This window comes from Flavobacterium agri, assembly GCF_013401995.1.
GTDB lineage: Bacteria > Bacteroidota > Bacteroidia > Flavobacteriales > Flavobacteriaceae > Flavobacterium > Flavobacterium agri.
Genome location: NZ_JACBJI010000002.1, coordinates 558,989 through 616,541, shown reverse-complemented (window position 1 = coordinate 616,541; position 57,553 = coordinate 558,989). Strand labels below are relative to the sequence as shown.

The 57,553-nt window shown below is 47.2% G+C and carries 56 protein-coding genes (1 of these 56 only partly in view); 22 read left to right on the top strand and 34 right to left on the bottom strand.

Annotated elements, in window-relative coordinates; all coding sequences use genetic code 11:
- The 3 genes in view from HZF10_RS06745 to HZF10_RS06735 are tightly spaced (at most 10 nt apart) and all read left to right on the top strand, a layout consistent with a single transcriptional unit that may run on beyond the window.
- Positions 1-576, top strand: partial view of an undecaprenyl-diphosphate phosphatase gene (locus HZF10_RS06745; RefSeq protein ID WP_176005436.1) — the 3' portion only. Its footprint begins 231 nt before the window's first position; 576 of the gene's 807 nt are visible here — the last part of the coding sequence; its start codon lies off the left edge, out of view; it ends in the stop codon at positions 574-576.
- A complete protein-coding gene (truB, locus tag HZF10_RS06740) occupies positions 576-1,274 on the top strand; it encodes a tRNA pseudouridine(55) synthase TruB (RefSeq protein ID WP_176005435.1) in 699 nt (232 codons plus the stop codon). Before HZF10_RS06745 ends, truB begins: the two co-directional genes overlap by 1 nt.
- Before the next feature lie 10 nt (positions 1,275-1,284).
- A complete protein-coding gene (locus HZF10_RS06735; protein WP_176005434.1) occupies positions 1,285-1,803 on the top strand; it encodes a hypothetical protein in 519 nt (172 codons plus the stop codon).
- On the opposite strand, the gene HZF10_RS06730 is transcribed toward HZF10_RS06735, so the two are convergent.
- Positions 1,793-2,416: a thioredoxin family protein gene (locus HZF10_RS06730; protein WP_176005433.1), complete on the bottom strand. Its 624-nt coding sequence runs from the start codon at positions 2,414-2,416 to the stop codon at positions 1,793-1,795. The genes HZF10_RS06735 and HZF10_RS06730 overlap by 11 nt on opposite strands.
- Positions 2,417-2,552: 136 nt before the next feature.
- On the opposite strand from HZF10_RS06730, the gene pyrH reads away from it, so the two are divergent.
- Both pyrH and frr read left to right on the top strand, forming a co-directional pair.
- On the top strand, positions 2,553-3,260 hold the full coding sequence (gene pyrH / locus HZF10_RS06725; protein ID WP_176005432.1) for a UMP kinase: 708 nt from the start codon (positions 2,553-2,555) through the stop codon (positions 3,258-3,260).
- Between the two features lie 55 nt (positions 3,261-3,315).
- Positions 3,316-3,879 carry a ribosome recycling factor gene (gene frr / locus HZF10_RS06720; protein ID WP_176005431.1) on the top strand — a complete coding sequence of 188 codons (564 nt, stop codon included), beginning with the start codon at positions 3,316-3,318 and terminating at the stop codon, positions 3,877-3,879.
- 77 nt (positions 3,880-3,956) lie between these two features.
- Here frr and HZF10_RS06715 read toward each other — a convergent pair whose 3' ends face one another.
- Entirely contained in the window at positions 3,957-4,523 is a 567-nt protein-coding gene (locus tag HZF10_RS06715) for a DUF6642 family protein (protein ID WP_176005430.1), read from the bottom strand.
- A gap of 14 nt (positions 4,524-4,537) precedes the next feature.
- Positions 4,538-5,266 carry a hypothetical protein gene (locus tag HZF10_RS06710; protein ID WP_176005429.1) on the bottom strand — a complete coding sequence of 243 codons (729 nt, stop codon included), beginning with the start codon at positions 5,264-5,266 and terminating at the stop codon, positions 4,538-4,540.
- An 88-nt stretch (positions 5,267-5,354) separates the two neighbouring features.
- Between HZF10_RS06710 and HZF10_RS06705 the strand changes: the two genes are divergently transcribed.
- The 3 genes from HZF10_RS06705 (at position 5,355) to HZF10_RS06695 (ending at position 8,675) form a co-directional block, all read left to right on the top strand.
- On the top strand, positions 5,355-7,607 hold the full coding sequence (locus tag HZF10_RS06705; protein WP_176005428.1) for a DUF5686 family protein: 2,253 nt from the start codon (positions 5,355-5,357) through the stop codon (positions 7,605-7,607).
- Positions 7,608-7,689: 82 nt separating this feature from the next.
- Positions 7,690-8,190 (top strand): Xre family toxin-antitoxin system antitoxin, encoded by a 501-nt coding sequence (locus tag HZF10_RS06700; RefSeq protein ID WP_176005427.1) that lies wholly within the window; start codon positions 7,690-7,692, stop codon positions 8,188-8,190.
- Positions 8,190-8,675: an RES family NAD+ phosphorylase gene (locus HZF10_RS06695; RefSeq protein WP_176005426.1), complete on the top strand. Its 486-nt coding sequence runs from the start codon at positions 8,190-8,192 to the stop codon at positions 8,673-8,675. The genes HZF10_RS06700 and HZF10_RS06695 overlap by 1 nt, the downstream gene beginning before the upstream one ends.
- Here the strand turns inward: HZF10_RS06695 and HZF10_RS06690 are convergent.
- The 6 genes from HZF10_RS06690 to HZF10_RS06665 all read right to left on the bottom strand — a co-directional run bounded on the left by HZF10_RS06690 (position 8,672) and on the right by HZF10_RS06665 (position 15,457).
- Positions 8,672-9,049 carry a hypothetical protein gene (locus tag HZF10_RS06690; RefSeq protein WP_176005425.1) on the bottom strand — a complete coding sequence of 126 codons (378 nt, stop codon included), beginning with the start codon at positions 9,047-9,049 and terminating at the stop codon, positions 8,672-8,674. The genes HZF10_RS06695 and HZF10_RS06690 overlap by 4 nt on opposite strands.
- A gap of 3 nt (positions 9,050-9,052) precedes the next feature.
- A complete protein-coding gene (locus HZF10_RS06685; protein ID WP_176005424.1) occupies positions 9,053-11,323 on the bottom strand; it encodes a cation:proton antiporter in 2,271 nt (756 codons plus the stop codon).
- Positions 11,324-11,432: 109 nt separating this feature from the next.
- Positions 11,433-12,152, bottom strand: a complete 720-nt coding sequence (locus HZF10_RS06680; RefSeq protein WP_176005423.1) for a LytR/AlgR family response regulator transcription factor — start codon at positions 12,150-12,152, stop codon at positions 11,433-11,435.
- Complete coding sequence (locus HZF10_RS06675; protein ID WP_176005422.1) at positions 12,121-12,867, bottom strand: sensor histidine kinase; 747 nt, start codon at positions 12,865-12,867, stop codon at positions 12,121-12,123. The genes HZF10_RS06680 and HZF10_RS06675 overlap by 32 nt, the downstream gene beginning before the upstream one ends.
- Positions 12,867-13,196 (bottom strand): DMT family transporter, encoded by a 330-nt coding sequence (locus HZF10_RS06670; protein WP_176005421.1) that lies wholly within the window; start codon positions 13,194-13,196, stop codon positions 12,867-12,869. The genes HZF10_RS06675 and HZF10_RS06670 overlap by 1 nt, the downstream gene beginning before the upstream one ends.
- Positions 13,193-15,457, bottom strand: coding sequence for a cation:proton antiporter domain-containing protein (locus HZF10_RS06665; RefSeq protein ID WP_176005420.1), 2,265 nt, complete (start codon positions 15,455-15,457; stop codon positions 13,193-13,195). The genes HZF10_RS06670 and HZF10_RS06665 overlap by 4 nt, the downstream gene beginning before the upstream one ends.
- A 252-nt stretch (positions 15,458-15,709) precedes the next feature.
- Between HZF10_RS06665 and HZF10_RS06660 the strand changes: the two genes are divergently transcribed.
- Positions 15,710-18,136, top strand: coding sequence for an efflux RND transporter permease subunit (locus tag HZF10_RS06660; RefSeq protein WP_176005419.1), 2,427 nt, complete (start codon positions 15,710-15,712; stop codon positions 18,134-18,136).
- 47 nt (positions 18,137-18,183) lie between these two features.
- On the opposite strand, the gene HZF10_RS06655 is transcribed toward HZF10_RS06660, so the two are convergent.
- The gene (locus HZF10_RS06655) at positions 18,184-18,660 is read right to left on the bottom strand and encodes a hypothetical protein (protein WP_176005418.1); all 477 of its coding nucleotides are present in this window, start codon (positions 18,658-18,660) and stop codon (positions 18,184-18,186) included.
- Between the two features lie 467 nt (positions 18,661-19,127).
- Here HZF10_RS06655 and asnS point away from each other — a divergent pair, with 467 nt between their 5' ends.
- The 5 genes from asnS (at position 19,128) to HZF10_RS06630 (ending at position 24,215) form a co-directional block, all read left to right on the top strand.
- Positions 19,128-20,561 (top strand): asparagine--tRNA ligase, encoded by a 1,434-nt coding sequence (gene asnS / locus HZF10_RS06650; protein WP_176005417.1) that lies wholly within the window; start codon positions 19,128-19,130, stop codon positions 20,559-20,561.
- 261 nt (positions 20,562-20,822) lie between these two features.
- The gene (locus HZF10_RS06645) at positions 20,823-21,500 is read left to right on the top strand and encodes an MBL fold metallo-hydrolase (RefSeq protein ID WP_176005416.1); all 678 of its coding nucleotides are present in this window, start codon (positions 20,823-20,825) and stop codon (positions 21,498-21,500) included.
- 129 nt (positions 21,501-21,629) lie between these two features.
- A complete protein-coding gene (rpoN, locus tag HZF10_RS06640) occupies positions 21,630-23,087 on the top strand; it encodes an RNA polymerase factor sigma-54 (protein WP_176005415.1) in 1,458 nt (485 codons plus the stop codon).
- A gap of 125 nt (positions 23,088-23,212) precedes the next feature.
- The gene (locus tag HZF10_RS06635; RefSeq protein WP_176005414.1) at positions 23,213-23,605 is read left to right on the top strand and encodes a hypothetical protein; all 393 of its coding nucleotides are present in this window, start codon (positions 23,213-23,215) and stop codon (positions 23,603-23,605) included.
- A gap of 4 nt (positions 23,606-23,609) precedes the next feature.
- Complete coding sequence (locus HZF10_RS06630; RefSeq protein ID WP_176005413.1) at positions 23,610-24,215, top strand: hypothetical protein; 606 nt, start codon at positions 23,610-23,612, stop codon at positions 24,213-24,215.
- A 158-nt stretch (positions 24,216-24,373) separates the two neighbouring features.
- Here HZF10_RS06630 and HZF10_RS06625 read toward each other — a convergent pair whose 3' ends face one another.
- Complete coding sequence (locus tag HZF10_RS06625; RefSeq protein WP_246282498.1) at positions 24,374-25,093, bottom strand: porin family protein; 720 nt, start codon at positions 25,091-25,093, stop codon at positions 24,374-24,376.
- A 119-nt stretch (positions 25,094-25,212) separates the two neighbouring features.
- Between HZF10_RS06625 and HZF10_RS06620 the strand changes: the two genes are divergently transcribed.
- Complete coding sequence (locus HZF10_RS06620; RefSeq protein WP_176005411.1) at positions 25,213-25,959, top strand: phosphatase PAP2 family protein; 747 nt, start codon at positions 25,213-25,215, stop codon at positions 25,957-25,959.
- Positions 25,960-26,201: 242 nt separating this feature from the next.
- Here the strand turns inward: HZF10_RS06620 and HZF10_RS06615 are convergent, their stop codons facing one another.
- Entirely contained in the window at positions 26,202-26,621 is a 420-nt protein-coding gene (locus tag HZF10_RS06615) for an OsmC family protein (RefSeq protein WP_176005410.1), read from the bottom strand.
- Between the two features lie 85 nt (positions 26,622-26,706).
- Entirely contained in the window at positions 26,707-27,735 is a 1,029-nt protein-coding gene (locus HZF10_RS06610; protein ID WP_176005409.1) for an alpha/beta hydrolase, read from the bottom strand.
- Between the two features lie 111 nt (positions 27,736-27,846).
- On the opposite strand from HZF10_RS06610, the gene HZF10_RS06605 reads away from it, so the two are divergent.
- Positions 27,847-28,818: a hydrogen peroxide-inducible genes activator gene (locus HZF10_RS06605; protein ID WP_176005408.1), complete on the top strand. Its 972-nt coding sequence runs from the start codon at positions 27,847-27,849 to the stop codon at positions 28,816-28,818.
- Between the two features lie 19 nt (positions 28,819-28,837).
- On the opposite strand, the gene HZF10_RS06600 is transcribed toward HZF10_RS06605, so the two are convergent.
- The 6 genes from HZF10_RS06600 to HZF10_RS17920 form a co-directional block, all read right to left on the bottom strand.
- Positions 28,838-29,287, bottom strand: a complete 450-nt coding sequence (locus HZF10_RS06600; protein ID WP_176005407.1) for a hypothetical protein — start codon at positions 29,285-29,287, stop codon at positions 28,838-28,840.
- A 37-nt stretch (positions 29,288-29,324) separates the two neighbouring features.
- The gene (locus HZF10_RS06595) at positions 29,325-30,218 is read right to left on the bottom strand and encodes a GNAT family N-acetyltransferase (protein WP_176005406.1); all 894 of its coding nucleotides are present in this window, start codon (positions 30,216-30,218) and stop codon (positions 29,325-29,327) included.
- A gap of 127 nt (positions 30,219-30,345) precedes the next feature.
- The gene (locus HZF10_RS06590) at positions 30,346-31,371 is read right to left on the bottom strand and encodes a cytochrome d ubiquinol oxidase subunit II (protein ID WP_176005405.1); all 1,026 of its coding nucleotides are present in this window, start codon (positions 31,369-31,371) and stop codon (positions 30,346-30,348) included.
- A gap of 1 nt (position 31,372) precedes the next feature.
- Complete coding sequence (locus tag HZF10_RS06585; protein WP_176005404.1) at positions 31,373-32,674, bottom strand: cytochrome ubiquinol oxidase subunit I; 1,302 nt, start codon at positions 32,672-32,674, stop codon at positions 31,373-31,375.
- A 49-nt stretch (positions 32,675-32,723) separates the two neighbouring features.
- The gene (locus HZF10_RS17925; protein WP_217703357.1) at positions 32,724-33,212 is read right to left on the bottom strand and encodes a hypothetical protein; all 489 of its coding nucleotides are present in this window, start codon (positions 33,210-33,212) and stop codon (positions 32,724-32,726) included.
- Entirely contained in the window at positions 33,176-33,631 is a 456-nt protein-coding gene (locus HZF10_RS17920; RefSeq protein WP_217703356.1) for an alpha/beta fold hydrolase, read from the bottom strand. Before HZF10_RS17920 ends, HZF10_RS17925 begins: the two co-directional genes overlap by 37 nt.
- A gap of 134 nt (positions 33,632-33,765) precedes the next feature.
- On the opposite strand from HZF10_RS17920, the gene HZF10_RS06575 reads away from it, so the two are divergent.
- On the top strand, positions 33,766-34,365 hold the full coding sequence (locus HZF10_RS06575; RefSeq protein WP_176005403.1) for a hypothetical protein: 600 nt from the start codon (positions 33,766-33,768) through the stop codon (positions 34,363-34,365).
- Here HZF10_RS06575 and HZF10_RS06570 read toward each other — a convergent pair.
- The 11 genes from HZF10_RS06570 to HZF10_RS06520 form a co-directional block, all read right to left on the bottom strand.
- Positions 34,362-35,477, bottom strand: coding sequence for an ABC transporter permease (locus HZF10_RS06570; protein ID WP_176005402.1), 1,116 nt, complete (start codon positions 35,475-35,477; stop codon positions 34,362-34,364). The genes HZF10_RS06575 and HZF10_RS06570 overlap by 4 nt on opposite strands.
- Positions 35,478-35,521: 44 nt before the next feature.
- A complete protein-coding gene (locus HZF10_RS06565) occupies positions 35,522-36,628 on the bottom strand; it encodes an ABC transporter permease (RefSeq protein ID WP_176005401.1) in 1,107 nt (368 codons plus the stop codon).
- Complete coding sequence (locus tag HZF10_RS06560) at positions 36,625-37,368, bottom strand: ABC transporter ATP-binding protein (protein ID WP_176005400.1); 744 nt, start codon at positions 37,366-37,368, stop codon at positions 36,625-36,627. Before HZF10_RS06560 ends, HZF10_RS06565 begins: the two co-directional genes overlap by 4 nt.
- The gene (locus HZF10_RS06555; protein WP_176005399.1) at positions 37,365-38,309 is read right to left on the bottom strand and encodes an ABC transporter ATP-binding protein; all 945 of its coding nucleotides are present in this window, start codon (positions 38,307-38,309) and stop codon (positions 37,365-37,367) included. The genes HZF10_RS06560 and HZF10_RS06555 overlap by 4 nt, the downstream gene beginning before the upstream one ends.
- Complete coding sequence (locus tag HZF10_RS06550) at positions 38,287-39,186, bottom strand: HlyD family secretion protein (protein ID WP_176005398.1); 900 nt, start codon at positions 39,184-39,186, stop codon at positions 38,287-38,289. Before HZF10_RS06550 ends, HZF10_RS06555 begins: the two co-directional genes overlap by 23 nt.
- 40 nt (positions 39,187-39,226) lie before the next feature.
- Positions 39,227-40,477 (bottom strand): TolC family protein, encoded by a 1,251-nt coding sequence (locus HZF10_RS06545; protein WP_176005397.1) that lies wholly within the window; start codon positions 40,475-40,477, stop codon positions 39,227-39,229.
- 64 nt (positions 40,478-40,541) lie between these two features.
- A complete protein-coding gene (locus tag HZF10_RS06540; protein ID WP_371315641.1) occupies positions 40,542-41,168 on the bottom strand; it encodes a TetR/AcrR family transcriptional regulator in 627 nt (208 codons plus the stop codon).
- A 283-nt stretch (positions 41,169-41,451) separates the two neighbouring features.
- Complete coding sequence (locus HZF10_RS06535; protein WP_176005396.1) at positions 41,452-43,152, bottom strand: sodium:solute symporter family transporter; 1,701 nt, start codon at positions 43,150-43,152, stop codon at positions 41,452-41,454.
- A 225-nt stretch (positions 43,153-43,377) separates the two neighbouring features.
- Positions 43,378-44,868, bottom strand: coding sequence for an L-arabinose isomerase (gene araA / locus HZF10_RS06530; RefSeq protein WP_176005395.1), 1,491 nt, complete (start codon positions 44,866-44,868; stop codon positions 43,378-43,380).
- Positions 44,869-44,898: 30 nt separating this feature from the next.
- Positions 44,899-45,597: an L-ribulose-5-phosphate 4-epimerase gene (locus HZF10_RS06525; RefSeq protein ID WP_176005394.1), complete on the bottom strand. Its 699-nt coding sequence runs from the start codon at positions 45,595-45,597 to the stop codon at positions 44,899-44,901.
- Positions 45,594-47,294: a ribulokinase gene (locus HZF10_RS06520; RefSeq protein WP_176005393.1), complete on the bottom strand. Its 1,701-nt coding sequence runs from the start codon at positions 47,292-47,294 to the stop codon at positions 45,594-45,596. Before HZF10_RS06520 ends, HZF10_RS06525 begins: the two co-directional genes overlap by 4 nt.
- Positions 47,295-47,496: 202 nt before the next feature.
- Here HZF10_RS06520 and HZF10_RS06515 point away from each other — a divergent pair, with 202 nt between their 5' ends.
- The gene (locus HZF10_RS06515) at positions 47,497-48,627 is read left to right on the top strand and encodes an MFS transporter (RefSeq protein WP_176005392.1); all 1,131 of its coding nucleotides are present in this window, start codon (positions 47,497-47,499) and stop codon (positions 48,625-48,627) included.
- A 16-nt stretch (positions 48,628-48,643) separates the two neighbouring features.
- Complete coding sequence (locus tag HZF10_RS06510; protein ID WP_176005391.1) at positions 48,644-50,560, top strand: glycoside hydrolase family 97 protein; 1,917 nt, start codon at positions 48,644-48,646, stop codon at positions 50,558-50,560.
- A 77-nt stretch (positions 50,561-50,637) separates the two neighbouring features.
- Here HZF10_RS06510 and HZF10_RS06505 read toward each other — a convergent pair whose 3' ends face one another.
- Positions 50,638-51,459 carry an alpha/beta fold hydrolase gene (locus HZF10_RS06505; protein ID WP_176005390.1) on the bottom strand — a complete coding sequence of 274 codons (822 nt, stop codon included), beginning with the start codon at positions 51,457-51,459 and terminating at the stop codon, positions 50,638-50,640.
- A 434-nt stretch (positions 51,460-51,893) separates the two neighbouring features.
- A complete protein-coding gene (locus HZF10_RS18215) occupies positions 51,894-52,178 on the bottom strand; it encodes a hypothetical protein (protein WP_176005385.1) in 285 nt (94 codons plus the stop codon).
- Between HZF10_RS18215 and HZF10_RS18210 the strand changes: the two genes are divergently transcribed.
- Both HZF10_RS18210 and HZF10_RS06490 read left to right on the top strand, forming a co-directional pair.
- Positions 52,068-52,598 carry a hypothetical protein gene (locus HZF10_RS18210; RefSeq protein WP_503328420.1) on the top strand — a complete coding sequence of 177 codons (531 nt, stop codon included), beginning with the start codon at positions 52,068-52,070 and terminating at the stop codon, positions 52,596-52,598. The genes HZF10_RS18215 and HZF10_RS18210 overlap by 111 nt on opposite strands.
- Entirely contained in the window at positions 52,535-53,164 is a 630-nt protein-coding gene (locus tag HZF10_RS06490; protein WP_503328419.1) for a T9SS type A sorting domain-containing protein, read from the top strand. The genes HZF10_RS18210 and HZF10_RS06490 overlap by 64 nt, the downstream gene beginning before the upstream one ends.
- Positions 53,165-54,407: 1,243 nt before the next feature.
- Here the strand turns inward: HZF10_RS06490 and HZF10_RS06485 are convergent.
- Together HZF10_RS06485 and HZF10_RS06480 are read right to left on the bottom strand one after the other, a co-directional pair.
- Positions 54,408-55,289 (bottom strand): Abi family protein, encoded by an 882-nt coding sequence (locus tag HZF10_RS06485; protein WP_176005388.1) that lies wholly within the window; start codon positions 55,287-55,289, stop codon positions 54,408-54,410.
- 356 nt (positions 55,290-55,645) lie between these two features.
- A complete protein-coding gene (locus tag HZF10_RS06480) occupies positions 55,646-56,896 on the bottom strand; it encodes a hypothetical protein (RefSeq protein WP_176005387.1) in 1,251 nt (416 codons plus the stop codon).
- A 144-nt stretch (positions 56,897-57,040) separates the two neighbouring features.
- On the opposite strand from HZF10_RS06480, the gene HZF10_RS17915 reads away from it, so the two are divergent.
- On the top strand, positions 57,041-57,196 hold the full coding sequence (locus HZF10_RS17915) for a hypothetical protein (protein WP_176005386.1): 156 nt from the start codon (positions 57,041-57,043) through the stop codon (positions 57,194-57,196).
- The last annotated feature ends 357 nt before the right edge of the window (positions 57,197-57,553 follow it).

The following is a 57,553-nucleotide window of genomic DNA, read 5'->3' as shown; positions in this document are numbered from 1 at the left end:
GCTTGCGCGGTCGTGCCCGCATTGGGCTTGGGCTTGCTGCTCGACGATTATATAGACGCGATTCTCGGAAAACCCGTCCCTATCGCTTGCGTGCTCATCATCGGCGGAATCCTGTTGTTGTTTTTGGACGAATATTTCAAAAATCCGACGATTGCCAAAGAAGAAGACATCACGATCAAAAAAGCCGTCACGATCGGTTTTTGGCAGTGTTTGGCGATGATGCCGGGCACAAGCCGTTCGGCCGCTTCGATTTTGGGCGGCATGCAACAGAAACTCAATCGTGAAACGGCCGCCGAATTCTCGTTTTTTCTCGCCGTTCCGACGATGTTGGCCGTGACCGTATATTCGGTTTTCGTCAAAACGTACCACACGACCGAACTCAAAGGATACGAATTGCTTTTACAACGACCGGAAAACCTTACGTTGTTCCTCATCGGGAACCTGATTGCGTTCGTGGTCGCGATCATCGCCATCAAATTCTTTATCGGCGTGATCAAAAAATACGGGTTCAAGCCTTGGGGTTATTACCGAATCGTGGCCGGAATCATCCTTTTGATTTACTTTAATTACAATTGATGCAAACGCCCGAAGATTTCCTCGAAGGACAAATACTGCTCATCGACAAACCGCTGCATTGGAGTTCGTTCCAGGCCGTGAACAAAATCAAGTGGCTTCTCAAATCGAAACTAGGGCTCAAGAAAATCAAGATCGGACACGCCGGAACGCTCGATCCGTTGGCGACCGGGCTTTTGATCTTGTGTACCGGAAAATTCACGAAAAGGATTCCCGAATTGCAAGGCCAGGTCAAGGAATACACGGGAACATTCCATATCGGCGCGACTACGCCTTCATATGATCTGGAAACCGAAATCAACGAGCGTTTTCCCGTCGATCATATATCCGAAGACTTGCTTCTGAAAACCGTTTCGGAACGATTCACAGGCGAAATCGACCAAAAACCACCGATTTTTTCGGCCATAAAAAAAGACGGCAAGCGATTGTACGAACATGCGCGCGCCGGAGAAGAAGTCGAGATCGCTTCCAGAAAAACGACGATCCACGAATTCGAACTTACGCGAATCGCTTTGCCCGAAGTCGATTTTCGCATCGTTTGCAGCAAAGGCACTTACATCCGGTCGATCGCTTTCGATTTGGGAAGAGTTTTGCAATCGGGCGCGCATTTGACCGCTTTGAGGCGCACCAAAATTGGGGAATATTCTGTAACTTTAGCTAAAACGCCAGAAGAATTCCAGAATGCGCTCACTCAGGATTAATTATCTTTTATTGTTATTTTTTATTGGGTTTTCGGGTTACAGCCAGTTTTTTCCTGAACTTCAACCCAAAGAAGAACGCGGCTTCAAATATATATTTTTTGGGGTTTCGCTTCCGTTGCGCCATCATTTGGACGGAGGCGCAGAAGTGGATAATCTACGCTTTTTGCCAGACGGCATCAACACCAAATTCGGGATCGGCATCCATTTGAACCGCTGGCTCGCCTCCGGGCTTCACACGGGAACCGAATGGCGCGCTTCCGAAAAACTGGTCGCCATCCCGATTTACAACAACGTCCGCATCGCGCCCAAAATCAACGAATACACGAGAATCGTCGTGCAGCCCGGCGCAGGTTGGGCATTCGGAATCTGGCATGGCGACAAATCGGGATATTATTGGAAAACGAGTGTAGGATTCGAGAATGTAGACGGCACTTCGGTCTACGCCGAATATTCGCAATACGGATTTTCGCTCGACAATACGGGGCAAATCCGCGCGATCAGCTTCGGATTGGGATTGACTATCTTTTAGCGTAAAGTGACACTTCCATTTCTTCCATGAGCTCGATAAGTTCGTTTTGGGTTGAAAGTCCTTTGTCGTGCGTATACCACAAATGCAGTTCGGTTTTGGCGGTTTCGTCGATCACGCCGTATTGGCTTTTGTACGATTTGATGAAATCGGCCGCGCCTTTCGGTCTCGGACCCCAAGTGCCTTTCACTTCGTTGGTTTCGGCATCGAGTACGATAAGTTTTGGGATTGAGCGCGAACCGTTCGTCAGGAACGTGTTCATCAACGCATCGTTCTCGTCTCTGAACACCAGTTTAAGTTCAATGTTCGGAGACAACGTCGCGAGTTTGTTCATCACGGGCACGACTTGGGCCGAATCCCCGCACCAACCTTCCGAAATCACGAGCCACACGTATTTTTGCTTGAGAGCCAGCAATCGTTTGATCAGGTCTTCGGGCACGACCAGTTTCTTGTCGAGACGGTTCATGCGCGATTCGTTGAGTTTGGTATAACCCAATAATGCTTCGGTTTGGGAGTTGCCCGTGACTTTTCCGTCTGCGAACAATTTGGTGATGATGTTTCGGTATTTTAAGTAGGTATGACTTCGGAACAATCCTTCTGCAATCGCCATTTTCATAATTTCCCGGATTTTGACGTAAAATTACGATATAAAACCCTACGTGAAAAGCCGTTTTTGAGGCTGTTAACATTTTTTGAACGGGCATTTCCCATTGGTCGGAATATCTCTATATTTGCACAACTTAACCCGAATTATGAAGTACAAAAGAATCCTCCTTAAACTCAGCGGAGAAGCGCTGATGGGCGACCGTCAATACGGAATCGATCCTGCGCGTCTGGCCGAATACGCCGAAGACATCAAACTTATCCACGAACAAGGCGTAGAAATCGCGATCGTGATAGGCGGAGGAAACATTTTTCGCGGAGTAGCCGGAGCCAGCAACGGTATGGACCGCGTCCAGGGCGATTACATGGGAATGCTCGCGACCGTCATCAACGGAATGGCTTTGCAGGGTGCACTCGAAGACAAAGGCATGCTCACGCGTTTGCAGACGGCTTTGAAGATCGAAGCGATCGCAGAACCGTACATCAAGCGCCGCGCAGTGCGTCATTTAGAGAAAAACCGCATCGTGATTTTTGGCGCCGGAACCGGTAACCCCTATTTCACGACCGATACGGCTGCCGTTTTGCGCGGAGTCGAAATCCATGCCGACGTGATCTTGAAAGGAACACGCGTCGACGGGATTTACACGGCCGATCCGGAGAAAGATCCGAACGCGACCAAATACGACACGCTTACGTTTGCCGAAGTCATCTCGAAAAACCTCAACGTCATGGATTCCACGGCTTTTACGTTGAGCCAGGAAAACGATTTGCCGATCGTGGTTTTCGACATGAACAAAAAGGGCAACCTGCTCAAGATTTGCCAGGGCGACAACATAGGAACGGTCGTTCAAGGCTGATTAGAAACAGTAAAACAGCATATAGCTTACAGCTTAAAGCCTAAAGCATCAAAACATGACTGAAGAAATCGATTTTATTTTAGAAAGTACCGAAGAATCCATGGCGGGTTCGATCGGTCACCTTGAAAAGGAATTTTTGAACATCCGCGCCGGAAAAGCCACTCCTGCGATGCTTGGCGGTATTTTTGTGGATTATTACGGTTCACAGACGCCGCTTTCGCAAGTGTCCAACGTCAATACTCCGGATGCGCGCACGATTACCGTAACGCCTTGGGAGAAAAACATGATGCAGCCTATCGAAAAGGCCATCATGGTCGCCAACATCGGTTTCAACCCGATGAACAACGGCGAGAGCATCATCATCTCGGTTCCGCCTTTGACGGAAGAACGTCGTCGCGACCTTGTAAAACAGGCCAAGTCGGAAGCTGAAGACGCAAAAATCGGAATCCGCAACGCGCGTCAGGAAGCCAACAAGGAAATCAAGAAACTAGAGAAAGAAGGCACTTCTGAAGACATTTGCAAAAGTGCAGAAGAAGAGGTTCAAAACCTTACGAATTCGTTCATCAAGAAAATCGACGAGTTGCTTTCTGTCAAAGAAGCTGAAATCATGAAGGTTTAACCGATTTGGTTTCGTGAAAGATACTAGAATCCGGTGTTTACGCATCGGATTTTTCTTTTTAGGGGATTCGGGTTGCATCAATAAAACAACCTAAAGCCCAAAGCATGCGCCAATTTATTCTGGTTTTCAAGCAATAGTTTTACAAGTGCTTCAGGATCGTCCGTGTCTTGATAGAAATGGGCAATCAATTTGGAATCGAGAAAAGTGCTGTCGAAAATCGTTTCCTCGACATATCCCGAAAGGGCTTTCGCTCTGGTGATGTCAATGAAATATTGTGCCGTCTCCAAATCGATATCGAGCGTTTTGGTATTCGCGAAATGGATGATCTTGCCTTTGAGCTTGCCCTCGAACAATTCGGCGATTTCCTGTAAAGAGTAGCGATAGCCGTCGATGACGATGTCTTCGCCTGTGCCTTTCACAACTAAATAAATCAGCTCGTAATCCATGAAATTACGGTCTTCGTAAAGCAAATTATTGAGGCTTTGCTCAAAACTCGTAATGCTGTCACAGGTTTGGTAGACGTTGGTGATGCCGTGTTCGAATGCTAGGTGTTCGAGCATCGGAAAAAGCTTGCTGTCGTTGGTTTTTGAAGCGTCGCGAACGGCTTCGAGACAAAAAAGTTTGAGGTCTTCTGTACTTCCCATCGTAAAAGTTTAGGTCATTTCAATGGCGTCGCGATAGCGAACTCCTTCATTTTTTTCTTTGGAATCTTCTTTGAAACTTCATGGCTCAACAGCGGAATCATGATCGGATAATCGGCAAGACGGTTCAGGTTTACAAGTTTCCCTTCGGAATATCCGTAAACATTGAACAGCCAATAGTTGTGTTTGCCGTAATTCTGGAACGTTTGGGTGATGATCTCGAATTTCCCGTCGTTGTCGAAGTCGCGCTCGGGCCGGTTTTCGAATTCCTCGCAAATATCCGAAAAGGTGAAATCGTCGAAACTTCCGTCGGTTTTCTGGAACAGGAACACGGTTTGGCAATAATAATTGAACGCGCCGCAGCCGTAATTCGGGAACAGGATTTTGATGTCTTTTCGGCCGTTGTCGTCGATGTCGGAAACGTAAACGGGCAAAGGATCCGAAATCGACCTCGTCCCGACTTCGAAAGTCTTGACCAGATCGCCATTGCTGTACAGGTTCATTTCTGCGTAATCGAGGCTGTCGGGAAGCGAGATTTTGAGTATTTGCTCGATTTTCAACGTCGTTCCGTTCGTGAAAGACGGTATTTCGATCATGCGTTTTACAGGAAGCGAGTCTTTGCCTACTTCGGTTTTCCAATCGGCGAACGTCGAATATCGGATCGCCTTGAATTTTTCGAACGGATATTGCGCGCTCGATCCCAAGCCGGAAACCAAAACCAAGAGCAATAAAACCAGTTTTTCCATACCTTGAAATTCAATCGAAAGTTATACAAAAAGTCGAGGCGTACGATATTTGTCAAGTGCGAAAAATCAAACAATTAAAAATCAGAAAATGCGTTTATTTGCACTGATGAAACGCCTTTTTCTACTAATCCTGATTTTCAACGCGATCGCGGCGCACGCCCAAACGGACGCATCCGAAATCATTCGAAAGGCGATCGAATCCAAAACCCGCAACAATCCCGAACAAAAACTCGAGACTTTCCGCATCAAGGCGTACAACAAATTACTGATCACCGCCAACCCTGATTCGATTGCGGGCCACATCGATTCTGTGTTCATCGGAAAGCACACGCCTCGCCCGATTTTCGTCAAAGTCGATTCTTCCGATTATCATTTCAAAAAATACATTTCGAAATACCATTTGTTCGAAAGCGAGAAAGTGTCGCGTTACGAATTTGCCGAAGAACGCCTAAAAGAGAATATCCTCGGGGCCAAAATGGGCGGATTTTCGCAGCCTGTTTACGAAATCATGGGCGTGAAACTGCACTCGTTTTCGGTTTACGAGCCGCGATACGAACTGCTCACGACCAAATACATAAGTCCTTTGGCCGACGACGCCCTCGAAAATTTCGAATACGCCTTTTTGGGCAACCAGACCGTAAACGACCGCCAGACCGCTAAAATCGCTTTTAAAAGCAAACGGCGCTTCCGAGGCGGCGGTTTGTTCGGCACTTTGAACATCGATTTGGAAAATTACGCCGTGGCAAAAGCCGAAATCCGGTATTTGGGCGTTCTTGATCTCAAAGTGTTGTACGAGTTCCGATATGAAGCCGCGCAGCAATTGTGGATGCCGTCCGAGACCACGTTCCGCATCGCAAAAGGCAAAAACGACTCGAATATCAAGATTCTCGGTGCAACTTTGGAATTCGATCCCGAAAACCAGGAAAGTTCGCGTCAGAAATTTGCATCGGACCGCAGTTATGTGTTGTCGCAAACCTGGTTTTCCGAAGCCGAATTCAACGTGCCGATCAAAGTGCGCCACGTGGCCGTCGAATCGGAAATCACCGACGCAGCCGTAAAACGCGACGACGACTTTTGGCAACAGAACCGACTGTCGCCTTTGGACAGTCGCGATATCGAGACCTATCCTGCGCTCGACAGTATTTCCCATTCCGAAAAAATAGAAAGTCGGTTGCGGTTGGCGCGTAAGTTCCTCAACGGTTATATTCCGATCGGCCCTTTCGATTTGGGGTTGCGCTATTTGGCTACGGTCAACAATTACGAAGGCTTCCGACTCGGGCTTGGCGGCGTGACCAACGACAAATTCTCGAAAAAATACCGGATTGAAGGTTATGCGGCTTACGGTACGAAGGACGGCCGTTGGAAATACAGCCTCGGAGGCGCGGTCCGACTCGGCAATTACACCGGAAGCTGGATCGGCGGCTCGTTTACGGACGATTTGCAAGAGATTGCAAGCACGCGTTTCATCACCGACAGGCGTCCATTCAAGATTTACGATGCGCGTGCGATCAACGTGAGTTCCTTTTACAACCACAAGACCTGGCGCGGTTATATCGAGACGCGCATCATTCCGAAGACCGAAAGTGTTTGGCAGCTTACTTACAGTCACATCGAACCGAAATTCGATTATACGTTCAATTATCGCGGGAAATTGTACGACGAATTCAATTTGACGCTGGCCTCGGTCGCAATCCAATGGAATCCGTTCAGCAGTTATATGCAGACGCCGATGGCACGCATCGAGACCGAAAAACGATTCCCGAAATTCACGTTCCAGTTCACTCAGGCCATGCCCAAATTCACCGACAACGACTTCAGTTTCGGCAAGGTGGATGCGCGAGTCGACTTTGAGAAACCGTTCCTCGACGGGCAGAAATTCTCGGCTTTGTTCCAGGCCGGTTTGGCTTACGGAAACGTGCCGCTCACGCATTTGTACAACATGTCGCCGAACAACCCGGTCAAGGATCACATACAGCAACGCATCACTTTTGCGGGTAAAAACAGTTTCGAGACGATGTTGTTCAACGAATTTTTCTCGAGCCGTTACGCGATGTTGCAAGTGAAACATTCGTCGCCCCGTTTGACGATCGTCAAGAAAGTACGCCCGTTTTTTACGATCGTGAGCCGCGGCGCTTTCGGAAGCATGCAAAATCCTGAACAGCACATCGGGTTCGATTACAAGACATTGGATAAGGGATTTTTTGAATCGGGATTGGAAATCAACCAAATTTACAGCGGATTCGGTTTGGCCGGATTTTACAGATACGGCGCATACAGCATGCCCGATTTCGAAGACAACATCGCAGTCAAGCTGACTTTTACTTTAAACTTGGGGATTTAAAAGAATCCTCGTGCTGGATTTTTCTTCAGAATTCAGTAATAACAGCAAAAATGTTGTATTTTTACAACAAATATGTTGCGTCATGGCAAAAGCTATCCAAAAAATAAAACCTTTCGACGTCTCCCAAAGCCTTAAAGTAGTTGGGAAAGAAACGGCTGTCGAAAAAAAAACCACGTTGAAAGTCGTCGGCAAGGAATACGCGTGGACGAATGAAATAGAAAAAATCGACTTGGTGAGAGAAGGTATTTCGTACGATTCGATCGAAGTCATCAGCAAAAGGCTCAATAATCCGATCAAGTCGGTTTTGGCGCTTATCGGCATTCCGCAAACCACTTACAACAAGAAAAAAAGCGAGCATTCCCTTCTGGACAGCCGCGACAGCGAACTTATCCTGCTGATTTCGGAACTTCTCGATTACGGCCTTGAAGTGTTCAACAACGAGGAAGCGAAATTCCAACGTTGGCTCAAAAAACCCAATTTGTCTATGGGCGGAAATGCTCCCGAAAGCATGCTCGACACCGTAACCGGTCTCAACGAGGTCCGATTTAGTTTGAACCGCATCGAATTCGGCAATTTCGCTTGATGAGAGTTTTTCGCATCGAAAGAGAAAAATACCTCGAGACCACACTCTCGGGAATCGGCGCATCCATGGCCAAAGGTTATCGATGGAACAGTTTCAACACGCGACTCGTGTATACTGCGGAAAGTCGCGCGCTGGCTACGCTGGAAGTTTCGGTACATCTCGATTTGAGCGAAGATCTGCCCAGCGACCGGCATTATGTCGAAATCGAGATTCCCGACGAGATTACAATCCAGGAAGTCATATTGAAGGATTTGCCCAAAAATTGGGATTCGAAACCGCCTGTACAAATCACCCAAGCCATCGGCGATAGTTTCGTCAATGCAAAAGGTTCGGCGGTTTTGAAAGTCCCGAGCAGTATCGTGCCCGAGGAAAACAATTATCTTATCAATCCAAACCACGCCGATTCAGGCAAAATCAAGGTCATAAAGGTTTCAAAAATGAATTTCGATTCGCGATTGGGCAAAAAGGAGACGGGAATTCTTTAGAAAAACTTGTACCCGATGCCGAACGTCCAAATTTGCTTGTCATCGGCATCGTAACCGTAATACGGCACGATCAGCATCCAATGTTCGTATTCGGCGACCGGACCGATCGCAAGTCTCGGAACGGCTTTATCGTCTCGGATAAACAACGACGGCATTGCGGCAACCCCGATCTTGAAATTGTTCACGCGGAATTTCAGGCTCGGTCCGCCCACGTTGATCCCGACGGTCTTCTCGCCTACCGAGACGCCAAGCATCCCGTCGAGCCCGATATCGACTTTCTTTTTGTCTTCCTCTTTCGTTTCGGTCTGCGCAAAAGCAACAGAAGTACTGAGCAATCCGAAAAGGACCGCTCCAAAAAGTAGTTTTATGTGCATTGGTTAAGGTTTGATGATGAGTACCGAAGGTGTGTCCGTAAGCCAAACGCTATGTGAATCGACGAGTTTTTTCCAGCTTTCGAGGCTGATCAGCATCAGATCCTGTTCTCCCAAGAATTCCTTGTTGATGATCTTGTCGCTGCGCATCGCGATGTGGTTGGGTGCGATTTGCTCGATGTGACGCACGGTTTCGCGCATCTCGGTCGTGTTTTTCGAATCGCCGGTCGCATCGAGAACCGTTACCTGAGCGCCGTTGTTATGGATGAACTTCTGGGCGTATTCGACCAAAAAAGCGTCTTCGGGCGAAAATACCGGCAGGAAAATACGGTTGAATTCCTCGTTTTTCTTGTCGAGGAAAATCCCGACGGGCATCTTGGCCGACAATACGATGTGACGCGTCCTTTCGTCGAAAGGCGAATTCTCGAAAAGGCCTTCTTTCCCGATGAATTTGTCGATGAGGCGATCCGGGTTGATGATTTGCGTGGTGAATCCGAGCACTTTCCCGAGAATCGTTCCTTCGAAAATCGATTGGCCCAATCCGATGAGCAACAAATCGTAATCGCCGTGATTGGCTTGGTGCGTAATGTCGTGGTTGATGTCGTTCGACACTTTGAAATCGGTGGAAACCGGTTGTTCGAGTATTTCGGATTCGACCAAAATCGGCGCAAACACTTTTTTCTCATAATCTTTAAGGTCGAACGAGTGCATTTCGGAACTCAATGACAAATGCAAAGCCGTAATCCCGGTATTTCCGCTTTGCTTTTTGGTAAGCGCACTCGCCAATCGCAACAACGTTTTTCCGCTTTGCGAATTCGCGAACGAGATCAGGATGCGGTATTTGCCTTTCATTTCGATTTCCTGCGGCACGATCGACTTCGGCTGACGCCAGAAATAGTTGATCAGATCGAGGCTCGGTCCCGTCATGAATGTCGTGATCAACGCCATAAGTACCATCATCGTAAAGATTTCGGGCGTAAGTACTCCGAGGTCGTATCCGATGTTGAGCGCGACGAGTTCCATCAATCCTCGTGTGTTCATCAAAGCGCCGATCGACAGCGCATCTTTCCAGTTCTGGCCGACGAATTTGGCCGCAATCGTACTTCCGACGAATTTTCCGATGACCGCGATCGCCACGATCCAACAAGCCGTAGACAGCAAAGACACGTCGCTCAAAAGCCCGATTTGCGTTCTCAAACCCGTAAAGACGAAGAACAACGGAAGCAATACGATTACCGAAACGTCTTCGATCTTCTCGATGAAAATATTCCTGAATTTTCCGCTTTCGGGCATGATCACACCGGCCATGAACGCTCCGAAAAGCGCGTGGATCCCGATGATTTCAGACACATAAGCCGAAATGATAAGCGTGAGAAGGAAAATCGCGACTACGGGTTTGCTCAAACTTTCGCGAGTCGAGTTCAATTCCCCGACTCGCTTGAGGAACGGTCGTACCACGTTAATCATCAAAATCACGTACACAATGGCCATTGCGATCACGTAAAACGCACTTGTGATCGAACCGGCCTTTACGATCGCGATCACGACCGCCAAAATACACCAGGCCGTTATGTCGTCTGCGGCAGCGCAGGTTATCGCAATCGCGCCGAGTCTGGTTTTATGGATGCCGCGTTCCTGCACGATCCTCGCAAGAACCGGAAACGCCGTGATGCTCATCGAAACGCCGCAGAACAACGCGAACGAAAGGAAATCGACACCTGCGGGCGCGAATCGTTCGTAAATGAAATACGCCAATCCGACACCTAGCGAGAACGGGAAAATGATACTCGCATGCGAAATTACCACCGCATCGTGCGCTTTGTTGCGCAACACTTTAAGGTCGAGCTCCATCCCGATGACGAACATGAAGAAAATCAAACCGATCTGGCTCAGGAACTGTAAGTTGCCCAACGATTCTTTCGGGAAAAGATGAGTCGACACTTCGGGCCAATACATGCCGACCAAAGAAGGTCCTAGCACGACACCGGCAATGATTTCGCCCACTACCGACGGTTGTCCGATCTTACGGCTCACCCATCCGAAAAATCGCGCCACGAAAATGATCGTGATGATCTGGGCCAATAAAATCGCCAGCGGGTGTTCGAGATTGTGGATCATGGACGCGACGAAATCGTCCCAATGCGCCGTGGCCACCGATTTCTGAGCCAGCGTACGCCCGGCTTCGAGCGATTTGCCCGTGCCTATTATCCAATACATCAATGCGCCGAAACCGCCTATGGTGGCTACGTAAAAAATGGCGTTCCTGATTTTTCCCATGACAATATTTGTTTGACGCGGCAAAGATGCGACTACCGATCGGATTGCGAAAAGTCGACTCAGGCCAATTTACGCCAATTGTAATAAGTCGGGAAAATTATGTAACAAGTCAGGATTTGAACTTCGACAGGAATTCGGATCTGTAGGTTTCGGACAGGGAAACGATTTTGGGTTTGCCGTTATCATCGGCCAATCCGATTTCGATGTTGTTGTTCGAAAACACTTTCACGATTTTCATAGCGACGATTTCCTTTTTGTTGACGCGGCAAAAATCGGCTTCGGGCAAAACCGCGAGCAGATTGGTGAAGTTGATGTTCTTGAGCAGGATTTTACTTCCATCGTCGAGAAAAACGGTCTTGTCGCGACTGTCGTTTTCGGCCGTGGCAATCAGTGAAATCCGATGGAAATATACGATGGCTCGGCCTTTATCGGTAATCGGCTGGAAGAAATTGGGCTTTTCCGATTTTACCGAAAACTGCTGGATCGCCTTGTGGATCGCCTTTTCGAGACGTTCGTGTTTTACGGGTTTTACGATATAATCGATGGCTTCCAGATCGAAAGCATTCGCCGCGTATTCCTTGTAAGCCGTGATGAAAATGACCAATTTGCCTTTCAGGGCCGATGCGAGTTCCAGACCGCTCGTTCCGGGCATTTCGATATCGGTGATGCATAAATCGAAGTCGAGATCGTGTATTTCGGACAGCAGTTTCTGCGGATCGTTGAACGCTTTTACGACCTCGATTTCCGAAATCTGGCCGCACAGCATCTTGAGGTACGCCAGTCCGGGCAACTCGTCGTCAAGCAGTATGCATTTCAGTTTTGAATCCACGCAAATCGATTTTGAGATGGGCCGTATACACTTGGTTCTCGGAAAAACGTTCGAGTTTGAAACGTTCTTTGTAAAGGATCGAAAGCCGTTTGCCCAACGCGTCTACGCCAAAACCCGAATGTTCTTTCCGCAATGCTTTCTTCTCGGAAATCTTGTTCGAGACCGTAAGCGACAACGTGCCGTCCGAAAACTCGAAAACTACCGAAATGAACGAATCCGGATTTTGCAGGTCGGCGTGTTTGAACGCGTTCTCGATCAGGTCGGTCACCACCATCGGCGCGAGGATTTCGCGTTGGTACGAAGGGTCGGTTTCATCGATTTTGGTTTTGATACGCAAATCGAAAAGCGGGCTTACCTTGATTTTATTGATTTCTATTAGGTTCATCGCAAATCCTATCTCTTCTTTGGGCGACACGAATTTCTTGCGGCTTTCGTACAAAATGTAATCGAGTACGCCCGCGAGTTTGTCGAGAGCGAAATAGGTTTGGTAGGCATGCGACTGTATCGAATTGAGGATATTTTTAAACAAGTGCGGATTGAGCCTCGATTCGAGATTTTCGAGCTGCAGATCGTGTACTTTGCTTTCCAACTGACCGAATTTCGTTTCGGAAATCTTGCGAAAACGGTTCACGGAATACAATCGAAAACTCAGGAAAACCACAGCCGAAGCGAGAACCGCGATTGAGACATACAGTATGGAATAACCGTTTTCCATCAATGTGAAGACACGAATTTAAGCCCGATAATCGATGCGATGAGCGTGGTGATGAAGAACAATCGCCAAAACGTCGCGGGTTCTTTGAACACGAGGATTCCGACGATGACTGTGCCGACGGCTCCGATTCCGGTCCAAACCGCGTAAGCCGTACCGATCGGCAATTCCTGGGTCGCTTTGTACAGTAAAAGCATGCTTATCGAAAGGCTGACCAAAAATCCGACAAGCCAATACACCGAAACGATTCCCGTGGTTTCTTTGGCTTTCCCGAGGCAGAACGCGAATCCGACCTCGAACAATCCGCCTATGATCAAAAGCAGCCAACTCATGGTTTGATGATTAGTACCGACGGCACGTTAGACAGCCAAACGCTTTGGGAATCGACGAGCTTTTTCCAGCTTTCGAGACTTACGAGCATCATGTCGTGTTCCTCGAGGAATTCCTTTTTCATCGTGCGATCGGTGACCGTGCGCACGCTTTCGGGGAATTTGCGTCTCAACAAATCGGCTTCGATAGACGGGATCACTTTACCCGATTCGTCCACGTTGTCCATGATGTTGATTTCGGAACCGTTGTTGTGCAGGAATTTGCGCGCGAAATCGGACAGGAAATCGTCGTCTGCGCTAAACAACGGCATGAATATTTTCTGGATGCCGTCGAGATTCTTGTCGACCAGAATTCCTACGGGCATTTTGGCACGCGTCGTGATTTGGCGCATGCGTTCCCCAAACGGCGAATTCTCGAACAGGCCTTCTTTTCCGATGAATTTGTCGATCAAACGGTCGGGATTGATGATGCGTGTCGTGAATCCGAGCAGTTTTCCGAGCAGCGAACCTTCGAAAATCGAACGTCCCAAACCTACCAAAAGTAAATCGTATTCGCCTTTGTTCGCAATTTCGACGATGTCGTTGTCGATGTCGTTCGAAGCTTTGAATAACGTAAGTACTTGCTGGTCGAGATTCTCGGCTTCCGAAATCACGGGAGCGAACGTGCGACGTTCGTGTTCCTCGAGATCGAACGTGTGCAATTCGTTACTCAAGGTCATGTGCAAAGCCGTCACCGCGCATTGGTCGCTTTCTTTGCGCAACAGGCTGTTGGCCAGACGCAGCAGCATTTTTCCGCGACGCGCGTTACCGAATGAAATCAGGATTTTGTATCGGTCGTCGATTTTGATCTGTTCCGGAACGATGTCGCGTTTGGATTTGAACGCGAAATTGATGAAATCGAGCGCCGGACCGGTCATGAACGTCGTCACGATGGCCATGATGACCATCATCGTGAATATTTCGGCAGACAAAACGCCGAGTTCGTATCCGATGTCGAGTACGATCAACTGCATCAAACCTCTTGTATTCATCAGCGCTCCGATCGTAAGACTGTCTTGCCAGCTTTGTCCGACGAACTTTGCCGCCACCGCGCTCCCGATAAATTTTCCGACTACGGCCACAACGATGATCCAGCCCGTGATTTCCCACAGGTCCGCATGGTTGAGCAAGCCGATTTCGGTACGTAAACCCGTCAAAACGAAGAACAACGGCAGTAGCAAAATAACCGAAACGTCTTCTACTTTCTCGATGATAATTCCGCGGAATCTTGTATTGTCGGGCATGATCGCACCCGCCATGAACGCCCCGAAAAGCGCGTGGATGCCGATGACTTCTGAAGCGTAAGACGAAATGATCAACGTCAAAAGGAAAATCGCCACGACAGGTTTGCTCAAACTGTTGCGCGAATTCTTAAGCTCGGCTACGCGTTTGAGGAACGGTTGCACGACTTTGAGCATCAGGAAAACGTAACCGATGGCAAGTGCTATGACGTAAATCGAACTCACGATAGAACCGGCTTTTACGATCGCGATTACGGCAGCAAGAATACACCAGGCCGTAATGTCGTCTGCGGCGGCACAAGTGATCACGATGGCGCCCAAATGGGTTTTATGTATGCCTCTTTCCTGTACGATGCGCGCCAATACCGGAAACGCGGTAATGCTCATCGCAATTCCTAAAAACAGTGAAAACGAAAGGAATTCGACGGATTCGGGTGCGTAAGCTTCATAAATGAAATACGACAGTCCGACGCCAAGCGTAAACGGAAAGATGATGCTCGCGTGCGAAATGACCACGGCATCGTTCGCTTTGTTGCGCAATGCTTTGAGGTCGAGTTCCATCCCGACGACGAACATAAAGAAAATTAGTCCGATCTGGCTTAGGAACTGCAGGTTTCCAAGCGATTCTTTCGGGAAAAGCAAATTCGAATATTCAGGAAAATACATGCCGACCAACGACGGTCCGAGCACGATTCCGGCAATCATTTCGCCTATTACGGTCGGTTGGCCGATCTTTCTGAAAAACCATCCGAAAATCCTCGCGACCAAAATGATCGTGATCACCTGACACAACAGCAATGCCAACGGATGCGACAAATTGTGCTGCATCGATTCCAAGAACTGGTTCCATTGATCTTTCACCGAAGGCATGACCACGTGGCGTCCGTCCTCAAGATGTTTGCCTTGAACGATGATCCAGTACATGAGCGCGCCGAATCCTCCTATGGTCGTGATGTAGAAAATGGAATTCTTGAGGTTTCTCATGTCGTTTGGATGGATGAAAAGCTCCCAAATATAGGAATTAAAGGCAAGCGCGGATGGCTAAATTTTTAGCTTCGGGTGCATTGTTGTTGTTTTTCAAGCACTTGAAACCCGGCTTTTTGGACGGTGTTCGGTCGCGATTCGCGTTACGTGTTCGGCTAATGTTAAAATTGCGTCAAATTCTGAACAAAACAGCATCCGAAATTTCAAGAAAAGTTTGGGGATTGCCTACCTTTGCAGCCTCAAAAACACGACATGGTCAAATGGTTCAGCCTCGGCTTCTGGGAACTTGTCGCAAGGATCGTCTTGCGCAACAAGACGTTGATGCTGATTTTGGTAGCGATCGTTACGGCACTTTTGGTGAACCAGTGGAAAAACATCCGCTTCAGTTTTACCGAGGCCAACCTTCTTCCGGCCGATGATCCGACGAATGTCGAGTACAACGCTTTCCTGCAGAAATTCGGTGAAGAAGGCAACCTGATCGTCATCGGGATCAAAGACAGCGCGCTTTTCACTCCGAAAGTTTACGGTTCGTGGTCGAAACTCATGACGGCCATCGAAAACGACAAGAACGTCGATTTGGTCGTGGACATCCACAACCTCAAGAAACTCACGAAGAACGATTCGCTCAGAACGTTCGAGCTCACAAATTTCACCGACGCGGCTAAAAGCAACGACACGGCTTACCTCCAAAATCTCAAAAAGCAATTGTTCAAAGACCTTCCGTTTTACGAGGGATTGCTGTTCAACAAAGGTTCGGGAACGGTACGAGCCGCCGTGTATCTCGACAAGAAAATCGTGAATACGAAAGCGCGCAAGGATTTCGTGCTCGAAAAGCTCGTCCCGGCTTTGGACGAATTCAAAAAAGAAACCGGAATCGCACCCAAAGTCTCGGGAATGCCGTACATCCGGACGATGAGCACCGAAACGATCAAAAGCGAAATGGGGATTTTCATCGTCTCTTCGCTGTTGATCACGTCGTTGCTGTTTTTCTTCTTTTTCCGAAGCGTGCGCGCCACCTTGGTTTCGATGTTCATCGTGATCATAGGCGTGATCTGGTCGTTCGGATTTTTGGGACTTTTCAATTACGAAATCACGGTATTGACGGCTTTGGTTCCGGCGTTGATCATCGTAATCGGCATCCCGAACTGTATTTTCCTCACGAACAAATACCATCAGGAATTCTTCGTGCATCGCAACAAGGTCAAGGCTTTGCAGCGCGTGACGACCAAAATCGGCGCGGCTACTTTGATGACGAACGTGACCACGGCAATCGGTTTTGCCACATTCATCACGTCGAACAACAAGCTTTTGATCGAATTCGGAAACGTGACGGCCGTGAACATCATCGCGCTTTTCTTCCTTTCGTTGATCATCATCCCGATTTTCCACAGCTACATCCCATCGCCTAAAGAACGTCATTTGCGTCATTTGGAGCGCGGTTCGGTCAAAGGTTTCATGGATTGGATTTTGGACACCGTCAAACACAAACGCATCTCGATTTACCTGATGGCCATCGGATTGCTTGTGATCGCGTTACTTGGCATGTCGCGTATGCGCATTTCGGGAAGCCTGATCGAAGACATGCCCAAAAAGACCGAATTCTTTAAGGACATCGTCTTTTTCGAGAAGGAATTCGACGGCGTGATGCCTTTGGAAATCATGGTCGACACCAAGCGCCCGAAAGGCGTATTGAAGCTTTCGACGCTTAACCGCATGGAAGAATTCGAAAAGGAAATCAACGAGATTCCCGAATTGTCGAAGCCGATTTCTGTAGTCAGTCTCGTCAAATATTCGAAACAGGCCTATTACAACGGAAACCCCGAATATTTCGAATTGCCGACATCACAGGAGCAATCGTTCATTTTGTCGTATGCGAAAAACGCAGCCAAAGGCGGAAAACAGAATTTGATGAAAGCCTACGTCGATTCTACGGGAAGATATGCCCGAATCACGGCATTCATGCGCGACGACAACGGAAACCGCATTCCCGAAATCGAAAAACGCATCAAGACCGAGGCTGCGAAATTGTTTCCGAAAGACCGCTTCGAAGTCACCGTGACCGGAAAATCGCTCGTGTTCCAAAAAGGTACGGGTTATTTGCTCGACAATTTGCTGTCGTCTTTGTTGTTCGCATTCTTTTTGACCGCTTTGCTCGTCGCATTCATGTTCCGCTCGGTGAAAATGGTATTGGTCTCGTTGATTCCGAATATGTTGCCGTTGCTTCTTACGGCGGGCATCATGGGCTTTTTGGACATTCCGCTCAAGCCGAGCACGATCTTGGTTTTCGGCATCGCGTTCGGATTGTCGGTGGATGACACCTTGCGTTTCCTTGCCCAATACCGCGAGGAATTAAAGCGCAACAATTGGCGCATCCGACGTTCGGTGTACGCGACTTTCAACGACGCCGGATTGAGTATGTTCTATACTTCGATCGTACTTTTCTTTGGATTTTCGGTGTTTATGCTGTCCGATTTCGGAGGTACGGTCGCACTTGGCGGATTGGTTTCGCTGACTTTGTTCTGCGGCATGCTGTCGAATTTGATGCTGTTGCCGGCTTTGGTGCTCACGTTGAACAAATCGTTGATTACGGAACAGGAAATGCGTCCGGCGATCATCGACATCGCGGAACATACCGATGACGAGATCGAGAGTTTACCTGGTCATAAGGATTTGGGTTAATCCAATGCCTAATAATGCGTTAGGGTTGCAGAAAGTCTATTTTGGATTTACTGCAGCGGTTTTGCGCTTCTGCTACGTGTAGACTCATAGTCTGGAGAATTCACCCGATAGCCCAAAATCTGTACTTTGTCGTCGATTTTAGTCAAAGTGAATATTTCTTCGGAATCGTAATTAGGACGCTTTACATCGTACACCAGCAAATATTCTGACCGTGGATTCGTTCCCATGACTACATTCGATTTCCAATCGCGAAGCGTATAGTTTTCGATTTCTCCTAAAACCTCATCGTTCTTGGCGTAGAATTGAAAAAGGTCGGCCTTGTTTGAAACCTCAAGAAAAGATTCGCTCAGGAACGGCACCGTTTTCTCATAGTCCTTTGTGCGTAGTGCCGCATAAAAATCCTCAACGACAGCTTCTGCCTCGGCTTTGTCTTCTTCACGGTTGGAATAGGTGGAATTGAATTGGCAAGCCGAGAGCAAAATCAATAAAAATAGGCTCGCGCAGCGGAAAATTCTTGTTTTCATGTGTATGTATTTGGATGGTGCAATGTAGGACTTTTCGCTTTATCGCATATTTTAAATTGGTGGTTTTGGGCGAGGATTTCCCTCACACTAACGCACCTACTTATGCCGCAATGTCGTCAACTAATGTTGGATGTTGAACACCTAGCCCGGATGGAGCGGATAGCCCGCAAGACAATAGCGCCAGATTTTTGGGCGCGGCCAAGGCGACCGCAGGAAGCCATTGGCCGCGCCTCAAAAAACGGCGTAATTGGCGCGGACTAGCAGCAGACAGCCGGAAAAGCTTCAAAAAACACTTAAACTGCTGTTACTTTTGGCCGTTCGTGTTTCGTCGTTCGCGTTTCGTCTTTATATTTGCAGCCTTAAAATGTATTCTTAAAAAATGAAACACCCGCAACGCATAGCCGTTTTTGTACGCAGCGTTGAATAAGGGTGTTCCATCTGACCTATTGAAAAAATATTATCGACAGATGAAACACACGAAAATCAAAGACCTGCTTTGCTGCACCAAGCCGCTGACCGACGTTACGGCCAAAGGTTGGGTGCGCACGTTCCGAAACAATCAGTTTATCGCATTGAACGACGGATCTTGCCTGAATAATATCCAGTGCGTCGTGGATTTCGAGAATACGCCAGAGGAAACTTTGAAGCGCATCACCACAGGCGCGGCGATTTCCGTAACCGGAGACTTGGTCGAAAGCCAGGGAAAAGGCCAGAAATACGAAATCCAGGTCAAGAAAATCGAGATTCTGGGCGATTCGGATGCAGAGAAGTTTCCGATGCAACCTAAAAAACACTCGCTCGAATTCTTGCGTGCCAATGCGCATTTGCGTGTGCGTACGAACGCTTTCGGGGCAATCATGCGCGTGCGTTCGGTTTTGGCATATGCAGTGCACAAATATTTTCAGGACAAAGGTTTCGTTTACGTGAACACGCCTGTGATTACGGGCGCTGATGCGGAAGGTGCGGGTGAAATGTTCCAGGTGACGGCTTTGCCTTTGGACAATCTGCCGAAAAACGAAACCGGCGGAATCGATTACAAACAGGATTTCTTTGGGAAACATACGAACCTGACGGTTTCAGGCCAGCTTGAAGGTGAGACTTTCGCGATGGCGTTGGGTCAGATCTATACGTTCGGACCGACTTTCCGTGCAGAAAATTCAAACACTTCGCGTCACCTTGCGGAATTCTGGATGATCGAGCCTGAAGTCGCGTTCAACGATCTCGACGACAACATGGATCTGGCGGAGGATTTCATCCAATACGTCGTGAAATATGCGCTCGATAATTGCACCGAAGACTTGCAGTTTTTGGAGCAACGCCTGATCGAGGAAGAAAAGAACAAGCCTCAAGCCGAGAGAAGCGAAATGGCATTGATCGAGAAATTGAAGTTCGTTCTCGAGAACAATTTCAAACGCGTTTCGTACACCGAAGCGATCGACATCTTGAAAGATTCGACCCCTAACAAAAAGAAGAAATTCCAATATATCATCGAGGAATGGGGCGCCGATCTTCAAAGCGAACACGAGCGTTTCCTTGTAGAGAAACACTTTAAATGTCCGGTGATTTTGTACGATTATCCGGCCAACATCAAAGCGTTCTACATGCGTCTCAACGAAGACCAGAAAACGGTGCGCGCCATGGACATCTTGTTCCCTGGAATCGGAGAAATCGTCGGCGGATCGCAGCGTGAGGAACGTTATGATGTTCTTGTCGAGAAAATGCGCGTTCTTGGCATCGATGAAGAAGAACTTTGGTGGTACCTCGATACGCGTCGTTTTGGAACTGCTGTTCACTCGGGCTTCGGGCTTGGGTTCGAACGATTGGTGTTGTTCGTGACCGGGATGACGAATATCCGCGATGTGATTCCTTTTCCTAGGACGCCTCAGAACGCTGAGTTTTAAGAATAGAGCCTCGAATCTTCGGGGCTTTTTTTATGGCAGTTCTTTGCGTATGAAGTTTTAACAAAATGTACATTTTTTCTGTAATCGCATGCCCATTCGCTTTCGTAGGGATAACACTTCCCCTTCCCTGAAGGTAATGTCGGGATTTCCCGAATACACCTAATACAGAAAAAATGCACTTTTTGTTAAAGTTTGTACATCGGCCAAACCAAACCCATTTCGTATCTTGAGGCTGATTACACCAAACACAGAACCAAACACATGAGGAGTATTTATAGTATCGCAACTTTAGTCTTTGCCTGTTTTTCCCTTTCCGGATTCGCGCAAACCGGCGAAATCAAAATCAAGTTCATCGGCAATTGCGGGCTTTACCTAACCGACGACAAGACGAATTTCTACATCGACTTCCCTTACAAATCAGGCGCTCACGATTATATGGAATACGACAAGGCCGAAATCGACAGCATCAAGCCGGACGGGATTTTCATTTTCACGCACCGCCATTCAGACCATTATTCGGAAAAAATCCTGAAGAAACTAAGCGGTCAGAAATTTGATCCTTTCAATGTGGAAGAACTTGAAAAATTAGGGCAATCGATTCCGGATTTCGACATCAAGGCGTTCAGGACCGACCACACCGTTTTTGGCATTTCGTTCAAGCATTACTCCTATCTGATCACTTGGCACGGCAAGAAAATCTATTTGTCGGGCGACACGACAGAATCAGAAACTTTCGCGGCGCAGTCTGGGATAGACTGGACTTTCGCTCCGGCCTGGCTGCTCATGGACGCGAAGGAGAAAGGCATCAAATTGGCCGGAATCAGCCAGAAATTCGCGATTTACCACATTGGTCCGAAAGACAAAATCACGGTTGACAAAAGCGACGACCGCATGATCGCTCTCGACAAATCAGGTCAACGGATTTCAATTCCGTATTGATAAAATCAAGATTGCGGGACGAATTTTAAAATTTGGTTAATTGCCCAATCTGTTAACGGTTTTAGGCGAGTTTTCGTAAATTTGGCAAGCGGTCGTCAGTGCCGATTTTTGTAACAATCCATCCGATTCATGCTAAAGCAATCCCTAAACCTCAAACTCCAACAAAAGCTATCGCCTCAGCAAATCCAGCTGATGAAGCTGATCCAGCTGCCAACGCAGGCCTTTGAGCAGCGTTTGAAGGAAGAGATGAACGAAAATCCGGCGCTTGAAGGCGGACAGGAAGAAGACGATTATGAAAAGGACGATTTCGAGACCGACGAATACGACGATTACGATGACAGCGATTCGATAGATGCCGAAGACATCAACATAGACGAATATCTCAGTGACGACGACACGCCCGACTACAAATTATCGGCGAACAATTATTCGGATGAAGAACAACGCGAATCGCCGTTGGCCGCTTCGGTGAGTTTCCATCAGGATCTGATCAACCAGCTCAATACTTTCATTTTGGACGATGAGGAACGCGAAATCGCCGAATTCCTTATCGGAAGCATCGACGAAGCCGGTTACATCCGTCGATCGATTCCCGATATCGTAGACGACATGGCGTTCACCCAAGGAATTTACACCGACGAAAAAATGGTAGAGCGCGTGCTCCATATCGTGCACGAACTCGAACCGTCAGGCGTCGGCGCACGCGATTTGCAGGAATGCCTGCTGCTTCAGCTCAAGCACAAGACACCGACCGAATCGGTAGAATTGGCGACCCAAATCATCGAAGATCAATTCGACGCATTCACCAAAAAACACTACGATAAACTGCGCGCGAAATACGGCGTTTCGAACGAGCAGCTCAAAAAAGCGATCGACGAGATCGAAAAGCTGAACCCGAAACCGGGCGGTTCTTTTGCGAGCGGCACACGTCTTATCGAACACATCGTTCCCGATTTCACGATCCGTGTGGTCGATGGCGAACTCGAACTCACCTTGAACGGCCGAAACGCACCGACGCTTCACGTTTCCAAAGATTATCAGGAAATGCTGCAGACGTACAAGGATTCGCGCGACAAATCGCAACAACAAAAGGATGCCGTCACATTCATCAAATCGAAACTCGATTCGGCAAAATGGTTTATCGATGCGATCCGCCAGCGCCAGGAAACGCTTTTCGTGACGATGAACGCGATCATGCATTACCAGCAGGAATATTTCCTCGACGGAGACGAAACCAAGTTGCGTCCGATGATTCTCAAAGACATCGCCGATTTGGTCGGACTCGACATTTCGACCGTTTCGCGTGTGGCCAATTCGAAATACGTCGACACGCCTTACGGCACGAAACTCATCAAGGAATTTTTCTCGGAAGCGATGATGAACGACCAAGGCGAAGAGGTTTCCACGCTCGAAATCAAGAAAATCCTACAGGATGTGATCGCCGACGAAGACAAGAACAAGCCGCTTCCCGACGACCAACTCGCCGATATTCTGAAAGAACGCGGCTATCCGATCGCGCGTCGAACGATTGCCAAATACCGCGAACAACTCGACATTCCGGTGGCGAGGATGCGTAAGAAAATTTAGGTCCTGGGATGAAAATCATCATACATTACACTCATAAAAATCAAGCACTTGCACAAGTAAAGGCCAAATTCTGGCTCATACACAAAAAACGTTTTCTGGCTACTGTAACAACCTTACTTTTTTGTATGGTATTTGCAGCTGTCGAAATAGGGAATGGCTCGGATCCCGTTGTGTTGACTCTTTTCTGCACTTTGGGCTTGTTTCTTTTGGTTCAGGTTTTGAAATTTTGGCATGCGTACAGAAGTTCCATCAAACGCGCCGACGACTTTGCAAAAAAGATCATCCCAAGCGAGGTCGTGTTTGACGATGAAGGCATCCGAAAAACGTGTGACCATTTCGATATTTTCACAAAGTGGAGTTATTACTCGCATTATTACCCGCATAAGAATTTCCTTGCCATTTTGGATCACAACGGTTTTGCGCTTGCGAACATAATCTATCGAAAAGACCTCCCGGAAAACGATTATGAAGCTTTGTCATCTTTTGTCTCGAATAGGCTTCATCTGTTTAACCGTTAACGACATGAAAAAAGTCCTGCCGGCTTTCTCGTATCTCTTCCACCCGATTTTCGTTTCGGTATACGCGACGTTGTTGTATTTTTTGCTCGACCTCAACGCCTATAATACCAGCCAGAAATACCTGATTTTACTTCAAATCTCGATCATTACGGTATTCATTCCGATTTGTATTTTCTTCCTGTTGCGGTCGTTGGGAAAAATCGATTCGATCATGTTGTCGGAATTGTCGCAGCGCAAGATTCCGTTGTTCATCCAATGTCTTTTGCTGTACATTTTGATTACCAAAAGCATTACGATCGATGCGATTCCCGAACTGTTTTTCTTTTTTGCGGGTGCGGCGATCAGCTCGCTTTTGGCATTCGCGTTAAGTTTTCTCAAGATAAAGGCCAGTCTGCACATGCTCGGCATAAGCGCGCTTACGGCTTTTGTGGTCGGATTGAGTTTCCACAACCAGGTGAACGCGCTTTTGATTGTCGTCGGATTGGTCGCGCTCAACGGATTCGTCGCCACTTCACGACTCGAAATGAAAGCGCATACGGGTAGTGAACTCGCGATCGGCTTTTGCTGCGGACTCATTCCGCAAATCGTGCTTTGGTATTGTTGGTTATGAACTCGTTTAGACTTTTCCGATCGAGATAAAAAATTTAGATTTTTTGTTCAGTTCTCCGATTTTTTGGAGTTGCATAGCAGCGCTACGGAACGAGAAAAATTGGAGAACTGGGCGAAAAAGATGTTTTTTTAGCCGATTAGGAAAAGTCTAAACGAGTTCTAGAGGATGTAGAACATCAGCCCGACGTTGACGGAGCTCATGTCGATCGTACTTCCGTTAACCGTACCGCTTTTGAAAATCGGATTCAAACCGTACTGCACATAAGCGTTCCAGGTATTGTAACCCGCCGCGAGATATACGCTATAGCGCATTTTATTGAGGTCGTCGTTGTTGATGATGAGCGTCTTTCCGCCATCGCCGACGAATTTGGAACGGCTGTAAAAAAGGTAACTGAATTTGACACCCGTGTAAACCCTCCAGAATTTATGGCTTCGCATCGTAGAGTTTCTCCAACGGAATTCGATCGGGATATCGATGTAATTCAACGAAAGTTTGTTCTTTTCGTAATAAGTCGAATCGGAAATCAGCTCGTATTCGGGAATCACGCCTTTTCCGTTCACGATCAGGTTGTAGTTGAAATTCTGTAACGCATATCCGAAACCGGCCGCAACCGAAATCGTGCGGTCTTTGTTGATGGGCATGTCGCGCAAAAATCCGATCGTAAAACCGGTCGAAAATTTGTTTTGCGTGACCTTGTCGGGCGTATTCGACAAAATATTGTACGTGAAACTCGTGTAGAACTGGTCTTCGCGATACAGTGAATCGAGTTCGGTATAGCCAGGGATTTCGGGCATCGGCGCGATGGCGGTCGAATCGGTTTTTTGCGCGAAAACCGGGAACACAAGTAACAGGAACAAGGCGAAGGCTGGAAATCTCATAGGCATACGATCGGTTAAAAATACAAAAATTCGCGATGGCTAACCGACTTAAGATTGACTTAAACCGATCGGGTCCAACCAATATTGCGATTGGCATAGCGTTTTGCCAAAAAAGCCTCATGAACAAAACCGCTTTATTCCTTTTTTTGCTTGTCGGAAGCAAGACGTTTTCTCAAAACACAGACTCTACTTTTGTCGCCAAAGATTCGGTCAAATTCGATTTCAAGGCATTTGCCGTTCCCGCCGTTCTTATCGGATATGGTGTAATCGGGCTCGAAAGCGACCAACTCAAAAGCTTCAATTCCCAAATCCGTGAGGAAGTCACCGAAGACATAGACGAAAAGATCACCGTAGACGATTTTACGCAATACTCGCCTTTCGTTTCGGTTTACGCACTCAATGCCATGGGAATAAAGGGCAAACACGATTTCAAAGACCGCACCATCATTTTGGCGACTTCGTATCTGATGATGAGTTCGACGATTCTCGGATTGAAATCGATTACCAAACAGCAAAGACCCGATGGCAGCTCGCGCAATTCGTTTCCGTCGGGCCATACCGCCACGGCCTTCATGGGTGCCGAATTTTTGTATCAGGAATACAAGGACAAATCGATTTGGTACGGGGTTGCGGGTTATGCGGTCGCCACGGGAACGGGCTTGTTCCGCATGTATAACAACCGGCATTGGCTTACCGATGTGGCCGCGGGAGCCGGAATAGGAATCTTGAGCACTAAAATGGCGTATTGGGTACAACCGTGGATCTCGCGCACGATTTTTGGAGACAAACAAATGGATGGCAATTCAAGCCTGATGCCGTTTTATGACGGAAAACACATAGGCTGCGGAATGGTCGTGCGGTTTTGAAATGCGTTGGAACGATTTGGTATCCGAAATTGCATTTTGAGGTTTAGACCTAACAGGTTTCAAATCTGTACCCGGCGGGAAACCTGTTAGGTCTAACCGAAGTTAGCGGATTTTTTCCACGCTGCGGTACAGATTTTCTGTAGTTTTTCTTAAAGCTTCCTGCACAATTCAGCTTGGATTTAAAAAAAACAGGCCCCAAAAAGGAGCCTGTTCCGTCATCAATCAACTTAATCAAAACACACTTAGGAAAGTGTTGCTGTAAGCGTAATCTCGGCGTTCAAAACTTTAGAAACCGGACAGATCGCTTTTGCTTTTGCGGCCAATTCCTGGAATTTGTCTTCGGCCAATCCCGGGACGACAGCGTTGAGTTCAAGGTGGATTTTGGTGATCGTACCGTCTTCGAACGTCAATCTTGCTTCGGTGTCGAGATTTTCTGCGACGTATCCGGCTTCGTTCAACAGGAAGCTCAATTGCATGGTGTAGCAACCCGAGTGCGCGGCGGCGATCAATTCTTCGGGATTTGTCCCGACGCTACCGTCTTCGAATCTTGTCTTGAACGAAAGTTGTGTGTTGTTCAAGGTTGTGCTTTGTGTAGAAATGGTTCCTTTTCCTTCCATTCCTGTTCCTTTCCAGTTTGCGTTTGCTTTTCTTGTGAATTTCATGATTTCTGAATTTATGTGTTTGTAAATGTTTATAAGCGTTTGTTGTCGTTTGTTTTTGGATGCTTCCGTTTACTTTCGGATCGTTTTATTTTGTTTCGGCTTTCAAGAAGTCGATGGCTTGTGCGATAGCGGCTCTCGGGGCTGGCGTTCCAGTAATTGGATTCAACATTACGAAGTCGTGAATGGTTCCGATGTAGCGGGTTGCGGTCACTTTCACTCCGGCTGCATTGAGTTTTTTGGCATAGGCCTCGCCTTCGTCACGCAATACGTCGTTTTCGGCTACGATCACCAAAGCTTCAGGCAATCCTTTGAGTTGGTCGATGTCGGCACGAAGCGGAGAAGCGTAAATGCTGTTGCGGTCTTCGGTTTTCGGAGCGTAGGTTTTCCAGAACCAATCCATGGCGTTTTTGGTAAGGAAGTGTCCGTTGGCAAATTGTTGGTAAGATGCAGTGTCGAGGTTATCGTCCGTTACAGGATAGAACAACAGTTGGAAATCGATGTGCGGTCCTTTGCGGTCTTTGGCCATCAAGGTTACGGCAATCGCCATGTTTCCGCCGACGCTGTCACCGGCAACTCCAAGTTTTGTAGTGTTCAATCCCAGTGAAGCACCGTTGGCTTTGATCCATTTCGTAGCGGCGTACGCTTCTTCGTTCGCAACCGGGAACAAAGCTTCAGGCGATGGTGTGTAGTTTACGAAAACCACGGCTACATTCGCTCCGACGGCTAATTCGCGTACCAATCTTTCGTGTGTGAAGAAGTTTCCGAGAACCCATCCGCCACCGTGGAAGTACATCACGGTCGGCAAGTTTCCTTTAGCGCCTTTTGGTTTTACGATGGTCAGTTTTACGGTTTTGCCATCTTGGGTGATGGTTTTTTCTGTGATGTCAGCCGGTTGCAATTTGTAGTTTCCGGTTTGTGCGCCGATGAGTACTTTTCGTGCATCGTCATAAGAAAGTTCGTAAAGTTGTTTTCCCGTTCCGTCGCCGTGTACGGCTTTAAGGAATTCACGTGTTTTGTTTTCGACTGCATAATTTCCTGAAAGGGCAGTATCGATTTGTCCGAAAGACAAGATTGTGCTTAGCAAAGCGATCGAAGTAATGATGGTTGTTTTCATGATTGTAAGTTTTAATGATGGTTATTTCATTTTGATGAGACAAAGATATTTCGACTTACCTTCATAAAACAAATTGATAATTTTTTATCTTTATAAAATAAAATTATAATTATGACTTTGCAACAGCTTAAATACATAGTCGCTTTGGATGAAGAACGCCATTTCGCGCGGGCTGCCGAAGTATGTATGGTGACACAACCCGGACTTACGATCCAACTCAAAAATCTCGAAGAAGAAATCGGAATAAAAATTTTCGACCGAAGCAAAGTGCCGTTGACGCCAACTTTGGCCGGAACCGAAATCATCCAGCGCGCCAAAAAGATATTGCGTGAAGCCGATGACATCCGCGATTTCGTGATCAACCAAAAGAACACGCTCGAAGGCGAACTCAAGCTCGGCGTGATTTCGACGCTTTCACCTTATTTGATTCCGCTGTTCATTAAACAGATGCGCGAATTGGCGCCCAAAGTGCATTTCATCATCAAGGAAGCCTCGACGTATCATTTGATGCGCGATCTCGAATCGGGCGCGATAGACGTGGCGCTTATGGCAACGCCGACGGGAAATGCGAACCTCATCGAACACAGCGTCTTTTCTGAACCTTTCGTGGCGTATCTCAACGAAACGCATCCGAAAGCATCCGAAAGCACTTATGAATTGCAACCTACAGACAGACCCGAACTCTTGCTGCTGCAGGACGAATTCTGTTACAATGCGCAACTGCTCGACATTTGCGGGATTAAGGACGTAAAAAAGATAAAGGAACAATTCACGTACGACATCGGCTCGATCGAAACGCTCAAGAATTTGGTGCGTGCCGGGCTCGGCTTTGCGATCATTCCGCAACTTTCTACGGCTAACGAAAATCACAGCGAACTGTTCAAGCCGTTCAAGGATCCGAAACCTGTTCGCGAGATCAGTTTGGTCGTGACCGATAGTTTTTCGAAGAAATTACTGCTCGAAAAAATGCACGAAGGCATCTGGAATTGCCTTCCCGAAGATTTGAAAAAAGATTTCGCGTTCAAGAAAATCCGATGGAACGACTCGCCTTATTGGATTGGGAAAATATCGGGCGGAAAATAAATGCAGAATCTGGCTAGCGTTACCAGCAGGTTGAGAAAAAAGAAGAATTATGACCCAATGATGAAGCTATCTCACCTTCTTTATCTATTCGGTATACTCTATCCATTTTGTTTATAAATAACCAATGCTTAAGAGATCGATCGCTATACATCGTATCTCTTTGACTGGCAGTTTGAAATATGAATGCGTATTTGAATTCAAACAATCCAGGGTTATCATCAATCGGCAAAGCCTGAACTTCTTGAACAAGATTACTGCGCATTGAGAATTTAGCGTGCAGATCCGGCCAGTTCCAAAAGCTCCTCTCCGAAATATCAAAAGATTGTGTACTTGAGGAGGACTCGACGTATTTTATCACCTCCACATCATAGGCATCGTTCTTTCTTTTTGAAGCAATACCGCAACCAACAGCTAACAGGATAATTAACGAGGATGCTATTTTCATTTTTCCTTTGAGTTCGTTTTTCATTATTATTCAACAGCGATTTGGGACCGCATGGATAAATTTAGATTGCCATGTACAGCAACGGATACGGTTTTCCCAATCCGTCGGTTGCGGTTTCCTTGTAGGTCTTGAACCCGAAACGCTCGTAAAAACCGACGGCCCGAACGTTGTCTTTGTTGACTTCGACTTTGCGAACGCCCAAATGGTTTAATGCGAATCCGATCAAAAATTTGCCGACTCCTTTTCCCCTAAAATCATCGTGTATGAAAAGCATTTCGAGGTTTTCGTCGAACACGCCCAAAAATGCTATGATGCGACCGTTTTGCCTTACGGATTTCAAAATCGGAACCGAACGGAATACGTCTCCGGTTCTGACCATTTCTCGAAAAAACTCAAAATCATCGGGCGAAAGGAAGTCGTGCGTCGCCTTTACGGAATTTTCCCAAACGGCAAAAAGTTCTGGATAATCGGCCTCTACCGCATTTTGAACACAAATATCCGGCAAGGTGAAAAATTCGTACACTTCCAAAAACCTTCCTGCAATCTTGCTTTCAAAACTACTTGTGACGCATCCGCCCATTTTGTCGTAAAACCCTTTGGCTCGCGGTTCGGCCACTAATCGGAATGTGGTTTTGCCTTTTATTGAAACGGTCCTTCGAATCTCATCAAAAATGTGCTTCCCGAAACCTCTGCGCATGTTTTGAGGAGTGAGCCACAAATGATCAAGCTCAGTCGGTTCACCTTCGATGATCGAGAAAAAACCGATCAGTTTGCTATTCGCGAAGATTTTGACGACGTGATTTTCAAGAATGTAATCAGGTGTAAGCGTCAATTCGGTTTTCCAAAGTTGCATCCATTCGTTCGGATAACCCCAATTCCGCTTGGATTCGAACGCAATTTCGGATAATTCTCGGGCGTCGTTTGGAGTCGCTTTTATGTACGTGAGGTTTGGCATATTGTTTTAACAAATGACATAGAAAAACTGTAATTGGTGTGGATTTCAAAAAGTTAAATTTGCTAGACCTCAAAGGTTTTGAAAACCTTTGAGGTCTCTCTGGAAAATCTGCAAACCCAAAATCGCATCACTCCTTATCTTCCAACATCTTAATCATGTGGAACGATTTGAGCAAGTGCAAAAAACCCGGAATAATCAACAAACCACCGATTATCAAAGAAATCGCAAGCACGTTCATCACACTTTGAGGCGCGAGGCCGTCCATAAAATTGAGTTTGCCCGACGTCGTTTCAATCACATGCGGAAAATGCGTGATGGCGGCCGCGAACAAAATCAACGAGACCTGTAAACCGCCAAAAAAACGGCATCTTTTGACGCGTCCGAAACGAATCGCGCGAAACAGCGGATAAAGCAAGATTGCCGACAACAAAACCGCAGCATCTGCAAAAGGATTCGCAACGAAATCGGTAACGAAATCGCGCCCTTCGGCAAAGCCCGTTATCAACACCAAAAAACCGAAAGCGATTACGGCAAGGATCGCAACCCTGGCTTTTCGCATGTACATTCTCTTTTCGTCGTCCGAAGCTTCTCCGATCAAGAAAACCGAAGCCAAAAACGAACACAAGGTCGCATAAAAACAACCTATCAAAATCGGGAAAACCTGCAACCAAGGATGCACATATACCTCATAAAAACCAGCATTCGGATTGTCTTCGATCAAAACGATGTCGCCCGTGACCAAAGCACCGAACGTCATGCCGAGGAAAATCGGCGTAATCAGGCACGATATCCTGAAAAGACGGTCGTAAAGCTTTTGGGAACCGCCTTTTATCGCGTCGTAATGGCGAAAAATAAAAGCCGCGCCTCTCAACGTAATCCCGAGCAAAACCAGTGTTAACGGGATGTGCAGATAAACGACGACGACATTGTACGTGGCCGGAAATCCAATCCATAAAATCACGATCATGATGATGATCCAAATGTGGTTGGCTTCCCAAACTGGTCCCATGACTTCGTAAACGGTTTTTTTGATCGGTTTTTGGTTGTCTTTGGAAGAGAATAATTCGATGATTCCGGCACCAAAATCGGCACCGCCAAGCAACACATAAAGGAAAAATGAAAGGACAAGGAAAACTAAGACGACGTACAGCATATCAATCGACTTTTTGGTTCAACACTTTGATCTGTCTGCGCATGAGCCAAATCACGGTAAGCGTCAGGATCGTATACAGCAGTACATAAAACCAGAAACTGTAAATCATTCCGGGCATTGGCGTGACGGCGTCTTTAGTACGCATCACTTTATGGATGATCCACGGTTGACGGCCGACTTCGGTCACGACCCAACCTGCTTCGAGTGCGATGTAACCCGTCGGGGCCAAAATGGCGAACAGCAGCCAGAATTTCGAGTTTTCCCACCATTTGCGTTTCCTCACACTGATAAAATAGAAAAGCGCGGCCAACGCCATGATTCCGCCCATGCCGACCATGACCTGGAACGCATAATGCGGAATCGCGACCGGCGGAAGTTCGTCCTTCGGGAAATCGTTTAGTCCTTTCACTTCGGCATCGAAATCGCCAAAAGACAGGAATGACAAACCTTTCGTAATTTCGATTTTATGCGAAACCGTCTTGTTTTTTTCATCGACGATACCACCAATGTACAGAGGCGCGCCTTTTTCGGTTTCATAATGCGCTTCCATCGCGGCGAGTTTCACGGGTTGGCGTTTGGCCACGTCTTTGGCGGCGATGTCACCGCTTAAAGGTTGCAACAAAGCCGCAATTCCACCAAAAATGATCGCGATATGAAACGCTTTGGCGTGAACCGCCGGATTGTGTTTGCGATATACCTGCCATGCATGGATTCCCGCGACGGCAAAACCCGTGGCGGCAAAAGCGGCAAGTGTCATATGCAAGGCTTGAGAAAACCAGGCATCGTTGAGCAAGGCTTTGACCGGATCGATATTGACGTATTGTCCGTTGATATAATCGAAACCCGAAGGTGCGTTCATCCAACTGTTGGCCGACACGACCAAAATTCCCGAAGCGACACCCGAAACGCCTACGATGACTCCGGTAAGCCAATGGAATTTTTCGTTGATTTTGTTCCATCCGTACAGATAAAATCCGATGGCGAGCGCTTCGACGAAAAAAGCAGCACCTTCCAATGAAAAAGGCATCCCTATAATCGGTCCGGCGTGCTTCATGAATCCGGGCCAAAGAAGTCCTAGTTCGAATGAAAGCGCTGTTCCGGAAACGGCTCCGGTAACGAAGAAAATCGCGACGCCTTTCTGCCAGGCTTTGGTCAGCGTGAGGTAAATCGGGTTGCGCGTCTTGAGCCATTTGAAGTGGGAAACGACCATAAAAAATGGCATGACCATTCCGATACAGGCAAAAACGATATGAAACATCAGGGTAAAAGCCATCTGTAGCCGGGCGGCGTCGAGGTTGTCCATGGCAAGCGTGTTTGATTGCTATAAATTTACGGCTTGAAGCTCAGGAAAACTAATCAAATGACCGGATTTTCTCACCCAAATAAACCATCGCTTCAGCATAGGTTTCGATTCCGTGGCCGACATTCGCAAAAACTTTGGTTTCGCAAAGGCTTTTCAAGTGGATTCGAGCATTCCGGATCGATTTATCGGCAGGGAAAAGCAAATCGGAATCACCCAAAAGCAAATAAGTTGCAACGCTCACATCGTCGAGTTCATTAGCCATGAAATACGGCTTCTGGGATCGGTCGTTGTATCGTTTGAGCGCAAAGACTTCGTAGTCGATGAGAAGTTCCTCGGCCAATGGCGACAAACCGTGATCGGGTTTCGAGAAAATGGCCGTGTCGAGAAACCGTCGCACATTCTTACTCGTCGGACTCACTATGGGAAGCAGATTCGCAAACAGGTTTTTGACCGACATCGAAAACGGCTGCAGACAACCCGGATTGAACAGGAATGCAGCTTTTACCTTTTCGGGATTCGTGATCGCGAGTTCATGCACACCAAACCACCGAACGACGCACCGGCCACAAAAGCTTTTTCTATTTCTAAACCTTCCAAAACCTGGGCGGCCCAACGTCCGTAATCGAGCGACTTGATGTCGGGTGTGAAACCGTCGCTGAGATTCGGAAGGCCGTTGGTCTCGACCATATAAATTTTAAGATCGACTTTGAGATGGTCGAGGTTTTTGTCGAAATCCCAAAACAAGCAAGTGGTTCGTGCGCCGGGAAAAATGACCAACGTTTCGGATGGGTTTTCGCAAGTGCTCCAAGACCAAACGTGTGTTTTTCCTAAAGTCGTACGCACGACATGCCGGCCGTATCGTCTTTTGTTGGCATGCTCGAGGCGTTTTACCCAATCTTCGAAATAGGCCACGTCTTGTTTCTCATCTTTGAAATGAGATTGTCTTTTGATTTGCATTGTGTCGATTGATGATTGATGATGCTTCATAAGACGCAACTTTTTGCCTTTTGTATCAATTCTGGCGTGGTTTAATGTATTTCTTCTTGAAAATATGGATGATTTTGAGGATTAGGATTGATATAATGATTGTCATGATGTTATTATTTTTTAGATTTTTATCATTGAGTTTATTTCGTGAAAGCTGCGCTTTCACTTTTTGCTTCACCTGCCGGTGGGGCTTTCTTTTGCTTCGCCGCAAAAGAAACAAAAAGGCGGAGCGTCGCACAAAATCGACTAATAGGAAGTTTTTATTTTATTTTCGGCTTGCAAGCTGCGCCAAAAATCCTTCTAAGAAAGTCTGTTGTATGTCTTTGACGGAAGTGCTTCCAGATTTCTCCTTCGTCGAAATCAAACGTTCTTCAAAGGAAATACTTTCCAAAAACACAAACCGTTCTTTCGGAGACGCATTTTCCAAAGCGCAGCGATGGAAAATGCCAATAAGCGCTTCCGAATCCCAGCGCCATGAGCGCGCAGGCGGGCATCTGACGCCACGATGGTTTGGAAAAAGCGAAAAGCTGTTTGAGCGCAGCGAGTTCTTTTCGCTTCCAAACCGTGTGGCTGTCAGGTCGCCTTCGCGGTCGCGCCAAAGGCATTTTTGTTTCTTTTGTTGCCAGACAAAAGAAAGCCTCACTGGCAAGCGAAACCTTCCAGCAAGCGAAGCTTGCGCAGAAACAAAAAAACCAAAGTTTTAATTCGTCTTACGATAATTAAGAACCGCCCAACCGTTAAGGAAAATCCCCAAACCGAGTACAATTGCAAAATGCGGCAAAATGTTATGCAGACTGCTTCCTTTGAGCATCACCATCCGCATCACCTCAACCAGATAACGCATCGGGTTGAATCGGGAAACGGTTTTCGCCCAGGCCGGCATGCTGTCAATCGGTGTGAACAATCCTCCGAGAAGAATGAAAATGAGCATGAAAAAGAACATGATAAGCATTGCTTGTTGCTGGGTTTCGCAAAATGTGGAAACGAGTAATCCGAAGCCTAACGCCACGAAAAGGTACAATGCGATGAACGTATACATCACGAACACATTGCCTTCCGAAGTAATCCCGTAAACGAGCCACGCCAAAAACAATCCGACGGTAAAGACCACGTTGGCCAACACCCAAAACGGCAACAGTTTCGCGATGATGAAATGGTGTTTTTTGATCGGCGTCACGTTGATCTGCTCGATCGTGCCGATTTCCTTTTCCTTGACGATGTTAAGCGCCGTCTGGAATCCGCCGACGAGCGTCACCAGAAGCGCGAGGATTCCAGGAACGAAATACAGCTTGTAGTTCATGTGGATGTTGAACCAATTCGACGAAGCGACATCGATCTGAGGTGCGACGTTGCCCGAAGACGAGCCCGTTTCCACACGGATATCGTTGTTATAGTTCGAAATGATCTGCAACAGGTAACTCGAACCCAATCCGGCTTTGCTGCCGTTGATCGCGTTTACGGCTACGAAAAGCTCTTCGTGATCTTCTTTTATGAGGTTCTTTTCGAAGCCTTTCGGGATTTCAAGCACAACATCCGAGGCATCGCTTTCTATGTTTTTATACGCCTGATCGTAGCTTTCGTCGTAGCTCACGAGCTTGAAATAACCCGAACCCGTGACTTTGGAAATCAGTTCTTGCGACATGTCCGAACGATCGTGGTCGACTACCGAAAGATTGACGTTCTTGACTTCGTAGTTCGCGGCAAACGGCAACAACAGGAATTGTATCGTAGGCACGACGAACGTGATCACCAAAATCGCTTTGTCGCGGAAAATCTGGCGGAATTCTTTTTGTATGAGGAATAGTATTGTTTTCATGATGATTTCAGGTTTACAGATTTACAGATTCGCGGATCATCAGATTACTCGAGACGGATCTTGAATTTCTTGAGCGCGACGAAGAACAGCACACAAGTCATGCCCGCGAGGATCAAGGCTTCTTTCCAGATCGAGGAGAATCCAAGGCCTTTTATCATCACGAATTTCACGATCGTGTAATACCATTTGGACGGCACGATGTTAGAAATCACCTGCAACAACGTCGGCATGTTTTCGATCGGGAACATGAATCCGCTGAAAATCATCGTCGGCATAAGCATCCCGACCAACGAAATCAGCATGGCTACCTGTTGCGATTTGGCGATGTTCGAGATCAGCAATCCCAAACTGAGACAGCAAACCATGAACAACATGCTCAAAAGCACAAGCAACAAAATGCTGCCTTTGATCGGAAGACCGAGTACGAAAACACTCATCAGTAAAATCGTCACAAGGTTCACCATAGATAAGGTCAAGTACGGAAACAGCTTCGCAAAAACCACCAAAATCGGTTTGAACGGCGACACCAAAAGGATTTCCATGGTGCCGAATTCCTTTTCACGAACGATCGAAATCGCGGTCATCATCACACAGATCAACATCAACACCATCGCCATGACGCCAGGCACGAAATTGTGCTCGCTCTTCAATTGCGGATTGAAAATGTTGCGCACTTCGGTCGAAATCCGATACGGAATCCTGGTATTTTGCGCGAGTTCTTCCTGATACGATTTGATGACCGAAGTCGCATAGTTGAGTACCGTCGTTGCCGTATTCGGGTCGGAAGCGTCTGTAATCACCTGGATTTGCGCTTTGTTCGTGTGTGATAGATCGGCGTTGAAATTCGCAGGGAAAATAATCGCGGCCTTGATTTTGCCGTCGCGGAAATTCTCCAAAATCTCATTATGTGACAACGGCGCTTTCTCGATATCGAAATAATGGCTCGCGTACATTTTGCCGATGATAGCCTGCGAAGCCTCGTCCTTTGCGTTGTCGACGACGATTACGGGTGAATCCTTGACTTCGTTCGTCAATGCGAATCCGAACAATAAAACCTGTACGACGGGCATGCCGAAAAGGATGAACAACGTACGCTTGTCGCGGAAAACGTGATAGAATTCCTTGCGCACGAATACAAAAAACTGTTTCATGAGTCCGAACGTTTTGCGGCTCGCGCCAGTTGATAGAATACTTCGTCCATGTTGTCTGTGTGGAATTGGGCTTTGAGTTCCGATGGCGAACCCAGCGCTTCGATGCGGCCGTCGACCATCATCGAGATGCGGTTGCAATATTCGGCTTCGTCCATGTAATGCGTGGTTACGAAAACCGTGATGCCGCGATGGGCCGCGTCATAGATCAGATCCCAGAACTGACGGCGCGTCACGGGATCGACGCCTCCGGTCGGTTCGTCGAGAAACACGATTTTGGGTTCGTGGAAAATCGAGACCGAGAACGCGAGCTTTTGTTTCCATCCTAGCGGAAGCGAACCGACGAGCTTTTTCGACTCGTTTTCCAATCCTAATTTTTCGATGAGCGATTGGCTTTTCTCACGGATTTCCTTGCGCGACATGCCATAGATTCCGCCGAACAATTCGAGATTTTCCAAAATCGTCAAGTCGTCGTAAAGCGAGAATTTCTGGCTCATGTAACCGATGTTCTTCTTAATTTTCTCGGTCTGTTTGAACACGTCGAAACCCGCGACCATGGCCTTTCCCGAGGTCGGGTGCGACAATCCGCACAGCATTCTCATGGCCGTGGTCTTGCCTGCCCCGTTCGCGCCGAGGAATCCGAAAATCTCGCCTTTGTAGACTTCGAACGAGATTCCGTCCACCGCATGGAAATCACCGAAGATCTTGCTCAGTTTTTCGGTTTGTATGACTATTTCTTTCATGATTGCAGCATTTTGATGAAGGCGTCCTCGATGTTCGGCACGACGGTTTTCGTCTCGATTCCCGACAAACCTTTCTGTTTCAGGAATTTCTCAAGGTCGGATGCGTTTCCGGACTTGAACGACACGTGCGCGAATTCCCCGAAAGCATAATGCGCTTTGATGTTTTCGTACTGCGGAAGCGTCCTGAGCAAGTCGTACATATTGTTTGACCGAACCGCGAAAAGTGTGTCGGGATACGCTCCGATGATGTTGTCTGGCGTGTCGAGCGACAGGATTTTTCCGCCTTGGATCAGCGCGATGCGGTCGCACATCGTGGCTTCGTCCATATAAGGCGTAGAAACGACGATCGAAATCTCCTGCTCTTTCAACCGTTTGAGCATTTCCCAGAATTCCTTTCGGGAAACCGGATCGACTCCTGTTGTCGGTTCATCGAGAAACAAGACGGTCGGTTTGTGGATCAGCGCGCAACACAACGCGAGTTTCTGTTTCATTCCGCCCGATAATTTCCCGGCGCGTCTGGTCTTGAACTTTTCGATCTGCACGTAAATGTCTTTGATCAAATGATAATTTTCTTCGACCGTCGTTCCGAAAAGCGTCGCGAAAAAATGCAGGTTTTCGGCTATCGTCAAGTCCTGGTAAAGCGAGAACCGTCCGGGCATGTAGCCGACCGTATTACGGATTTGGCGGTAGTCTTTGACGATGTCGAATCCGTCTACCGTTGCCGAGCCCGAATCTGGGAACAGCAGCGTCGTGAGCATGCGGAAGATACTCGTCTTGCCTGCCCCATCGGGTCCTATCAATCCGAAAAGCTCACCTTTCTTGACCTCAAAGCTCACTGAGTCCACAGCCAAAACTTCCTTGTTCTTGCCATAGGTTTTCGTGAGATTCTGCACGGAAACAGAAATCCCGCGTTGCTGTTCAGTTGAATTTAAGCTCGCCATACATCCCGATTTTTAACAGTCCGTCGTTTTTCACTTTCACTTTGATCGCGTATACCAGATTCGAGCGCTCGTCTTTGGTTTGGATGGTCTTGGGCGTGAATTCGGCTTTGTCCGAGATCCACTCGACGACGCCTTCGGTCTGTTTGTAGCCGTTCGCGTCTACATCGGTGAAAACCTTGACTTTCTGCCCAAGTTTCAACTGTGCGAACTGGTCGCCCGAAACGTAGGCGCGGAGCGTGATGTAACTCAAATCGGCGATTTTATAAAGCGGTTTCCCGACCGACGTGATCTCGTTTTCCTCGGCATATTTCACGATCACGCTGCCTTTGGTCTCGTTGACGATTTTGGAACGCGACAACTGATCGTTGATCTGCTCGATCTGTACCACCAACGATCGTGCTTCGTCGCTCAAACTCGCCGACGTATTGCCTAAAGATGTTTGTTGGGCCGTGATTTTCTTTCGTACGATTTCGATGTATGAAGTCGCGTCGTCGAGTTGTTTCTGAGTCGCGGCGTCGGCTTTTACCAAGTTCGCGATGCGGTTCCTGTCGCGTTTGGCCTGCAGCAATTCTTCTTGCAAAGACGCGACTTCGACGGCGATTTGCGGTTTTTTGGAAAGCACCGTCTTGATTTGGGCTTCAAGCTGTTTTTTCTTCAGATAAAGCTGCATCGTATCGATGTAACCGACGGTTTGTCCGGCTTCCAAAATCTGGCCTTCGTCTATTTTGAATTGTTTGATCGGTCCGTTTGCGTCGGCCGAGACGATGGTTTCGACGGCTTCAAATGTTCCGGTGGCGTCAAATTCGTTGTCGTTGTTGTTGCATCCGATAACGGCAAGCGAAAGGAAAATCGTGATTTTTTTGATGAATGATTTCATTGTGAACTGTTTTATGTGAAATGTGAGATGTTGATTCGGATTAGTTTCCGGTGGTCGTTTTCTGGTTGTATTGGGCGAGCAGCAATTCCATTTCGTGGACGGCTTTGTCCTGACGCGATTCGTTCTCGTTGTTGACTTCCTTGAGGTAATCGCTCGATGTGATCACACCGTTTTCGAGCTGTGCGGCCGACGCTTTCTTGACGTTGTTGCGCAGTTTGACGATTTCGTCGTCCGAAACGAGCAATTGCTGGTATTTCTCTATGTCGGAATTCTGCTGCTTCACTGTTTGGTCGATGTTGAAAAGGAAGGTTTCCTTATCGGCTTCAAGCGTCATCTTGTCCAGATCGATGAGCTGCTTTTTCTTTTTGGTCGTATACAACCCGCCGAATGACCAGATCGTCTTGATGCCGCCGTAGTAATACGAATTCCAGCCTTCTTCAAGGAAATTCAACGCAGGGTTTCCGGCTCCGGCCTGCACGAACAGATTCACTTTGGGTTTGTTTTCCGTAGTGATCGACTTCTTGCCCAATTCGAGCAATTTGTCGTGGGACGCGTACATCGAAAGTTCGGGACGGTTGATTTCGAAAGCGGCCAACGGAGTCGTCGGTTTTTCCAAAATCACATCCTGCGAAAGTTCGCGGTTCACGAAAAGCCCGAGCATTTGCAGATAGGCTTTGCGGTTGCTCCTGAGCTTGGTTTGCTCCTGACGTACTTTGAGTTCCTCGGCTTTCAACACGTCGGCATTCGAGCGGAAAGACGTTCCGTTGGCGATTTGCGCGTTTACCGTTTTGAGGCCGATCTTGATGTCTTCGAGCGTGAGTTCGTTCTGGCGAATCTTCTCGTCTCCTACCAAAATCCCGAAATACAACTGGTTGATGCGTTCGCGCAACGTGTACAATTCGACTTCGAGCGTCTTGCGTTCCAAGTCTCGTTTGGCCCTTTCGGTCTCTTTTTGGTTGCGGATGTTGCCGCCGTCGAGAAGCACCTGATCCATCTGGATATACGCCTTGTATTGGTCCTTGTTCTGGGTCGGCATGTCGACTCCCGGAATGCTACCCGGAAACTCGACCACATCGGACTGGTACGTCGTTTGGCTGTTGAACGAGAACTGAGGCAGATACGCTTTGGATATGTTCGACAGCGTATACGATTCGCTTTTGGCGATCAGTTCGCGTTTCTTGCTCAACGGATAATTCGCCTCGGCTTCCTTTTGGCATTGGTCCAACGTAAGGTTTTGGGCGGTTGCCAGTAACGAAACGTTGAGAAGTAAAAGAAAAATCCATTTTTTCATTTTTAAACAGTTTAATTAATAATTCATTTTAATCATTTGATTAACGATAGGACAAAAAAAGGTGCTAGCAGTTCAGCACCGCGTCAATCCACTGCGGGATGAGCTTCTTTCTTTCTTCCATCAGCATGGCGAACATCACGTCGGTCTGCTCGTCATTTCCCGGGAAAAGGATCGGCTTGGACACGAACGGGAACACGAGCATTCCCATAATACTTGTCATGAGCTGATACGGATGGATGTCGGGCCTTCTTTCCTGCAGCTGCTTCACCAAAGAAGAACTTGCCATGACTTCGGCTATGTTAAGCGACTGGGCGAAACGCTCCGGATTGTTTCTCACTTCACTCAACACAAATATGGGCAGATCGGGGTTCTGCAATAACAAATCGATGTAACCGTTGGCGATCTTTTCGATTTTTTGTTCGATCGAAAGACTTTCGTCGGTCACGATCGGGAAAACCAAACCGAACATGAGCTGCACTTTTTCCTGCATGATCTGTGCGAAAAGCTTTTCCTTGCTGCGGAAGTAATAGTTGAGCAACGCAAGGTTGATCCCGGCTTCTTCGGCAATGTCGCGCGTTCTTGTCGCGGCAAAGCCCTTTCGTGTAAAGACAACGCGTGCTGCTTCCATAATTCTTTCTTCGGTAGAAATATCTTTATCTCCCGCTTTCTGGTTCACTGATTTTTTTGGCAAAATTAGGACGGATTAAAATATGAAACAAGTTTTTTAATCAATTGATTAAAATAATTTTTAAAAAGACGTTTTAATCGATTGGAAAAATACTTTAAAAAATGCTTGACTGATGCGGGTTTGCGAAGATTTAACAGAATTTATCCTTCATCGAAAAAAATTTCCGAAATGAAAATCGATTCTTACAACTCTGATTTACAGCCATTTTTACGAAATCCTTTTCGCCAGCCGCAAACAAAAAAGCCCTCGACATCCGAAGGCTTTTTAGTACTATATAAGTAAGAGGTTACCAGAATCTCGCGTACAAAGCCACGACGAGCAACAACGTGACGACGATGAGCGCCAACGTCGAAGGTGCGACCTTGAACATCGATTTGTCGAGCTCGAACGCCTTCGGATTCACTTTCGGTCCGAACAAACTCATCACGATCATGAGCAGCATCGTAAAGAAGAACGCCCAGCCCATACAAATGTGGAACGGGATTTCCCATCCGCCTTTTCCGTTCGGGAACGCCGTGTACAACCAGGTTTCGTGTCCGAACAATTCGGGTGCGTAGTTGTTGAACAATACCGACAAGGCGAAACCGGTGATCACACCCGCGATCGCCGCGGCACCAGTCGTGCGCTTCCAGAACATCCCGAGGAAGAACATCGCGAACACACCCGGACTGATAAAGCCCGTGTATTTCTGGATGAACGTAAATCCGCCTTCGCCGCCGATTCCTAGCAAATCGTTCCAAGTCAATCCGATAGATAAAATCATGGCGGCCACGATGGCGATACGCCCGATGTTCACGAGTTTTTTCTCACCCGCGGTCTTGTCGATGTATTTTTTGTGGATGTCGAGCGTATAAATCGTTGAGATACTGTTCGCTTTTCCGGCCAAAGACGCTACGATCGCAGCGGTTAGTGCTGCCAATGAAAGCCCTTTCATCCCTGTTGGAAGGAAGCCGAGAATTGCAGAATACGCGTTGTCGGCGTTGAAATGTCCGCCCGGTGCCATTTCGGCTTGCAAACCTCCGTTCTGGTAGATTACATAAGCCGCGATTCCCGGAAGCATCACGATGATCGGCATCGCGAGTTTCATGAATCCGGCGAACAAAATCCCGGTACGCGCGGTTTTCAGATCGGCTCCAAGCGCACGTTGGGTGATGTATTGGTTACAACCCCAATAATTGAGGTTCACGATCCACTGACCCGCGAAATACATCGCGATTCCTGGCAACATCAGGTATTTGTTGATTTCCGATTGAGGCGAATTTACCGTCGGCTTGTCTATCATCATCTTGAAATGGTCGGGCGCGGCTTCCATCATCTTGTTCCATCCGGCAAGCGCGTCGTGGCCAAGCCCAAAATGGTCGCTCACCAAAGTAAGCGCGATGTAGGTCGTGGCCAATCCGCCGATGACGAGCACGACGACCTGGATCACGTCGGTGAATCCGATAACCTTCATTCCGCCAAGCGTGATGATCAATGCGAAAATCGCCATGACGATGATGATCAGGTGGAAATTACCGCCTCCGGCCATGTTGTCGATCGCGATCGCGCCGAGATACAGAATCGAAGTCAGGTTCACGAAAACGTACAAAAACAACCAGAAAATGGCCATAATCAGACTCACGCTTTCGTTATACCGCGTCTCGAGGAACTGCGGCATCGTAAAAATCTTGTTCTTGAGATAGACCGGAATGAACCAAACCGCCACGATGATCAGCGCGATGGCCGCGACCCATTCGTAGGCCGCAACCGCAACACCGACGAAAAAACCGTTCCCCGACATGCCGATGAACTGTTCTGCAGAGATGTTCGATGCGATCAACGAAGCACCGATCGCCCACCACGTAAGTGAACCTTCGGCAAGGAAAAAGTCTTTGGAATCTGAAACGCCTTCGCCTTTTTTCTTCTTGTAAATCCAGTAGCCGTAGCCCGCGACTACGAAAAAGTAAATGATGAAAATGACGTAGTCAATGGTTGCGAATTTACTCATAACGTTTGGGTTGGTTTATTCTCTATTTTTTTGGCATTTTTTATTCCCGAGCACATCGGAAATACCGATAAAGGCTCACTTTAAAAAATGTCGGAAACCTTGGTGGTTCAGGGTTTCCGACAATATCAATAATTAACTATTGTCTATTTTTATTATGTATTGTCTATTAAACCGGCACGAGATTTCGACCTACGCCAATAAACAATATCAATAAAAAATAAAAAATCACTTGTAAGCCGCGTCGTTCCAACGGATTTCGTTGCGGAACTCGGCGAGCCTGGTATCTTTTCCGATGAGCAGGAATTCGATCCCGGCCATTTCGGTAAAATCGCGGATGATCTCGCTCGACAGGTTCTGGCTATAGGCCGTGTGATGCGCTCCTCCGGCGTAAATCCAGGCGGCGCAACCGGTTTTCATGTCCGGATACGGTTTCCACAAAACTCTTGCGACAGGCAAATGCGGCAATTCGTCCTGCACGTCTACGGCTTTTACTTCGTTGACGATCATGCGGAATCGGTTGCCCATATCGACAAGCGATGCATTCAAGGCTTCTCCGCCAGCCACGTTGAAAACGAGACGGGCCGGATCTGCTTTACCTCCGATTCCGAGCGGATGCACTTCGAGACTCGGTTTCGTAGCCGCCAAAGACGCATCGATCTCGAGCATGTGCGATCCCAAAACCAATTCGTTGTTCGGGTCGAAATGGTAGGTGTAATCTTCCATAAAGCCGTTTCCGCCTTCAAGCCCGGAACCCATCACTTTGAACGCACGTACGAGTGCTGCCGTTTTCCAGTCGCCTTCGCCCGCGAATCCGTAACCGTCGGCGAGCAAGCGTTGCACCGCCAAACCAGGCAATTGGACCATGCCGTGAAGGTCTTCGAACGTGTCGCTGAAACCTTTGAATCCGCCATCTTCAAGGAACTTGCGCAACCCGAGTTCAATCCGGGCCGCTTCGTAGACAGAAGAATGTTCGCTTCCGCCGCGGCGCAAGTTATCGGAAACGTCATATAATTTTTCGTATTCCCCTACCAGTTTTTCTATATCGTTTTCGGAAATTTTAGAAATGATGTCGACCAAATCGCCGATTCCGTAAGAGTTTACAGAGAACCCGAACTGCAATTCGGCTTCGACCTTATCGCCGTCGGTCACGGCCACAAAGCGCATGTTGTCTCCGAAACGAGCGAACTTCGCTCCTTGCCAATCGTACCAACCGGCGGCGGCACGCGTCCAATCGCCGATTTGCTGCTGAACGTCGTCGGCTTGCCAATGTCCTACAACCACTTTGCGATTCTTACGCATGCGCGACACCATGAAACCGAATTCGCGGTCGCCGTGGGCCGACTGGTTCAGGTTCATGAAATCCATATCGATGGAATTCCACGGAATGTCGCGGTTGAATTGGGTGTGAAGGTGCAACATCGGCTTGTTTAGGATCGCAAGCCCGCGAATCCACATCTTCGCAGGTGAAAACGTATGCATCCACGCGATTATGCCGATTACGTTCTCGGTCGTATTCGCCGCCAGAAGCGTGTCGTAAATTTCCTGTGTCGTCTTCACCGTAGGCTTGAAAACGACGCGAACCGGGATTTTGCCCGAAGCATCGAGCCCCGCGGCTATGGCTTTTGAATGTTCGGCCACTTGGGCAAGCGTTTCTTCTCCGTAAAGGTGCTGGCTTCCGGTGACGAACCAAACTTCAAATGTTTTGAGATTTGTCATAGTGTTGTAAATAGAGGTTGTCTGTTTGATTTATTGGCCGTAATACGAATCGGGGCCGTGTTTTCTTTCAAAATGTTTTTTGATCAGGGAATCTTTGAGACGAGGCGCTTGCGGATTGATCTGTTCGGTCAAAAGCGCCATTTTCGCTACCGTTTCGAGAACCGCCGAATTGTACACCGCTTTCTCGGGAGTTTTTCCCCAAGTGAAAGGCGCATGGTTTCCGACGAGTATCATCTCGACTTCTTCGTAACTCAAATTGCGTTCCTCGAAACAATTCATGATCTGGAACCCCGTTTCATATTCGTAATTGCCCTGGATCGATTTGTCGGCCATCGGTGCGGCGCACGGAATATCGACGGTTAAATGATCGGCGTGCGTCGTTCCGAAAATCGGGATGTCGCGTTGCGCTTGGGCCCAAGCCGTTCCGTAAACCGAATGCGTGTGTACGATGCCGCCGATTTTTGGCCAGTGCTTGTACAAAACCGCGTGGGTTTTCGTATCCGATGACGGACGAAGGTTGCCTTCGACCGTGTTTCCGTCAAAATCGACGATGACCATGCTGTCGACGGTCAAATCTTCATACGGAACGCCCGACGGTTTGATCGCGAACACACCGAGTTTGTGGTCGGCGGCGCTCACGTTTCCGAACGTAAACAACACCAATCCGAGTTTCGGAAGCTGCATGTTCGCGTCGTAAGCGGCTTTTTTTATATGATCGTATTGGCTCATACCGAAACGGTTTTTTGCGCTTTCGCGGATGTCTGTCCGACGACGAATCCGCCTAAAGCTTTGTATTGTTCGTATCGTTTTCTGTAAATCGCGAAGTTCTTTTCGTTGGGTTCGTAGGTCACGTCGAAACCGCGCCCCATGGCTTGCATCGCTTCTTCGACCGTATCGTAAATTCCGGCGGCGACCGCAGCGAACATAGCCGCACCGAGTGCGCAAGTGTGCTTGAATTGGTGGATGCGGATCGGCATTTCGAGTACGTCGGCCATCATTTGCATCACGAATGGCGACTTTTTGGCGACGCCGCCGATTCCGATGATGCCTTTCACGGGAACGCCTTCTTCGATGAATCTGTCGACGATGGCTTTTGCACCGAAACACGTCGATTCGGCCAACGCGCGGAATACTTTCGGCGCATCCGACCCGAGGTTCAACCCAGAAATCGCGCCTTTGAGCAATTGGTCCGCGTCTGGAGTTCGCCTGCCGTTCAGCCAGTCAATTGCAAGTTCGTTGTGTGTTTCGATCGGAAGCAAAGCCGCCTGGCGCGAGAGTTCAGGGATTATTTTGTCGGCGATTTCGTCTTTGAGCGCTTCGGCGGTTTTCTTGTCGACGATCGCCGAACTCGCCAAAAGGTTGTCGAGCGGCCACAAAAGCAATTTCTTGAACCACGCATACACGTCGCCGAAAGCCGATTGTCCGGCTTCAAGTCCGGCCATTCCCGGGATTACCGAACCGTTGACTTGGCCGCAGATGCCTTTTACGAGTTTGCCTTCGACGTCTTCGTTCGGGCATACCAAAATGTCGCAAGTGGAGGTTCCCATCACTTTCGACAAATGATACGGCTCGATTTGTCCGCCGACCGCACCCATGTGGGCATCGAACGCGCCGACACCGACGACGACGTCTGTTGACAAGCCGAGTTTTTGCGCCCATTCCTGCGAAAGGTTTCCGGCAGCGACATCGGATGTATAGGTTTCTGAAAAGAGTTTATCTGTAATTCCGTTCAGGATCGGATCGAGTGACGAAAAGAATTCCTGAGGAGGCAGACCTTCGAATTCCTCTGCCCATAAGGCTTTGTGACCCGCGGCGCATCTGGAGCGTTTGATTTTTTTGACGTCGTTTCCGCCAGTGAGCAAAAACGGGATCCAGTCGCAATGCTCGACCCATGAATGTAGCGCATTTTTGACGGCAGTGTCTACGCGGACTGTTCTGAGCAACTTCGCCCAAAACCATTCCGAGGAATAAATCCCGCCTACGTATTTAAGGTAATTGATGTCGAATTTGGTCGCGTGTTCGTTGATTTCGGCAGCTTCTCCCGTTGCCGTGTGGTCTTTCCACAACACGAACATCGCATGCGGATTTTCGGAAAACGCAGGTAAAAGCGCGAGTGGCGTCCCTTTTGCGTCGACGGCAACCGGAGTCGAGCCCGTGGTGTCTACCGAAATACCTTTGATGTTTTTGGCGATTTCAGATCCGCCCGCTATTTGGATGCAATCTTTAATGGTCGCTTCCAAACCTTCGATATAATCGAGCGGATGCTGACGGAATTGGTTCTCGGCCGGATTGCAATACAGCCCTTGTTGCCAGCGCGGATAATTGAAAACAGATGACGCCAATTCCGCTCCGTTGGCGGCGTCGATGATGACCGAACGCACCGAATCGGAACCGTAATCGACACCTATGACATAGTTCTTGTCCATGATGAATTTCTATAAGTGTCAAAATAACACTAATATTTTCACATAAACAAATATGCCGGTCAAAAATTAACAATCGCGTAATTTGAGCGTAAATTATTGGCATTATTGTAGAAAGGCGAGATTTCCCGTATCGATTCGGCAATTGCTTTGAATCGAAGCAATATTAACGTGTGTTATTTACACTTATTTGTATATTTGAGCCATGACCTATTCTCCGCGCACGTATCGCATTACAGTTTCGACCTTGTTTTTCATGGCCGGCCTGTGCTTTTCGAGTTGGGCTTCGAGAATCGCGACAATCCAACAGAGCTTAGGTTTGAATGAGGCCGGATTGGGTGCCGTACTCTTCGCCTTGCCCGTCGGATTGATGCTGTCGTTGCCGCTTTCGGGTTGGGCGGTTTCCAAAATCGGAAGCCGAAAAGTACTCGCGGCATCGCTTACCTTATACGGATTGATGCTCGTGTGCCTCGGATTGGCCAACAGCGTCACCCTATTGATAGTGTGCCTGATTTTCTTCGGGATGGCGAGCAACGCGGTCAACATTTCGGTAAACACGCAAGCCGTCGCGACCGAAAATCTGTACCCGAAACCTATCATGGCGTCGTTTCACGGTTTGTGGAGTTTGGCAGGATTCGTCGGAGCGGGAATCGGCACGTTCATGATCGGAAACAACGTCGCTACGTTGACACATTTTTTGATTATCGGCGGAATCGTTTTGGTCGCCGTCGGAATCTGCTGGGCGTTTCTGCACGACGACAACGGCAAATCGGAACGCGGCCCGGCATTCGTCAAACCCGACAAATTCCTGATTACGCTTGGCGCTATCGCTTTTTGTTCGATGATCATCGAAGGCGCGATGTTCGATTGGAGCACGATTTACTTCAAAAAAATCGTCGGAGCAGAAAAAGGCTGGATCGGCGCGGGTTATACGGCCGGCATGTGCGCGATGGCTTCGGGACGATTCGTCGCCGATTGGTTCTCTCATAAATTCGGGCTCAAAAGAACGCTGCAAATCAGCGGTTTATTAAGTCTTTCCGGATGTATGATCGCCGTAATCTTTCCGATATTGATTCCCGCGATGCTCGGTTTCCTGTTGATCGGCGCCGGAATTTCGTCCGTCGTTCCCATGGTGTATTCGGCAGCAGGAAAATCTGAAACCATGCAACCCGGGCCGGCGATCGCAGCCGTTTCTACGATCAGTTTTACCGGATTTCTGATCGGTCCGCCGATGATCGGTTTTATCGCCGAAGCCTCGAACCTAAAAATCTCATTCCTGTTCCTGGCCGCGATGGCCGTTTGCGTGATTGTCTTTACGACACGCGCCAAAATCTGAATCTAACAACCTCAATATGAAAAAGTTTCTATCCCTTTTTTGTTTCCTGTTTGCCGTAACGATTTCGGCCCAAAACTCCGGAAGCGTGAAAAGCCCGGACGGCTCCATTTCGGTGATATTCGGTATGAATACGGACAGCCAGCCTTACTATTTGGTACAGAAAAACGGCAAAACCGCAATCGGCGCCTCGCGTTTGGGATTGGTGCGAAAAGACGGCGATTTCTCGAAAAACATGACCGTAATTTCGATTTCTGCCGATGCGAAAATTTCGGAGCATTACCAAATGTCCGTCGGAAAGCAAAAGAGCGTTTCGTACGCCGCAAACCAGAAAACACTTCGCCTTAAAAATGGTTCGGGACAAAAAATGGACATCGTTTTCAATGTTTCGGACGATGGTTTCGCGTTCCGATACGTGTTTCCCGAAACTTCATCGGATGTGAAATACATCACGGAAGAAATCTCGACTTTCAGCTTCAAATCGTCCGCGAAGGCATGGCTACAACCGATGTCGAAGGCGCAAACGGGTTGGGAACACTGCCATCCGTCTTATGAGGAATACTACCTGAAAAATGTTGCGATCGATACAAAATCGCCAATCGGGCAAGGTTTTGTCTATCCGGTTTTGGTCAAGGACGGACCGAATTGGATTGCGCTCACCGAAGCTTCCGTCGAGAAAAACTATTGCGCAAGCCATCTCGATTACGACGAAAAACTCAAGGCGATGCGCGTCGTTTTTCCGCAACCTGAGGAAGTTTTCGCGAAAGATGCGCCGCTTTATCCGCAATCGAAACTGCCTTGGGAAACGCCTTGGCGCGTGGTGGCTTTGGGTTCGCTCGCCACGGTCGTGAATTCGACTTTGGGAACGGATTTGTCGCCCAAGTCGCGTCTTTCGGACACTTCGTACATCAAAGCCGGGCCGGCCGCATGGAGTTGGGGAATCTACAAAGACGACGGCACGAACTACGAATTGCAGAAGACCTTTATCGAATACGCGTCGAAAATGCGCTGGCCGTACGTTTTGATCGACGCCGATTGGCACATCAGGATCGGCATGGACCGCATCAAGGAATTGGTGGCTTTCGGGAAACAGAAAAACGTCAAACTGATTTTGTGGTACAACTCGGCAGGCGACTGGAACACGACGCCTTATGGACCGAGAGGGAAATTCCTCACCGCCGAAGGTCGCGAATCGGAATTCAAGATACTCGAAGAAATAGGAATCGCAGGTACGAAAATCGACTTTTTCGGTGGCGACGGACAATCGTTCATGCAGTATTACATCGACATTCTCGAAGCCGCGGCAAGACACAAGATCATGGTGAATTTCCATGGTGCGACGCTTCCGAGAGGTTGGGAAAAAACGTATCCGAACCTCATGACGGCCGAGGCGATCAAAGGTTTCGAGTTCGTCACGTTCACCCAGGAAGGCGCAGACCTGCAACCCGAACATTGCGCTACGATACCGTTCACGCGCAATTTGTTCGATCCTATGGATTTTACGCCGATGTGCCTCGACAAAATCCCGAATATCAACCGCAAGACGACTTCGGCTTTCGAACTCGCGTTGCCGACATTGTTCCTTTCGGGCTTCCAACACATTGCCGAAATTCCTGACGGCATGGCCAAAATGCCCGATTACGTCATCGAATATTGCAAGGATTTACCGATGCTTTGGGATGAATCGCGCCTTGTTTCGGGCTTTCCCGGAAAAGATGTCGTCATGGCAAGGCGTCGTGGCAACGATTGGTTCGTGATGGGAATCAACGGGGAAAATTCGGCTAAGGAAATCGAGGTCGATCTTTCTTTCATCGGCGACCGAAACGGATTCATGATCACCGACGCCGCAGATTCATTGTTTGAAAAGTCACCTGTCAAAGCAGGGAAAACCCGCGTCAAGATGAAGCCTTACGGCGGATTCGTGATGAAATATTAGATCCGGAATTTCAAACTCCATAAAAAAAGCTGCAGAGATAGGACGCCTGCAGCTTTTTGTTTATCCGTAAATCTGGTTTATGACCGGATAAATTCCAAAAGATCGCGATTGATCGTATCTCTTTCGGTGGTCGGCATACCGTGCGGGAATCCCGGATAGGAAATCAGTTTTCCGTTTTTGAGAAGCTTGGCCGAACGTACTGCGGTCAATTCGAAAGGCACGATCTGGTCGTCTTCGCCATGCAACAGCAAAACGGGAACGTCTACGCTTTTGAGGTCTTCGGTAAAATCGGTTTCCGAAAAGGCCTTGATGCACTCGTAATGCGCGTTGATGCCGCCCATCATGCCTTGACGCCACCAGTTTTGTCGTACGGCTTCCGAAATTTTGGCTCCGGGGCGGTTATAACCGAAAAACGGCATCGTGAAATCGTAATAATATTGGGCGCGATTGGTTGCCGTATTCAAGCGGATCTCGTCGAAAACCGACATCGGGATGCCATCCGGGTTTTGCGGGTTTTGAGCCATGATCGGCGGAACGGCGCTGATCAAAACCGCTTTGGCGACGCGTCCTTTGCCGTGTTTGGCCACATAACGGATCACTTCGCCTCCGCCTGTGGAATGTCCGATGTGGACGGCGTTCCTCAAATCGAGCGCTTCGGCAAGTTCGGCGACATCCGATGCGTAGGTATCCATTTCATGCCCTCCCGAAGCCTGGGAAGACCTGCCGTGACCGCGTCTGTCGTGCGCGATGACGCGAAACCCTTTTTGCAGGAAGAACATCATCTGTCCGTCCCAATCATCGCCCGATAAAGGCCATCCGTGGTGAAAAACCAACGGTTGCCCGCTTCCCCAATCTTTGTAATACAAGTCGGTGCCGTCTTTTAGTCTAAGTGTACTCATAGTCTTTTGATTTAGATTATTACTCCCTGAAAGTTAGCCATTTATAGACGACAAGACAATGTCCTCAATATTATTTTTTCGGTTTTCGGGTGAATAGCGGTTTTGTGCCGACGAGGATGTGTTTTCATTGGCCAAAGCCCAAAATACCTTACAACGCTACCCGATTGCAAAAGCCGTAGCGGTTTTGAGGAATCCGCAAAAAGGAGTTTTGCCGTGATACTTGCACTTGAGTGCGCTTTGAGTGCCCTTTGACTACCCTTTGACTACCCTTTGACTAGGCTTTGACTAGGCTTTGACTACGGTTTGGATAGGCGTTGGTCTCTGGGGCGTTGATTGAGGATTCGGCAACGAAATCGGAAATTTACCGAAAAAAGAAAGTTATGCGGTCACTGTCCGCTTTTACGTCGATCGTATGCCTCCGCTTCATTCTTCTGCTATCTTTGCGTGCAAATAAAAATGCGATGAAACGTTTTTCCCTCCCTTTTTTGCTGTTGTTTTTCCTCCATACGACGCAGGCACAGATGGCCACCACGTTCGCCGGAGGCAGCAACGGCTATCTCGACGCGACCGGGACCGCCGCCAAATTCCGGGACATCTTCGGCATCTGCGTGAACAGTGCGGGCACCCTTTACGTGGTGGATAACGGCAACCACCGGATCCGGAAAATCACGCCCGAGGGCGAAGTAAGCACGTTCGTGGGCAGCGACACCGCAGGCCATGCCGACGGTGTCGGGACGGCCGCGCAATTCGATTACATCAGGGGCATCTGCGTGGATGCCGCAGGCACGCTGTACGTGACCGAATATTACAGGGTCAGGAAGATAACACCCGAAGGCGTCGTGACCACGCGCTTGCAGGCGGGGAAAATCAAGGCTATGTCGACGGCCCGGGCAGCAGCGCACAGTTTTTCGGGCTCATGGGCATCTGCGTCGACGCCGCCGGAACGATTTATGTGGCCGATTCGAGCAACAACCGCATACGCAAGATCACGCCTGCCGGTGTCGTCAGTACGCTCGTCGACGGCACATCTTTGTTCATCTCGATACACGACCTTTGCATCAACAACGCCACGGGCATGCTGTTCGTCACCGACCGCTACGCACACAAAATCTACAAAGTCACCCCGACCGGCGCCATAAGCACGTTCGCCGGAAGCGGCGTCATGGGCTACCAGGAAGGCACAGGCACCAACGCCAAATTCAGTTTCCCGTACTGCCTGTGCATCGATGCCTCGGGCAACCTGTACGTGACCGACAACACCTACCTGATCCGCAAGATCACCCCGGCCGGCGTCGTGACCACCCTTGCCGGCGGCCCCGGAGGCGACCAGGACGGCATAGGCACCGCAGCCCGCTTCGGCAACCTCGAAGGCATCTGCGTGAACACCCAGGGCACCCAATACGTCGTCGACATCCAGCACCGCAAAATCCGAAAAATCTCGAATTCTTTAGGTGTGGACGATGCGGCACGGTTGGATGGTATGAGGTTATACCCTAATCCTGTGAAAGGGATTTTGAATGTAGAGTTGGAAGGTTTTGGCGGAGGTTTGGTTAGTGTGGTGGATTTATCAGGCAAGGTGGTTTATTCGGGAGCCGCTCAAAATCCTGTTACGACGATCGATACAAGTACCCTTGCTAAAGGGGTTTATTTCGTAAAGGTGACGGAAGGTGGTGAGATGGAGATGGGGAAATTTGTGGTGGAGTAATTGCCCCTTTTTGAGGTTGAGTATGGTCCATTAGACCCTATTTTCTTATTTCATTGTGCTTTTTTTAAATTCTCATTTGGAAATCACATCCGCTTTTTGCAGCCCACTACAAATCTTGTTTTCATGAATATTATTTATCGAAAAATGAACAGACAGTATTGATATTTAAGACATCTTCAAAATAAACGTCATCAATCGTATTTTTTAAGCCGATTTTGTAGGTGGAACAAGAAGATTATTTACATCTAAATGATTAACCGGATGAAGTTTTCCATTTTCATTTTCTTCATCATAGTCATAACGGATATATGAAGGCTCGAACATCATAATTTCCTGCAACAAACTAAGGCCAGAACGATGCTATCGTCTAAGTCAAATACGATGTCCATTGAAGAGAAATTCAATGACGTAGATGAAAAATTGATAGTGATGAGGAGATTATTCTTTTATCGATAACAGTTCCAGTATAGGTAGTGATTTCTTGAACATTCAATTCGTCAACAATAACAGTGAAAGGAAAACCGAAACTGTAGAATTTTTTACCGCTGTAATAGAAGGTTTGACTCATTTTATCAGCAACCAAGCGCAGAAATGGATTTTTATTATCAAACTTTTCATCTAATTCAATAGTAATAACCTTGCTGTATATAATATTGTTTTTGCATAATCTAGCTTAGTCCTAAAATCCTGATAAGGACAAAGAACGGTGGCAATTGCGATTGTTAGTTTGTTCATAATTGGTCGGTTTTATCTATCCGAACCCTAAGACAGCGGTTATTATAAACAAACAGCTGGGTTCTAAGCGCGTGCTCAAAGCCCGGGATTTCTTGGCCTACCCATATTCCAAAGCACAAAGCCGTCACTCACTCCTTGGCATGAGCGATAGGACAATTGCCTTATGGAATATGCAAGGGTGGAAACGGCCAAGTTTCGGGTTTCCACGACAAAGCTAACGCTTGCGATATTTTCAGACGGCTAAGATAATGATTCGATCCAAATTTATATTATACGATATGTGCTGTCGTACGATATTCGCAATATGGATATAAAAACAAAAAGAGCCTCCCGTTAAGGAGAGCCTTACCTGTGGTAGTAGTACCTAAGCAGTATAAATAGAAAACCCGAAGCATGTTCGGGTTTGTCATCATTTTTTAGAGTGCATTACTGATGCTTGTTCAGTAGGGCACTTTCATCGACAAAGGTATACAATCAGAATTAATATCCAAATCTTTATAACAAAACTTTACCACTGCTTTTTATAAACGTAACCTATCTGATTTTCAACAAGTTTTCTTATTACTGGTTTATTTTTTTGACGGTTAAAAATCTTCTCCAAAGACTCGTTCATTTCTAATCGTCTGTTTTCGGACATGACACCTAAAAAATATTCGATGACCTTTATAGCCGACCCAAGTGAATGGTAGTTTTCATTATCGTAGGCTATCATCGGCAACAAAGGAACGCCTTTAGGTAGTGTCATGTCGAAAATAACGCCTCCGTGCGAACACATGTTCCTTACGAACTTTATCGTCTCAAGAAAGTTCGTGAATTTAGATATGTTCCGTATGCCATACTCCATGGCTATCTTATTTTTTATATCTCCATCCTTTAAAGATTTGAATATTTTCAATGTCGTACCGAAAGTAAAGAACTCTATCGTTTTCCACGCAGGCGCATACTTGTCGTTGATGTACTTCTGGTGATGAAGCCTTATCGGGATATGGTTCTTTTTGAAGTCCTCGTTATAATACTTGCTTATTGTATTTATGAAGCTTTGCTCAACAACTTTTGGATTTATAAACCATGTAGGCGAATCGACGTATTCGTTCGAAACATGATATACGATCTTGGTTCTGAAATTTATTTCTATCCGGTTCAGGAACTTGGTCAACACATGTCTCAAATCGCAATCCAAATAATACAATTCGACGGCATTTGAGAAGGTTGTGCCTTGCTTGAAATTGTGATCCTTATCTATTTCGAACGGATGCCAATAGAAACCTAATCTGTAGTATCCTATATCTAAAAGTATCTCTTTTACTTTTTCGACTGGAATGTCGAGTATCATTCCGCGTTTTTGCAACTTTTCAATCTGTTGTTCAATCGTATTCGCCTCTTTACCCATTTTAAGCTGTTTGGTTTCCAAATATAGCAAACTGCGAATATGATATATTTATAATGTCGCAAATTTTATTACATAAAGATTATAAAACACCAAGACCCTTCCTTTCGAAAGAGTCTTGGTGTGGTAATAAAAAAGCCGCTATTAAGCGGCTTATATGTCTTAAGTAAATAAAACTTTTAGTGCTTTATCTCTTTACATTTTTTTTGTGCTTCTGACAATTCGGACTCAACAATTTCAATCAGTTTGTCAGACACAAAATCCGAAATTTCATCGACGTCCACGTCATCTTGACCAATGAATGGTGTGTTTTTTCTTTCGCTAAATTTGGAATAATAAACTCTAAAATTGTCCATAACCTATTCAAAATATTTCTTTAAAAACGATTGGTTTATTTCGGCATCAAAATAATGTTTCCGTTTCATCCAAACGAATCCGTCGCCTTTTGAAATTATCGCCACGTCTACCGGACCTCCTACGCTTTCTTCGGCAAAAGTAATCCTTCGTTTGAGATAAGTCAAATATATTAAACTTTCCGCCATTTCGGACAAGTCTTCTTTAGCTAAATTAGCTACAGCATTTATTAACGGCGTTACATGATGTTTCTGCTTAATTGCACTATTTAAATTCCTGAACTCTTCTCCAAGCTTTACTATTGAAACGTTCCTCACCATCATTGCCATAGGCGTATTCCCTCCTAGTGCCGTCGCTATTGCTTCTCCATATTTTTGCAATGTCTTTTCAAAGTTTGAAACTAAAATCTTTTCCAAATTAGGGTCAATACCTTGTAATATGGTATCTATAACGTCAGTTTGCGCGAATGGCCGTATAGCGGCATTTACCATGTGCCCGATTGTTGCCCTTTTTTTATCTATTATATAACACCTTAGTTTATTATCGATAACCATGCTGATATTCATAGGTATCATAGAGGGGAATATCTCGTTATCTCCAAATCCACAAAATATCAATCCCGTATGATCTATGCCGTCTTCCTGCTTGTTTATAAGCATAAACATGAACTTCTTATATTGGGTAAATATTTCGTCAGTAATGGACGGGTCTGATAGAACGCTTTTTCGAATCTCATCAAAAGCGTCTTTTGTGTATGAATCAAATTGTTCATAAGTAAACCCCGCCAACCCCTCAATTTGTCCAGCCGTAGAAAGTATTCGTTCGATGATAGACATTGCAGATTTTAATCTTGTGGCTATACTTGTTCCGGGTTGTTCTTTTTTCTCTGGTTTTTGTATTATAGCCATAGAAAAGTTGACCAAGAAATGGTGCGTGTGTATTTTTTGTATTTCGTTGTTTAAAAAGTAATTTTTGGTCTTCAAAAATTTCAGAAAATCCTTTTGATATTCCTCAAGACTTCCGAACGATTTCTTCTTTAAATTATTCCTGTAAACTTTTATTATTGTTTCCCATGGGATTCCCATAAGAGAAGCCGAATTATATATTATGATACCTACGGGGTGGTATTTTGAAAGGGTAAAAATTTTGTTGGCTTTATTAAATATCTTCTTTCCGGTATTGGTGGTTACTGTCACCGCACTATCTGCGGCAATCGCTATAGCTTGCTTGTTGAGTATTCCAACTACTGCTGTCATAAATATTGGTTTGGTTAGTAAATACAAAATCTCCATTACACGCCTCTACGGGTGTCAATGGAGATTTTAGTTAATCCAAACGTAACGAAAGTTTTACATAGACACAAATTTTATTACATTTAGTCAAATCAAACGTACAAACCCATGAGAAAAACAGATCTAATTACATTTACGGCAACCAATGATAAAAGGGTAACGATTTCAAAACCTGCCGTCGTAGCCATTCATGAAATGTCAGATGAGGATTATACAAAGATATTCTTAGGACACGAAAGCTTTTTGGTACAGCATTCATATTAAGAAGTAATGAGAATGCTTTTTCCAGAAAGTACTTTTGATAGTAAGTCAATAGGATAAAAATGCCTATTTTTACCGCTTCCGGCATTCCCGATTCACTTCCGAATAACGGGTTTGTCAATTGGTTTTCAATATATTGGTTTCCTGTCATTACGCTTGAAAAAGTACTTATAAATCATCTTTTTCGAAAAACTCGTGCAGTTTTATAATTTTGATTACGGCGGCCTTTCCGTTTATACATTCAAGCTAGCCAATTAATTACTCCTCTTCTCTAACCAAAACCTCCCCACACACCACACCCCTTTTTCCAAAGCTTGCGGCGGAAAAATAAAAACCTTTCCGCTTCCGCCGCGCCGTTAA

Bases quoted from the DNA above. Each gene is read 5' to 3' on its own strand.
- HZF10_RS06515 (WP_176005392.1), top strand. From the start codon at position 47,497: ATGACCTATTCTCCGCGCACGTATCGCATTACAGTTTCGACCTTGTTT.
- HZF10_RS06505 (WP_176005390.1), bottom strand. From the start codon at position 51,459: ATGAGTACACTTAGACTAAAAGACGGCACCGACTTGTATTACAAAGAT.
- HZF10_RS06670 (WP_176005421.1), bottom strand. From the start codon at position 13,196: ATGAGTTGGCTGCTTTTGATCATAGGCGGATTGTTCGAGGTCGGATTC.
- HZF10_RS06715 (WP_176005430.1), bottom strand. From the start codon at position 4,523: ATGGGAAGTACAGAAGACCTCAAACTTTTTTGTCTCGAAGCCGTTCGC.
- frr (WP_176005431.1), top strand. From the start codon at position 3,316: ATGACTGAAGAAATCGATTTTATTTTAGAAAGTACCGAAGAATCCATG.
- HZF10_RS17920 (WP_217703356.1), bottom strand. From the start codon at position 33,631: ATGCAAATCAAAAGACAATCTCATTTCAAAGATGAGAAACAAGACGTG.
- truB (WP_176005435.1), top strand. From the start codon at position 576: ATGCAAACGCCCGAAGATTTCCTCGAAGGACAAATACTGCTCATCGAC.
- rpoN (WP_176005415.1), top strand. From the start codon at position 21,630: ATGCTAAAGCAATCCCTAAACCTCAAACTCCAACAAAAGCTATCGCCT.
- HZF10_RS06625 (WP_246282498.1), bottom strand. From the start codon at position 25,093: ATGAGATTTCCAGCCTTCGCCTTGTTCCTGTTACTTGTGTTCCCGGTT.
- HZF10_RS06705 (WP_176005428.1), top strand. From the start codon at position 5,355: ATGCGTTTATTTGCACTGATGAAACGCCTTTTTCTACTAATCCTGATT.
- HZF10_RS06655 (WP_176005418.1), bottom strand. From the start codon at position 18,660: ATGAAAACAAGAATTTTCCGCTGCGCGAGCCTATTTTTATTGATTTTG.
- araA (WP_176005395.1), bottom strand. From the start codon at position 44,868: ATGACAAATCTCAAAACATTTGAAGTTTGGTTCGTCACCGGAAGCCAG.
- HZF10_RS06660 (WP_176005419.1), top strand. From the start codon at position 15,710: ATGGTCAAATGGTTCAGCCTCGGCTTCTGGGAACTTGTCGCAAGGATC.
- HZF10_RS06675 (WP_176005422.1), bottom strand. From the start codon at position 12,867: ATGGAAAACGGTTATTCCATACTGTATGTCTCAATCGCGGTTCTCGCT.
- HZF10_RS06490 (WP_503328419.1), top strand. From the start codon at position 52,535: ATGCTGTTCGTCACCGACCGCTACGCACACAAAATCTACAAAGTCACC.
- HZF10_RS17915 (WP_176005386.1), top strand. From the start codon at position 57,041: ATGAGAAAAACAGATCTAATTACATTTACGGCAACCAATGATAAAAGG.
- HZF10_RS18215 (WP_176005385.1), bottom strand. From the start codon at position 52,178: ATGGCCTGCGGTGTCGCTGCCCACGAACGTGCTTACTTCGCCCTCGGG.
- pyrH (WP_176005432.1), top strand. From the start codon at position 2,553: ATGAAGTACAAAAGAATCCTCCTTAAACTCAGCGGAGAAGCGCTGATG.
- HZF10_RS06555 (WP_176005399.1), bottom strand. From the start codon at position 38,309: ATGGCGAGCTTAAATTCAACTGAACAGCAACGCGGGATTTCTGTTTCC.
- HZF10_RS06525 (WP_176005394.1), bottom strand. From the start codon at position 45,597: ATGAGCCAATACGATCATATAAAAAAAGCCGCTTACGACGCGAACATG.
- HZF10_RS06700 (WP_176005427.1), top strand. From the start codon at position 7,690: ATGGCAAAAGCTATCCAAAAAATAAAACCTTTCGACGTCTCCCAAAGC.
- HZF10_RS06695 (WP_176005426.1), top strand. From the start codon at position 8,190: ATGAGAGTTTTTCGCATCGAAAGAGAAAAATACCTCGAGACCACACTC.
- HZF10_RS06560 (WP_176005400.1), bottom strand. From the start codon at position 37,368: ATGAAAGAAATAGTCATACAAACCGAAAAACTGAGCAAGATCTTCGGT.
- HZF10_RS06565 (WP_176005401.1), bottom strand. From the start codon at position 36,628: ATGAAACAGTTTTTTGTATTCGTGCGCAAGGAATTCTATCACGTTTTC.
- HZF10_RS06535 (WP_176005396.1), bottom strand. From the start codon at position 43,152: ATGAGTAAATTCGCAACCATTGACTACGTCATTTTCATCATTTACTTT.
- HZF10_RS06550 (WP_176005398.1), bottom strand. From the start codon at position 39,186: ATGAAATCATTCATCAAAAAAATCACGATTTTCCTTTCGCTTGCCGTT.
- HZF10_RS06635 (WP_176005414.1), top strand. From the start codon at position 23,213: ATGGTATTTGCAGCTGTCGAAATAGGGAATGGCTCGGATCCCGTTGTG.
- HZF10_RS06710 (WP_176005429.1), bottom strand. From the start codon at position 5,266: ATGGAAAAACTGGTTTTATTGCTCTTGGTTTTGGTTTCCGGCTTGGGA.
- HZF10_RS06520 (WP_176005393.1), bottom strand. From the start codon at position 47,294: ATGGACAAGAACTATGTCATAGGTGTCGATTACGGTTCCGATTCGGTG.
- HZF10_RS06575 (WP_176005403.1), top strand. From the start codon at position 33,766: ATGATGTTATTATTTTTTAGATTTTTATCATTGAGTTTATTTCGTGAA.
- HZF10_RS06510 (WP_176005391.1), top strand. From the start codon at position 48,644: ATGAAAAAGTTTCTATCCCTTTTTTGTTTCCTGTTTGCCGTAACGATT.
- HZF10_RS06590 (WP_176005405.1), bottom strand. From the start codon at position 31,371: ATGCTGTACGTCGTCTTAGTTTTCCTTGTCCTTTCATTTTTCCTTTAT.
- HZF10_RS06685 (WP_176005424.1), bottom strand. From the start codon at position 11,323: ATGGGAAAAATCAGGAACGCCATTTTTTACGTAGCCACCATAGGCGGT.
- HZF10_RS06595 (WP_176005406.1), bottom strand. From the start codon at position 30,218: ATGCCAAACCTCACGTACATAAAAGCGACTCCAAACGACGCCCGAGAA.
- HZF10_RS06615 (WP_176005410.1), bottom strand. From the start codon at position 26,621: ATGAAATTCACAAGAAAAGCAAACGCAAACTGGAAAGGAACAGGAATG.
- HZF10_RS06485 (WP_176005388.1), bottom strand. From the start codon at position 55,289: ATGGGTAAAGAGGCGAATACGATTGAACAACAGATTGAAAAGTTGCAA.
- HZF10_RS06690 (WP_176005425.1), bottom strand. From the start codon at position 9,049: ATGCACATAAAACTACTTTTTGGAGCGGTCCTTTTCGGATTGCTCAGT.
- HZF10_RS06480 (WP_176005387.1), bottom strand. From the start codon at position 56,896: ATGACAGCAGTAGTTGGAATACTCAACAAGCAAGCTATAGCGATTGCC.
- HZF10_RS06570 (WP_176005402.1), bottom strand. From the start codon at position 35,477: ATGAAAACAATACTATTCCTCATACAAAAAGAATTCCGCCAGATTTTC.
- HZF10_RS06730 (WP_176005433.1), bottom strand. From the start codon at position 2,416: ATGAAAATGGCGATTGCAGAAGGATTGTTCCGAAGTCATACCTACTTA.
- HZF10_RS06545 (WP_176005397.1), bottom strand. From the start codon at position 40,477: ATGAAAAAATGGATTTTTCTTTTACTTCTCAACGTTTCGTTACTGGCA.
- HZF10_RS06630 (WP_176005413.1), top strand. From the start codon at position 23,610: ATGAAAAAAGTCCTGCCGGCTTTCTCGTATCTCTTCCACCCGATTTTC.
- HZF10_RS06585 (WP_176005404.1), bottom strand. From the start codon at position 32,674: ATGGACAACCTCGACGCCGCCCGGCTACAGATGGCTTTTACCCTGATG.
- HZF10_RS06665 (WP_176005420.1), bottom strand. From the start codon at position 15,457: ATGAGAAACCTCAAGAATTCCATTTTCTACATCACGACCATAGGAGGA.
- asnS (WP_176005417.1), top strand. From the start codon at position 19,128: ATGAAACACACGAAAATCAAAGACCTGCTTTGCTGCACCAAGCCGCTG.
- HZF10_RS06600 (WP_176005407.1), bottom strand. From the start codon at position 29,287: ATGAAAAACGAACTCAAAGGAAAAATGAAAATAGCATCCTCGTTAATT.
- HZF10_RS06610 (WP_176005409.1), bottom strand. From the start codon at position 27,735: ATGAAAACAACCATCATTACTTCGATCGCTTTGCTAAGCACAATCTTG.
- HZF10_RS06605 (WP_176005408.1), top strand. From the start codon at position 27,847: ATGACTTTGCAACAGCTTAAATACATAGTCGCTTTGGATGAAGAACGC.
- HZF10_RS06645 (WP_176005416.1), top strand. From the start codon at position 20,823: ATGAGGAGTATTTATAGTATCGCAACTTTAGTCTTTGCCTGTTTTTCC.
- HZF10_RS06620 (WP_176005411.1), top strand. From the start codon at position 25,213: ATGAACAAAACCGCTTTATTCCTTTTTTTGCTTGTCGGAAGCAAGACG.